General features: G+C 67.4%; 57 protein-coding genes (2 of these 57 running past the window's edge). 38 read left to right on the plus strand and 19 right to left on the minus strand.

Annotation, left to right across the window (positions count from 1 at the left end; translation table 11 throughout):
• From ACZZZF_RS00355 to ACZZZF_RS00370, 4 genes are all read left to right on the plus strand, one after another.
• Nucleotides 1-977: the final stretch of a phage tail tape measure protein gene (locus ACZZZF_RS00355; protein ID WP_463496614.1), read on the plus strand. It extends 1,003 nt beyond the left edge of the window; 977 of the gene's 1,980 nt are visible here — the last part of the coding sequence; its start codon lies off the left edge, out of view; its stop codon occupies nt 975-977.
• A gap of 17 nt (nt 978-994) precedes the next feature.
• The gene (locus ACZZZF_RS00360) at nt 995-1,786 is read left to right on the plus strand and encodes a hypothetical protein (RefSeq protein ID WP_463496616.1); all 792 of its coding nucleotides are present in this window, start codon (nt 995-997) and stop codon (nt 1,784-1,786) included.
• Between the two features lie 8 nt (nt 1,787-1,794).
• Entirely contained in the window at nt 1,795-2,865 is a 1,071-nt protein-coding gene (locus tag ACZZZF_RS00365; protein WP_463496617.1) for a hypothetical protein, read from the plus strand.
• A 100-nt stretch (nt 2,866-2,965) separates the two neighbouring features.
• Nucleotides 2,966-3,652 carry a hypothetical protein gene (locus ACZZZF_RS00370; protein ID WP_463496619.1) on the plus strand — a complete coding sequence of 229 codons (687 nt, stop codon included), beginning with the start codon at nt 2,966-2,968 and terminating at the stop codon, nt 3,650-3,652.
• On the opposite strand, the gene ACZZZF_RS00375 is transcribed toward ACZZZF_RS00370, so the two are convergent.
• Together ACZZZF_RS00375 and ACZZZF_RS00380 are read right to left on the minus strand one after the other, a co-directional pair.
• Nucleotides 3,649-4,056, minus strand: a complete 408-nt coding sequence (locus ACZZZF_RS00375; RefSeq protein WP_463496620.1) for a DUF732 domain-containing protein — start codon at nt 4,054-4,056, stop codon at nt 3,649-3,651. The genes ACZZZF_RS00370 and ACZZZF_RS00375 overlap by 4 nt on opposite strands.
• Nucleotides 4,053-4,196 (minus strand): hypothetical protein, encoded by a 144-nt coding sequence (locus ACZZZF_RS00380; RefSeq protein WP_463496622.1) that lies wholly within the window; start codon nt 4,194-4,196, stop codon nt 4,053-4,055. Before ACZZZF_RS00380 ends, ACZZZF_RS00375 begins: the two co-directional genes overlap by 4 nt.
• Before the next feature lie 53 nt (nt 4,197-4,249).
• On the opposite strand from ACZZZF_RS00380, the gene ACZZZF_RS00385 reads away from it, so the two are divergent.
• The 8 genes from ACZZZF_RS00385 to ACZZZF_RS00420 all read left to right on the plus strand — a co-directional run bounded on the left by ACZZZF_RS00385 (nt 4,250) and on the right by ACZZZF_RS00420 (nt 9,634).
• A complete protein-coding gene (locus ACZZZF_RS00385; RefSeq protein ID WP_463496624.1) occupies nt 4,250-4,723 on the plus strand; it encodes a hypothetical protein in 474 nt (157 codons plus the stop codon).
• Nucleotides 4,723-6,822 carry a hypothetical protein gene (locus tag ACZZZF_RS00390; protein WP_463496625.1) on the plus strand — a complete coding sequence of 700 codons (2,100 nt, stop codon included), beginning with the start codon at nt 4,723-4,725 and terminating at the stop codon, nt 6,820-6,822. The genes ACZZZF_RS00385 and ACZZZF_RS00390 overlap by 1 nt, the downstream gene beginning before the upstream one ends.
• An 11-nt stretch (nt 6,823-6,833) precedes the next feature.
• Nucleotides 6,834-7,523, plus strand: a complete 690-nt coding sequence (locus ACZZZF_RS00395; protein WP_463496627.1) for a hypothetical protein — start codon at nt 6,834-6,836, stop codon at nt 7,521-7,523.
• A 78-nt stretch (nt 7,524-7,601) separates the two neighbouring features.
• The gene (locus ACZZZF_RS00400; RefSeq protein WP_463496628.1) at nt 7,602-7,766 is read left to right on the plus strand and encodes a hypothetical protein; all 165 of its coding nucleotides are present in this window, start codon (nt 7,602-7,604) and stop codon (nt 7,764-7,766) included.
• A 2-nt stretch (nt 7,767-7,768) separates the two neighbouring features.
• Nucleotides 7,769-8,560, plus strand: a complete 792-nt coding sequence (locus ACZZZF_RS00405) for a M15 family metallopeptidase domain-containing protein (RefSeq protein ID WP_463496630.1) — start codon at nt 7,769-7,771, stop codon at nt 8,558-8,560.
• A 32-nt stretch (nt 8,561-8,592) separates the two neighbouring features.
• Nucleotides 8,593-8,979: a hypothetical protein gene (locus tag ACZZZF_RS00410; protein ID WP_463496632.1), complete on the plus strand. Its 387-nt coding sequence runs from the start codon at nt 8,593-8,595 to the stop codon at nt 8,977-8,979.
• Between the two features lie 5 nt (nt 8,980-8,984).
• Nucleotides 8,985-9,296: a hypothetical protein gene (locus ACZZZF_RS00415; protein WP_463496633.1), complete on the plus strand. Its 312-nt coding sequence runs from the start codon at nt 8,985-8,987 to the stop codon at nt 9,294-9,296.
• A 2-nt stretch (nt 9,297-9,298) separates the two neighbouring features.
• A complete protein-coding gene (locus tag ACZZZF_RS00420) occupies nt 9,299-9,634 on the plus strand; it encodes a hypothetical protein (RefSeq protein ID WP_463496635.1) in 336 nt (111 codons plus the stop codon).
• Between the two features lie 87 nt (nt 9,635-9,721).
• Here ACZZZF_RS00420 and ACZZZF_RS00425 read toward each other — a convergent pair whose 3' ends face one another.
• Together ACZZZF_RS00425 and ACZZZF_RS00430 are read right to left on the minus strand one after the other, a co-directional pair.
• A complete protein-coding gene (locus ACZZZF_RS00425; RefSeq protein WP_463496636.1) occupies nt 9,722-9,898 on the minus strand; it encodes a hypothetical protein in 177 nt (58 codons plus the stop codon).
• A gap of 28 nt (nt 9,899-9,926) precedes the next feature.
• Nucleotides 9,927-10,274, minus strand: a complete 348-nt coding sequence (locus ACZZZF_RS00430; RefSeq protein ID WP_463496638.1) for a hypothetical protein — start codon at nt 10,272-10,274, stop codon at nt 9,927-9,929.
• 81 nt (nt 10,275-10,355) lie between these two features.
• On the opposite strand from ACZZZF_RS00430, the gene ACZZZF_RS00435 reads away from it, so the two are divergent.
• A complete protein-coding gene (locus ACZZZF_RS00435) occupies nt 10,356-10,610 on the plus strand; it encodes a DUF3263 domain-containing protein (protein WP_463496639.1) in 255 nt (84 codons plus the stop codon).
• Nucleotides 10,611-11,381: 771 nt separating this feature from the next.
• On the plus strand, nt 11,382-11,549 hold the full coding sequence (locus ACZZZF_RS00440; RefSeq protein WP_171821924.1) for a hypothetical protein: 168 nt from the start codon (nt 11,382-11,384) through the stop codon (nt 11,547-11,549).
• 80 nt (nt 11,550-11,629) lie between these two features.
• Here ACZZZF_RS00440 and ACZZZF_RS00445 read toward each other — a convergent pair whose 3' ends face one another.
• From ACZZZF_RS00445 to ACZZZF_RS00460, 4 genes are all read right to left on the minus strand, one after another.
• Nucleotides 11,630-11,905: a hypothetical protein gene (locus ACZZZF_RS00445; protein ID WP_053096828.1), complete on the minus strand. Its 276-nt coding sequence runs from the start codon at nt 11,903-11,905 to the stop codon at nt 11,630-11,632.
• 55 nt (nt 11,906-11,960) lie between these two features.
• The gene (locus tag ACZZZF_RS00450; RefSeq protein WP_232224452.1) at nt 11,961-12,245 is read right to left on the minus strand and encodes a hypothetical protein; all 285 of its coding nucleotides are present in this window, start codon (nt 12,243-12,245) and stop codon (nt 11,961-11,963) included.
• Between the two features lie 190 nt (nt 12,246-12,435).
• On the minus strand, nt 12,436-14,025 hold the full coding sequence (locus ACZZZF_RS00455; protein ID WP_463496641.1) for an amidohydrolase: 1,590 nt from the start codon (nt 14,023-14,025) through the stop codon (nt 12,436-12,438).
• Nucleotides 14,022-15,260 (minus strand): MFS transporter, encoded by a 1,239-nt coding sequence (locus ACZZZF_RS00460; protein ID WP_463496642.1) that lies wholly within the window; start codon nt 15,258-15,260, stop codon nt 14,022-14,024. Before ACZZZF_RS00460 ends, ACZZZF_RS00455 begins: the two co-directional genes overlap by 4 nt.
• Before the next feature lie 178 nt (nt 15,261-15,438).
• Between ACZZZF_RS00460 and ACZZZF_RS00465 the strand changes: the two genes are divergently transcribed.
• Complete coding sequence (locus ACZZZF_RS00465; RefSeq protein ID WP_400341203.1) at nt 15,439-16,041, plus strand: TetR/AcrR family transcriptional regulator; 603 nt, start codon at nt 15,439-15,441, stop codon at nt 16,039-16,041.
• 30 nt (nt 16,042-16,071) lie between these two features.
• Here ACZZZF_RS00465 and ACZZZF_RS00470 read toward each other — a convergent pair whose 3' ends face one another.
• Nucleotides 16,072-16,935 carry a DUF72 domain-containing protein gene (locus ACZZZF_RS00470; RefSeq protein WP_400341201.1) on the minus strand — a complete coding sequence of 288 codons (864 nt, stop codon included), beginning with the start codon at nt 16,933-16,935 and terminating at the stop codon, nt 16,072-16,074.
• Between the two features lie 424 nt (nt 16,936-17,359).
• Here ACZZZF_RS00470 and ACZZZF_RS00475 point away from each other — a divergent pair, with 424 nt between their 5' ends.
• A complete protein-coding gene (locus ACZZZF_RS00475) occupies nt 17,360-17,749 on the plus strand; it encodes a hypothetical protein (RefSeq protein ID WP_400341200.1) in 390 nt (129 codons plus the stop codon).
• Between the two features lie 5 nt (nt 17,750-17,754).
• Here the strand turns inward: ACZZZF_RS00475 and ACZZZF_RS00480 are convergent, their stop codons facing one another.
• Genes ACZZZF_RS00480 through ACZZZF_RS00490 form a run of 3 tightly spaced genes read right to left on the minus strand, consistent with a single transcriptional unit; the run spans nt 17,755 to nt 23,551 of the window.
• On the minus strand, nt 17,755-21,216 hold the full coding sequence (locus ACZZZF_RS00480; protein ID WP_463496644.1) for an error-prone DNA polymerase: 3,462 nt from the start codon (nt 21,214-21,216) through the stop codon (nt 17,755-17,757).
• Complete coding sequence (locus ACZZZF_RS00485; protein ID WP_463496645.1) at nt 21,216-22,757, minus strand: DNA polymerase Y family protein; 1,542 nt, start codon at nt 22,755-22,757, stop codon at nt 21,216-21,218. Before ACZZZF_RS00485 ends, ACZZZF_RS00480 begins: the two co-directional genes overlap by 1 nt.
• Nucleotides 22,754-23,551 (minus strand): hypothetical protein, encoded by a 798-nt coding sequence (locus ACZZZF_RS00490; protein ID WP_056278977.1) that lies wholly within the window; start codon nt 23,549-23,551, stop codon nt 22,754-22,756. The genes ACZZZF_RS00485 and ACZZZF_RS00490 overlap by 4 nt, the downstream gene beginning before the upstream one ends.
• A gap of 132 nt (nt 23,552-23,683) precedes the next feature.
• On the opposite strand from ACZZZF_RS00490, the gene ACZZZF_RS00495 reads away from it, so the two are divergent.
• The 5 genes from ACZZZF_RS00495 to ACZZZF_RS00515 are packed head-to-tail and all read left to right on the plus strand — an operon-like array spanning nt 23,684 to nt 26,967.
• Nucleotides 23,684-24,154 carry a prepilin peptidase gene (locus ACZZZF_RS00495; protein ID WP_187249834.1) on the plus strand — a complete coding sequence of 157 codons (471 nt, stop codon included), beginning with the start codon at nt 23,684-23,686 and terminating at the stop codon, nt 24,152-24,154.
• A gap of 38 nt (nt 24,155-24,192) precedes the next feature.
• Nucleotides 24,193-24,405: a hypothetical protein gene (locus tag ACZZZF_RS00500; RefSeq protein WP_042538484.1), complete on the plus strand. Its 213-nt coding sequence runs from the start codon at nt 24,193-24,195 to the stop codon at nt 24,403-24,405.
• Nucleotides 24,398-25,042 carry a CYTH domain-containing protein gene (locus ACZZZF_RS00505; RefSeq protein WP_463496647.1) on the plus strand — a complete coding sequence of 215 codons (645 nt, stop codon included), beginning with the start codon at nt 24,398-24,400 and terminating at the stop codon, nt 25,040-25,042. Before ACZZZF_RS00500 ends, ACZZZF_RS00505 begins: the two co-directional genes overlap by 8 nt.
• 54 nt (nt 25,043-25,096) lie before the next feature.
• Entirely contained in the window at nt 25,097-26,251 is a 1,155-nt protein-coding gene (locus tag ACZZZF_RS00510) for a type III polyketide synthase (RefSeq protein ID WP_463496649.1), read from the plus strand.
• Nucleotides 26,248-26,967, plus strand: a complete 720-nt coding sequence (locus tag ACZZZF_RS00515; RefSeq protein ID WP_230100707.1) for a methyltransferase domain-containing protein — start codon at nt 26,248-26,250, stop codon at nt 26,965-26,967. Before ACZZZF_RS00510 ends, ACZZZF_RS00515 begins: the two co-directional genes overlap by 4 nt.
• 56 nt (nt 26,968-27,023) lie before the next feature.
• Here ACZZZF_RS00515 and lpdA read toward each other — a convergent pair whose 3' ends face one another.
• Both lpdA and ACZZZF_RS00525 read right to left on the minus strand, forming a co-directional pair.
• Nucleotides 27,024-28,421 (minus strand): dihydrolipoyl dehydrogenase, encoded by a 1,398-nt coding sequence (lpdA, locus tag ACZZZF_RS00520; protein ID WP_053096802.1) that lies wholly within the window; start codon nt 28,419-28,421, stop codon nt 27,024-27,026.
• Nucleotides 28,422-28,430: 9 nt separating this feature from the next.
• Complete coding sequence (locus tag ACZZZF_RS00525) at nt 28,431-29,090, minus strand: copper resistance CopC family protein (protein ID WP_463496651.1); 660 nt, start codon at nt 29,088-29,090, stop codon at nt 28,431-28,433.
• A gap of 99 nt (nt 29,091-29,189) precedes the next feature.
• Between ACZZZF_RS00525 and ACZZZF_RS00530 the strand changes: the two genes are divergently transcribed.
• The 3 genes from ACZZZF_RS00530 to ACZZZF_RS00540 all read left to right on the plus strand — a co-directional run bounded on the left by ACZZZF_RS00530 (nt 29,190) and on the right by ACZZZF_RS00540 (nt 31,006).
• A complete protein-coding gene (locus tag ACZZZF_RS00530) occupies nt 29,190-29,675 on the plus strand; it encodes an FHA domain-containing protein (protein WP_463496653.1) in 486 nt (161 codons plus the stop codon).
• On the plus strand, nt 29,675-30,361 hold the full coding sequence (gene ftsR / locus ACZZZF_RS00535) for a transcriptional regulator FtsR (RefSeq protein WP_187249830.1): 687 nt from the start codon (nt 29,675-29,677) through the stop codon (nt 30,359-30,361). Before ACZZZF_RS00530 ends, ftsR begins: the two co-directional genes overlap by 1 nt.
• 99 nt (nt 30,362-30,460) lie before the next feature.
• Entirely contained in the window at nt 30,461-31,006 is a 546-nt protein-coding gene (locus ACZZZF_RS00540) for a MerR family transcriptional regulator (protein ID WP_053096796.1), read from the plus strand.
• 93 nt (nt 31,007-31,099) lie between these two features.
• Here the strand turns inward: ACZZZF_RS00540 and ACZZZF_RS00545 are convergent, their stop codons facing one another.
• Nucleotides 31,100-31,912, minus strand: coding sequence for a ParA family protein (locus tag ACZZZF_RS00545; RefSeq protein ID WP_053099164.1), 813 nt, complete (start codon nt 31,910-31,912; stop codon nt 31,100-31,102).
• 94 nt (nt 31,913-32,006) lie between these two features.
• On the opposite strand from ACZZZF_RS00545, the gene ACZZZF_RS00550 reads away from it, so the two are divergent.
• The 3 genes from ACZZZF_RS00550 to def all read left to right on the plus strand — a co-directional run bounded on the left by ACZZZF_RS00550 (nt 32,007) and on the right by def (nt 37,894).
• Nucleotides 32,007-35,414: a pyruvate carboxylase gene (locus tag ACZZZF_RS00550; protein ID WP_463496655.1), complete on the plus strand. Its 3,408-nt coding sequence runs from the start codon at nt 32,007-32,009 to the stop codon at nt 35,412-35,414.
• A gap of 66 nt (nt 35,415-35,480) precedes the next feature.
• Nucleotides 35,481-37,403 (plus strand): MinD/ParA family ATP-binding protein, encoded by a 1,923-nt coding sequence (locus ACZZZF_RS00555; RefSeq protein WP_463496657.1) that lies wholly within the window; start codon nt 35,481-35,483, stop codon nt 37,401-37,403.
• Nucleotides 37,403-37,894, plus strand: a complete 492-nt coding sequence (def, locus tag ACZZZF_RS00560; protein WP_463496659.1) for a peptide deformylase — start codon at nt 37,403-37,405, stop codon at nt 37,892-37,894. Before ACZZZF_RS00555 ends, def begins: the two co-directional genes overlap by 1 nt.
• A gap of 58 nt (nt 37,895-37,952) precedes the next feature.
• Here def and ACZZZF_RS00565 read toward each other — a convergent pair whose 3' ends face one another.
• Entirely contained in the window at nt 37,953-39,785 is a 1,833-nt protein-coding gene (locus ACZZZF_RS00565; protein ID WP_463496661.1) for an AMP-dependent synthetase/ligase, read from the minus strand.
• Nucleotides 39,786-39,936: 151 nt separating this feature from the next.
• Here ACZZZF_RS00565 and ACZZZF_RS00570 point away from each other — a divergent pair, with 151 nt between their 5' ends.
• Both ACZZZF_RS00570 and ACZZZF_RS00575 read left to right on the plus strand, forming a co-directional pair.
• The gene (locus ACZZZF_RS00570; protein ID WP_053099163.1) at nt 39,937-40,635 is read left to right on the plus strand and encodes a lysophospholipid acyltransferase family protein; all 699 of its coding nucleotides are present in this window, start codon (nt 39,937-39,939) and stop codon (nt 40,633-40,635) included.
• Nucleotides 40,636-40,672: 37 nt separating this feature from the next.
• Nucleotides 40,673-42,013, plus strand: coding sequence for a class II 3-deoxy-7-phosphoheptulonate synthase (locus tag ACZZZF_RS00575; RefSeq protein WP_053096786.1), 1,341 nt, complete (start codon nt 40,673-40,675; stop codon nt 42,011-42,013).
• A 122-nt stretch (nt 42,014-42,135) separates the two neighbouring features.
• On the opposite strand, the gene pknB is transcribed toward ACZZZF_RS00575, so the two are convergent.
• Both pknB and ACZZZF_RS00585 read right to left on the minus strand, forming a co-directional pair.
• A complete protein-coding gene (gene pknB / locus ACZZZF_RS00580) occupies nt 42,136-44,082 on the minus strand; it encodes a Stk1 family PASTA domain-containing Ser/Thr kinase (protein ID WP_463496663.1) in 1,947 nt (648 codons plus the stop codon).
• Nucleotides 44,083-44,161: 79 nt separating this feature from the next.
• Complete coding sequence (locus ACZZZF_RS00585) at nt 44,162-45,364, minus strand: LysM peptidoglycan-binding domain-containing protein (RefSeq protein WP_463496665.1); 1,203 nt, start codon at nt 45,362-45,364, stop codon at nt 44,162-44,164.
• Between the two features lie 215 nt (nt 45,365-45,579).
• Here ACZZZF_RS00585 and ACZZZF_RS00590 point away from each other — a divergent pair, with 215 nt between their 5' ends.
• Nucleotides 45,580-45,924, plus strand: a complete 345-nt coding sequence (locus ACZZZF_RS00590) for an Rv2175c family DNA-binding protein (protein ID WP_332257703.1) — start codon at nt 45,580-45,582, stop codon at nt 45,922-45,924.
• A gap of 26 nt (nt 45,925-45,950) precedes the next feature.
• On the opposite strand, the gene ACZZZF_RS00595 is transcribed toward ACZZZF_RS00590, so the two are convergent.
• Entirely contained in the window at nt 45,951-47,051 is a 1,101-nt protein-coding gene (locus tag ACZZZF_RS00595; RefSeq protein WP_053096780.1) for a polyprenyl synthetase family protein, read from the minus strand.
• Nucleotides 47,052-47,137: 86 nt separating this feature from the next.
• Between ACZZZF_RS00595 and ACZZZF_RS00600 the strand changes: the two genes are divergently transcribed.
• The 8 genes from ACZZZF_RS00600 to murD all read left to right on the plus strand — a co-directional run.
• A complete protein-coding gene (locus ACZZZF_RS00600; protein ID WP_053096778.1) occupies nt 47,138-47,509 on the plus strand; it encodes a DUF3040 domain-containing protein in 372 nt (123 codons plus the stop codon).
• Between the two features lie 279 nt (nt 47,510-47,788).
• Complete coding sequence (gene mraZ / locus ACZZZF_RS00605; RefSeq protein ID WP_053096776.1) at nt 47,789-48,220, plus strand: division/cell wall cluster transcriptional repressor MraZ; 432 nt, start codon at nt 47,789-47,791, stop codon at nt 48,218-48,220.
• A gap of 117 nt (nt 48,221-48,337) precedes the next feature.
• Entirely contained in the window at nt 48,338-49,276 is a 939-nt protein-coding gene (gene rsmH / locus ACZZZF_RS00610; RefSeq protein ID WP_053096775.1) for a 16S rRNA (cytosine(1402)-N(4))-methyltransferase RsmH, read from the plus strand.
• Complete coding sequence (gene ftsL, locus ACZZZF_RS00615) at nt 49,273-49,848, plus strand: cell division protein FtsL (protein ID WP_072591461.1); 576 nt, start codon at nt 49,273-49,275, stop codon at nt 49,846-49,848. Before rsmH ends, ftsL begins: the two co-directional genes overlap by 4 nt.
• Before the next feature lie 39 nt (nt 49,849-49,887).
• Nucleotides 49,888-51,669, plus strand: coding sequence for a peptidoglycan D,D-transpeptidase FtsI family protein (locus ACZZZF_RS00620; RefSeq protein WP_056278962.1), 1,782 nt, complete (start codon nt 49,888-49,890; stop codon nt 51,667-51,669).
• Between the two features lie 28 nt (nt 51,670-51,697).
• Nucleotides 51,698-53,110, plus strand: a complete 1,413-nt coding sequence (locus ACZZZF_RS00625) for a UDP-N-acetylmuramoyl-tripeptide--D-alanyl-D-alanine ligase (RefSeq protein WP_463496667.1) — start codon at nt 51,698-51,700, stop codon at nt 53,108-53,110.
• Nucleotides 53,107-54,219, plus strand: a complete 1,113-nt coding sequence (gene mraY, locus ACZZZF_RS00630; RefSeq protein WP_053096767.1) for a phospho-N-acetylmuramoyl-pentapeptide-transferase — start codon at nt 53,107-53,109, stop codon at nt 54,217-54,219. Before ACZZZF_RS00625 ends, mraY begins: the two co-directional genes overlap by 4 nt.
• On the plus strand, nt 54,209-55,573 hold the 5' portion of the coding sequence (gene murD / locus ACZZZF_RS00635; protein WP_463496669.1) for a UDP-N-acetylmuramoyl-L-alanine--D-glutamate ligase. 174 nt of this gene lie beyond the right edge of the window; 1,365 of the gene's 1,539 nt are visible here — the first part of the coding sequence; its start codon is at nt 54,209-54,211; its stop codon lies beyond the right edge, outside the window. Before mraY ends, murD begins: the two co-directional genes overlap by 11 nt.

Consider the following 55,573-nt stretch of genomic DNA (forward strand, 5'->3'; position numbering starts at 1 on the left):
TCGAAGCGCTCGAGCCGATCGGCTCCGCGATCTTCGGCGCACTCGGCGACGGCCTGTCCTGGGTGAACCAGCTGCTCGAGGGCGCGGACTTCTCCGCGTTCGCCGAGCTGCTCGGCTACCTGTCGCCGCTGAGCCTCATGTTCCAGGCCATCCAGCCGATGCTGCCGCAGATCATGGACGTGCTCGGCCCGGCCCTGCAGTCCGTCATGACGGCGATGCTGCCCGTGCTGCAGACCGTCGTCGGTGTCTTCTCGGAGCTGCTCGCGACGATCCTGCCCCCGCTGCTGCCGATCGTCACCATGCTCGCCGACATCATCGGTCAGGTGCTGCTCGCGGTCACGCCGCTGCTGCCGCCGCTGATGACGCTCATCGAGGCGATCTTCCCGATTCTTGGCGCCGTGATCACGGCACTCATGCCGATCTTCGAGGCCGTCGTCAACATGCTCAGCAGCATCCTGATCCCCGTCGTGAACATGCTCGTCGATGTGCTCGGCGGCGTGATCGAGTTCCTCACAGGCGTCTTCACCGGCGACTGGGAGAAGGCGTGGAACGGCATCATGTCGATCTTCGAGGGCATCTGGAACGGCCTCGGCGACATCTTCCTCGGCGTACTGAACGGCGTGATCGACCTCATCAACGGCTTCCTCGGCAGCCTCAACGAGGTCGGCAACTTCGTCTCAGACGTCACCGGCGGAACGATCTCGTTCGAGGTCGGGCAGATCCCGCACCTCGCCGACGGTGCGACCATCCTTCCCCGGCGCGGCGGCACGCTCGCCGTGCTCGCCGAAGCAGGTCGACCCGAGTCGGTCGTCGACACGGGCCTGTTGAATCGGGCGCTTGAGGACGGGCTCGCCGGTGACGCCTCAGAGAGCGGCGGGATCACGCAGATCAACCACCTGCAGCACGTGCCGTTCGACGAGGGCGTGGAAATGACCGGCCAGCGTCTGGCATCGGCTGCTCGCCGTGTCCGCATCTGAAGGGACGGGTCGCACCGATGAAAGCACTTGAGATCCGCACCGAAGGGCGCGAAATCCTGAGCAGCCCCCGAGATCTCGCGCGGCCGTCCGGGCTGATCGTGAAGCCTCAGGGGCTGCAAGGGTGGCAGGGCCTGCCGGCCGGTCGACGCGAAGCGCTCGCACGCGCGGTGCAACACGGCGAGCATGACACCCCGGTGTATCTGCCCTCTCGTGTGGTCACCATCGACGGCTGGATCATGGCGCCCTCGGAGTGGGAGCTCGGCGGCCTCATCGACTCGGCAGTCGGGATCGGGGCGCCAGGACATCTGCTCGAGGTCGACGTGCGCATGTACGGCGAGGCGCGGTGGGCGAGTGGTCGGCGTGTGCTCGCGGAAGCTGACGACAGCGGCCGGCGCGACGGCGAGACCTACCTCGGCGAGTTTCAGCTGCAGTTCGTCTTCGCAGACCCGCGCAAGTACGGCGGCGCGGCGGTGCTGCCGGGGTCGAGGATGAGCCCGCCGAACGTGAACGCAACCGCCACATCGATCCCCGTGTTCCACGGCGGCAACTTTCCAGCCTTCCCACTCATCGAGATTCCCGCAGCACCCGCGGCTTACACGATCAGCGCAGGCGGAAAGACGTTCGCAGTCTCCGGCGCCACGGCGGGCGGAACTCACAAGGTCGATCTTCGGAACGGTCGTGTCTATCGCGACGGCGTCGAGATGCCAGGCGTCGGCAAGGGTGACCTGTGGGTCGTCCCCGCCGGGACCGTTCTGACGCACACGCTGTCGGTCGCAGGCCGGGTGAAGATCGCCGACACGTTCATCTAGGAGGTCGCATGTTCGAGCTCTGGACGCACGAGGCGATCACCGGCAACGAGCGGTCGCGGGTGCACCCCGTCGAGACGGGCGCGAGCTGGTCGATGAACCTCGCAGGCACGGGAACCTGCAGCTTCACCTTCGTCGTGAGCGATGACGGATCGGTGCGCACCGACGACGAGATCGATGCGATGTTCGCGCCGAATTCGACGATGTTCTCCCTCCGATGGGGGACGACGGTCATGGGCGCGTGGAAGATCGAGGACTGGGACTACGACGACGACAAGGGCACCGTGACGGTGACCGGCGTCGAGCTGCGCAACGAAACCTCGTGGCGCATGACGTACGGTGTTAGCGGCTACACGCTTGGCACGCTGACAGTGACGAACCGCAACCGGCGCGGTGCCGTGCGCGCGATCCTCGCGCGGCTCATGCAGTGGTCGGCCGAATGGGCGTACCCGATCGATCTGCCACTCGACGGCGCCGGCACCTTCTCCGCGACGTGGGAGTTCTGGAAGAAGTTCACCATCGGCGACCTGCTCGCACAGGTCGAAGAAGACGGCGTCGAAATCTGCTTCCGCCCCTACCTCACGGCCGGCAGGCAGCTGCGGTTCGAAGTGATCGTCGCCGTGAAGGTCAGCGTCGGTACTTCCTACTTTCACCTGCAGGCGGGGGACTCCCCGCTCTCGGGCATCCGCTACAAGAAGTCCGGAGCTGCACAGCTCACGGGTCTGCAGGGTGTCGGTAACGGCACCGGGCAGGACCAAGAGGTGGCGTGGGCCGGTGGCGGCCCGTATCTGATCCCGATCCGGGATGCGAAGCGCGCGTTCCCTGATCTGACGGGAGCGCGGTTGCAGGCAGCGACGGATGCGACGTTCGCGTCTATGAAGAATGCGGTGGTGCAGTGGACGGTGTCGAAGTTCACCGCATCGGACGAGTACCCGCCGACGCATGCGGTAGTCGGTCGCGGGTGGCAGCTCGAGTCCAAGGGGCACCCCGTCTTCCCTGACGGCACGCACGTGCTGCGAGTGATCGCAGCTTCGGGCTCGTTCAGCAACGTCATCGCCACGGAGGTGCAGAGTGCTGCTTGACCTCAACGACGCGTGGGGCTGGATCCAGAAGCTGATCCGACGCATGGATCGTGTCGAGTCGGGTGCGATGCTCGAGAACTCGTCGATCACGAACGGGCGCATGCGGTTCATCGGCGGACTGCTACGGCTCGACTCCGGAGCTCGCCTCGAGGGAGTGGGAACGTTCCAGTGGAGCGGCGCGGGATCAATCGCCGGAAACTGGGAAGTGCTTGAGGGCGGCGTCATCAAGGTCGGTGGCGTGTTGATCAGCCCCGTCGGAGGCGGACGCATCATGGTCGGCGCGGGGCCCGTCGGCATCATCCTCGACGGCGGCACCGGCACCCTGACCATGGGGAACATCCGCCTGGAAGGCGGAAAGATCCACGTGGGTGTAGGCGCTTCCGAGATCGTCATCGACGGCGCGACCGGCAAGATCACGGCAGGAAACGTAACCATCGAGACGAACAAGATCACGGTGGCAGGCGGCTCATCTCCGGCGACTCTTCAGGAAGGCAAGATGGCGTTCGGCACCGGGGGATCGGTGGAGGCCGACACTGCGATTGGCGGCGTCCGTATGGTGGCCGGCGACGCAGTGGTGAATGCAGGCTCGACGGCGTCAGTGCGCAAGGGGAACGCCTCGGTGATTGCTGGCCCCCTCGGAATCGACATCAACGCTGCGGCGCTGCGTCTTCTCCTCAACGCTCCGATCAACCTGACGCCCGGGCTCATCCCGACCCAGACGGGCACTGGCCTGCCAGTGGGAACGCTGCTGATCACATCGACAGGTGCACTGCGTCGCGCTGCTTAGTCGAGCGGGCAATAGACCTCTGCGGCGATCGCACCGATCTTCGCGCTCGACTCGAAGTAGCCGAGGCCGTTCGCCTGCTCGCCCTCGATCACCTGCACAGCTAGCACGTCCGTGCCGTTGGCGATCTGAGCACACGCATCCTGCGCCGCGGTGAGCAGCTGCTCATCGGTTGCGTCCGGAATGACCGTGTCCTTGGGGAGCTCAGCGCGGATCCGCACGAGGTAGTCCTCATCGGGCGACGAGGGCTGTGCGGACTCCTCGGGAGTCTCAGCGACGAGGGGCGCGGCGCTTTCGCTCACGGCAGGTGCTGTGGGCTCGTCTCCGGCGTCATCAGCTCCCCCAGCGCACCCGGTGAGGGCGATGAGCAGAACGGCTGCGAGGGCAGCGTATGTCGTGCGCTTCATGACTGGTGCTCCTTGATGTAGGCGATGAGTGCTCGGCGGATGACGACGGAGACGTTCTCGCCGTTTGCTTTCGCGGCTTCGGCGGCCGGATCCCAGATGTCGTCTTCGATGCGAACTGTTCGGTTCGGTGTGTTCCCCATGACCGTAAGTGTATGTGCACTGCATTTGCAGTGTCAAGAGTTTGGAGGGGCCAATGGCCGTCGTAACCGGAGATGTCAGCAGATGGGGTCTCGGATCGTTCCCCGCAGAGGAACGGCTCCTCGTGCGCTTCGTTCCCTCGTCGAGCGCAGTCGGCGCCGGGCTAGTCTTCCCTCTGCGAGAGGAGACCGTCGAGCCGCAGGCGGACGGAACATTCTCGAAGAGCCTCGTCTCGACCACCGAACTGCTGCCGGAGTGCTGGTACTCGGTGCGGTTCGAGTGGTTCCAGAAACACCCGATCAAGGATGACTGGAACCTCAAAGGTTGGTCGGAGCTCCCTGGAAAGCTGCGAGTGCCGCCGGAGGGCGGCGACATCACGCTGCTGTTCGAGACCGATGAGCGCGGTCGCACCGTGCCTCTGTACTTCGGGTACGGCGAACCGCCTGAGTGGCTGCCATCGGGCGGCGTCTACTACGACCTCGACGACCCTGAGGGTGCGGGCGTGTATTCGGAAGGGAAGGTCGTCTGATGGCCTACACGAAGCGCGGCGTTATCCGTGTCGCCACTGACCTGTCGATGGCGGTCGTCCTGAGCAACCCGGCATCTCAGTTCCGTGGGGCTCTGGTCGATCTGCTCGAGGTCGTCGCGGCCGGTGTGATCGCTGGCAACCCGACGATCATCGCGGCTGCGGAAGCGGCCGTAGGCCCGGCGTTGGCGGAGGCTATCCTCGCAGAGGATCTCGTCCGGTTCACGGACCCCGCGATCCCTCGGGACGTCGCTACCGCGCAGTCGTCGCTGGTCTACCGCTTCCGCACCACCGCGAAGCAGCTGCTCGGTGGCATCACGAAGAACGGGCGTCTGCGCTTCCAGGGCTTCGAGTACGCTGACGGTTCTGTCATGCGTAGTGCCGTCTCGTCGCAGTACGCGCGCAAGTCTGTCGGCCGAAACCGCCGCATCGGTGAGGACGTGCTCCTCGCGAACGGAACCGTGCCCGCATGGGTCATCAACCGGTGGCTCGCACGGGTCGGGTTCGGCGGCAACCTCCCGAGCGTGACGCTCGTGGTGCGCCCCAACCCTGGGCCGGGGGAGTACGCATCGCCGAAGCTCGCGCATGACGCGATCACTGATTCGTCGGCGTCGAAGCGGTACGAGGTCATCGTGCACCCGGGCGTTTACACCGAGACGGAGTGGACGTTCAAGCCGTACACCACGACCCGCGCGGCCGGTGTGCTCGGGTCGGTGATCCTTCGTGGTGAACTGCCCGACTCGGCCACGGACGCGCAGATCACGGGAACATCCACAGTGTGGTTCAAGGAGACCGCTCGGATCGAGAACCTCGTGATCACGGCGCGGAACATGCGCTACCCGGTCCACTCGGAATCGTCCGGAGTGAACCGCGACTACCTGCACGAGATCGTCAACTGCCACATCGAGCACTTCGGCAACGACGGCGCCCGCGCATGGCGGACGGCGAACCCGGGCTCGGGGATGCTCCCGGCCACGGTGTGGGCGTCGGATCGCGCCTGGGGGTATGGTGCCTCCTCTGGTGGGGTGGAACGGTTCGAGCACACGACGTTCGCATCTCGCCTGGACGCCTGGTATGTCCACGACAACGCGGACTGGTCCAAGCCCTCGAACCACGAGCTCATCAACTGCCGGATCATCGCCACCGACCCGGCAGGGCGCCTGCGCGTGGAGTCCCTCGGTTCCGGTCAGACCAGCCGTGTGACGGTGCGAGGCTGCGTGAACGACTTCCTGTTCGTGAACGAGGCCGATGCTCCGTGGATCTCCACCGCGGCGGCGCAGCAGGTCGCGAACCACTCGCTGGTACTGGTGACCGTGGAGGGCCTCGCCCCGATCGGGTTCCAGACCAGTGCCCGCGGCAAGGCGCTCATGATCGAGTCGAACACCTCTGGTGCGTCGTCGTCGGTCAAGGTGGCCGGCACGGCGGCGTCGGCAATCTTCGGGCGCGTCTTCACCCGTGAGGGTGGCGGCGGGCTGAAGGGTCAGGCGTGGGGCGAGTGGGATATCTCCGGCATCCTGGTCGGCCCCGCCGGAACCACTCAGGTGTCGAACACTCTCGGACGACGTCTGGGCGACTGCACCACGGTGAACAAGACTCTCACGGTGACCGTCGATGGCGGAGCTCCTGTGAACATCGTGTTCACGGGCAACCACACCGCGGACTCGAATGCGACGATCCTCGGCCTGATCAATGCGGCGCTGGGGAGCGCGGCCACGGCATCGGAGTACTCGGTGTCTCAGGGTGAGACGTACCCGACGTTCCCTGACCGTGAGGTCACGGTCCGCAACGACGGCACGGTCGGCATCCCGCGGTTCGCCGCGGTGCGGACCTCGCCGGCGACGGCCCGTGCGATCCGCATCCACGGCACGGCGGACCCGGTGTCGGTCTTCGCCGGCATCGCGCTCGAGCCGATCCCGCCAGGGAAGACCGGTCGCGTGCTGAAGTCGGGGCTGCTGAACACACCCACGCAGCTGTACGGCTTCAGCGCCGGGCTCGCTGTCGGCGCAGCGCTCTACCTGTCCGACTCCACTGCTGGTGCCTTCTCGGCGACCGGCTCCCGTCAAGTCCTCGTCGGTCATCACACCGACTGGGCGCGTTTCTGAAAGGAACGACCATGGCTATCGTCTCCGACGTACCCAGCGACTACGACCTGACCCTGCCGTATGACATCCCAGATCCCGTGCTCGGACTGAACGATCTGATCCTCCGGTTCGTGTCAGAGTCGCTTCCGGCAAGCTCGCTCGGCCCGATCAGTGAGTGGCTGTCGGGTCCGGGCGGTCCGAATCGGCGGCTGTTCATGACGACGTCGGCGAACTACCCGACGTTGATGCAGGAAGGTGAGCGGCGCATCGTCCGGTTCGATGGTGTCGATGACCTGATGACAGTCGAATCGCCGCCGACGATGACGACGTGCACGGTCTACCTCGTCGCGAAGTTCTCGACCGTGGACGCTGCCCGTCACATCCTCCTGAATATGGGCGGCGCGAACATCGGCATCGACGGCACCAAGATCAGGGTCGCCGGTTCCGCGAGCAACCTGTACAGCACGCTCAATGTGAACGCGAGCGAGTGGATCGTCATCGCCGTCACCTTCAACGGAAACGATGTCAGCCTCACCTACAAGACCGAAACGGTCAGCGCCACCATCACGGTCGGGGCGCTGAGCCTGTTCACCCTGGGCGGGACCGGCGGCCTGTTCTTCAGCGGCGCTGTCTTCGACGCAGTGGCGTTCGACAGCGTCCACAACGCGAGCACACGGGCTGCGTACATGAGCCAGCTTCGCGAGTGGTACAACGCCGCCTGACCGCCCGCCGCCGAGCGCGGCATATCAGACGAGACCCCTTCCGCATGGCGGGAGGGGTCTCGTCGTGAAGGAGATCTCATGGACATTCCCGACCACGACCAGATCCGCGGCATCCTGACTGCTGAGGGTGCCCCGCCGCGCATCACGCTCGACATCGGTGGCAGTGATGACCTCAACGGTGACGGGCTGGTGAACGTCTCGCTCGGCGACGACGGCCACGAGCTCGTGTTCGAGGATGCCTGATCATGGCGTTCACCTACACGGGAGAGATGGTCGATCTCGGCTTCGGGCGCGGGTGGCTCAACCGACCCGCCGCCGCATCGATCCGCCGCATCGATCGTCAGATCGGGCACCCGCTGCAGATCACCGAGGCCGGCCGCACTCGCAAGCGGCAGATGGAGCACTGGCTGACCTACCAGCGCGTCGGCTGGCCGATCGCACTGCACCCCGACACACCCTCTGAGCATCAGAAGGGTCTCTCGATCGACTCCGACGAGGCGCAGCGCATCATCGCGATCCTCGAGGACCACGGCTGGCGCCGCACCGTCTACCGGTGGGTCAACGGCAGGTGGACGCTCGTCGAGCCGTGGCACTTCGAGTACTTCCTGCACCTCGACAACCACCGCAACGACCCCGTCCCGAGCGGGGAATCCACCGCACCACCCGTCTCCGAGGAGGATGACATGACCGTCATGATCAAGGCGAATAGCAACATCTACGTGTTCTCCCACGGCCAGATCAAGCTCGCCGCCACCACGGACGAAATCCGCGATGGTCTCGCGGCCGGCATCCGTCAGATCGATCTCGCTGGCACCGGACCTCAGGTGAACGCTCAGCTGGTTCGCCGGATGAACTTCTTCGGGATCCCGCAGTCGATCGTGTGCACTGACGGCGTGACGCGTTCCATGCTCAATGAGCACGGCCACGTTCTCAATCCGGAGACGAACTCCTACGAGAAGAACGGCATGTGGTCGTGGGAGCGCCTGAACACGGCGTTCGCGCGAGCGGCGGCTACGAAGATCACCGGGTCGCGCTGATGTTCCGCGCCTTGCTCGAGGCGTGGCGGAACGTGACTGAACCGCGGCACCTGAAAATCGCCTACGCGTTCTTCTACACGGTCGTAATCGGCCTGGGGCTGATCGCGTTGTGCGCTCCGCCTCAGTCGATCGTCGGCGAGCTCGGGCCGATCCTCACCAACCTGTGGGGAGTCTTCGCCCTCATTGGAGGTGCCACGGGACTCGCCACCGTCTTCACCGGATGGTGGTTCATCGAGAGGCTCGGGATCGTGATGATCTGGGCCGCGCTCGGTATCTATCTCCTCGTCGTCGTGGTGCTGCAGTTCACGTCCGAGTCAGGGAACCGCTGGGCGCAGATGACTCTGTTCCTTCTCGCAGCTGGCCTGTTCTATGTCCGCTGGTGGTTGATCCGCGATTACAGCTTCGAGCCACGGAGGTAACGCCGATGGAACCGGCGCAGATACTCGCCGCGCTCCTCGGTTCGAGCGTCCTCGGCGGCGTCATTACGAAGACGATCGACTGGATCAAAGACGCCCGCGCGGGGCACCTCTCTGAACGGCGCGCAGAGGTCGACCGGGCGACGCAGCGGGCGACGGAGGCCGAGAGGCGGGCCAACGATTCCGAGGCCGCGGAGGATGCCGCCGCTCGCCGTAACCGCGTCGTGGAGGAGTCCCTCGCGGTGCACCGCCGCATCATCATCGACGCGCCCTGCCTGGGGCCGTCAGCACTTCCCGCATACCCGTCCCGAAAGGACTGATCATGGATATCGCAATCCCCGTCGCGCCCCTTGGCGTGCTCACCCTCCTTGGCTTCTTCGCCCCCTATGCGGTCGCCGCTCTGAACGGTGCTCTGCCGTTCGTGCAGAAGCCGTGGCAGAAGAAGGTGGTCTCGGTCGCCGTGTCGCTGGTGCTCGCCGCAATCGTCATGGTGTTCTACTACGCGATCACCAAGGAGCCGATCACCGACTGGTGGGTGTTCGCGCTCCTCGCGATCGTCATCGTGAACGCGTCCTACGCCCTGGTCACCCGCGACTCGGCTTCCGCTGTCGAGCGTGCCGCTGACCCGAACATCTTCACCGTTCACGAGAACCGCTAAGCAGCCGCCCCCGCACGAGAAGACCCCCACCTAGCCTTCGGGCCGGGTGGGGGTCTTCTGTCGTTTTTGGATGCGCGACGGTCAGGATCACGCATCCATGGTGCTGTCTGACCGGGACTCGGTCTCTGGCCTCTTGCTGAGTACAGCCAGATCCGGGATGCCGGCGTCGGCCGCGTTCTCCAAGTCGATCGTGTCGGGCGGATACCCGTAAACCTCCTCGAACCTCGCGGCTATCGTGTCCTTCTTGCCTTGGTCACTGGTCATGCTGCTTCCTTCGCGTGGTCAACGAGACCTAAAGTACACCGGGTCGGGTGGATGTCGTCCGCCGCTCGGGCCACGACGCACCTGCGTGCGCTCTAGGCGTGCGATGGTCGGGCTGTGCACGCCGGTCCGCGCCGATCGCGATCCACGGCTCGAGCCCGGGCAGCTCGCGCAGCGCCGTGCACAGGGTGATGATGTGCGCCTCTTCGAAGAATCCGACCCAGATGCCGACGGATTCGGTGAGGATGTCGAGCCTGTCGCCGGCTGTCGCGTAGAGCTCGGCGATCACCGGCGCCGGGTCGGTGGTGTACCTGTTGCGTGAGCAGATGGCGTCGAGGGTGATGCTGAGCATCACGTCGGGGGAGAGCCTTCGAGGCATGGCCGGGTGTCCTTCCTCCGGCCGAGATGACGAGTCTACGTCGCCGTTCCGACGTCGGTGGTTGGGTGCAGGATCGGAACCGTGACGCCAGCTGACATCCTCGCTTTCGAAGCCGCCAACCCGCACCACACCCCGACTCGCGCTGAGCGTATTCGCCGCGAGCTCGGCATCACTCCGATCAGATACTTCGTGCTGCTCAAGCGCGCCGCGGAATCGGCCGAAGGAGTCGCGGCGCACCCGCTAGCCGCCCGGCTCGTCCGCGAGCGCCTTGAGGCTCTCGCGCGGCGCCGCGTCTCACATTCGTCTCACATGGCAAAGTACGCGAGTGTCTCCTAGTGTCTGTCGCTGTCGTGTGCAGCACTACAAAAACCCCTGTTGATGAGCGATTAGTACGGGTCAGTGTCCGTCGATGTCTTTCACTGTCTAACCCGCTTTGCTCAACAAGGGGTCGCAGGTTCAAATCCTGTCAGCCCGACCACAAAGCCCCGGAGAACCGCAGAAACACGCGGAACTCCGGGGCTTTTTTCATGTCCGGAATCCGCGGCGTCAAGACTCCACGCACGGGGAGGCGGCCACAGGCATCGGGGCGGGCAGTACGGTGCCCCGACCGGTTCTGGGGTACCTATCGGGGCACCTAGCCGGCTTCGCTGGGGAACTCCACCGGCTCGGGGCCGCGTCTGTGTGGCCACGGCCAACGTAACCCCAATGCAGCGCTGTATCTAGTGGTTGCGGACGCGCCTCAGTCCGATCCTGTGAACGGCGGTCGGCGGATCTCCGTTCATGTGCGGCGACATCGAGATGCCGAGGCCCAGTCGCGTTTCGTGCAGAAGAGCGTACGCCCGCACGCCGTCGTCCACCACGCCATATGACGTGGCTCCTATCGGGCGTATCCTTCGCTCGAGAGCCTGCCCCGACCACGGTCTGGGGACCCCGGCGGGGCCGCTCCGGTCGAGGGACTCTTCCTTCACATGATCACTCGTGATCCGGAGAGAGAGTCCCTCCGCTGTGCGATCCGTCGTCCTTCCGTCCGATTCCTCCTCACGTCAACCCCCTCCTCGTGTGCGTGGTCGACCGCATACCGTCGCCTCAACCGACAGAGGAGATGCAATGAGCGATCTGCAGAACACGCACGGAACTCCCGGTGGCGACGAAGAGGCGGACACCGCCTCGGGCGGTGCGCCCGACGAGTCGTCGTCGAAGAGCACCGACGAGATCATCGAGGACGAGACCACCGACGAAGACGGTGCGCCCCTCGAGAACCCGTCCGGCGGCTGACCCCGACGACGTCCACACAGAGAAGACCCCCACCGGCACTGAGTCCTGTGGGGGTCTTCGTCGTCGGCGGGTCGCTGCACCTAGGCCGTGCGCACCGTCAGCATGCGCCACCCCTCGGGCACCTTCGCCTCGAGCGACGCCATGTCGTCGGCCTCGATCTCGCGTACGCCGTCGACACGGGTGAACGTGCCCGTCGCCTCCATCTTCGCTTCGCCCTTCAGCATCCGCACGGGCGCCGACGTCAGATAGAAGCCCGGCTTGCGGTGCTGTTCGAGCTCGACGAGCACCTCGGCCAGCGTCGTGCCGATGACGTCTGCAGTGCTGGTCTCGATGGGACGAATCAGAGCGATGAGCATCAGGCCAGCCTATGGCGCGGCCCTTGGGATTCGACGTACCGCTCCGCGCAGCGCATCAACTGACCGTCGTCGCGAGCGGAGGAAGGTGCGGGATCGTGACCGGAGACGTCGATCGGCTCGGCGGGTTGTGGAACCGCTGCAGGTCGCTGAGCACCTCTTCCGCCGACATGTACGAGCTCGCCAGGGGAAGGTTGCGCAGCCAGAGCACATCGACCTCGACGGCGTCGACCTGATAGATGCAGGCGACAGTCTGGCGCGCATCGTGCGGCTCGTACCTGTGGTCGACGATCAGCCACTCGGTCTCCGTGACCCTTCGGAGCTCGAACCTCGGATCGGGCATCGCGGACATCTCAACACTCCAATCAGTCGTTGTCACCATCGGCTGACAGAGGGAGCGCTCCGCGCCCGGGCGGGAAGACACCACCGCCTGGTCGACGGGCGCCCTCTGCCCGCCAGAGTTCACCAGAATTGTAAGAACTCACCGGTATATCGCTCAAGTGAGCCGTGAGGGATGCGGCGGACAGCGCGCCTCAGGCTTCGTGTGCGGTCTTCCCGGCGATCACGGTGCGCAGGACTCGCGCTGTGAGCAGAGACGCGCTGCCCTCCGAGAACGGATCGACGTCGAGCACGGCGAAGTCTGCGACCTGGCCCACCGCGATCCGGCCCCGCCAGTCGCCATCGCCGATCGAGAGCGCCGCGTCACGAGTCGCATGCACGACCGCGCGTTCGAGGGGAAGAGCGAACTGCGGATGCACCGCCGGCACATCCGGGTCGAGAGCGGACGCCCGCGTTGTGGCGACGTACATGTTCGCGAGCGCCGCGTGCGGTGCGGTGGGGGCGTCGGTCGAGAAGGCGAGCAGTGCACCGGCATCCTCATACTCGGGCCACGCGAAGGCCCGATCCGCACGATCGTCGCCCAGCTGTGCTGCCCAGTTGGCGAAGATGGCGGGGTCGGCGTGAACCGGCTGCATGGAGGCCGTCACGCCGAGCCGTGCCATGCGCTCGGCCGTGCCGGGTGCCGCGTACTCGAGATGCTCGATCCGGTGGCGACGGGGGCGATCGCCATTGACGGTGATGGCGTGCTCGATGGCATCCAGCGCGAGGGTGCTCGCCTCGTCGCCGATGGCATGCAGCGCGACCTGCAGTCCGGCGGCATCCGCGGCCGCCACCACAGGGAGCAGCCGATCAGCGGGCCAGATCGGCGCGGCGTGGGAGCCATCCGCATACGGTGCGCGCATCGCCGCCGTGCACGCGTCGATCGTGCCGTCGAGCACGAGCTTGATCCCGATCACGCGAACGGTGCCGGAGTCGGCGACGGCACGCTCGGCCGCCTCGGCCACCTGAGCCAGGTTCTGGGCATCGTCACCCGTGTTGGCGACGAACCAGTGGGCGGCGATCCGCAACGGCAGCGCGCCACGTCGCTCCGCGCGCTCGAGCGCTTCGAGCGCGAGCGCGTCGAACGCCATGTCGACGGCGCCGGTCACACCGGCCGCGAGGTACGCCTCGACGACGCGCTGCACCGCCGCATCCCGCTGCTCGTCGGTGGTGGTGGCATCGCGGTGCGCCCACGCGAACTGCTGCGCGGCCGTCTCGTAGAGCATCCCGGTCGGCTCGCCGTCGGCATCTCTCTCGATCCGACCGCCGATCGGGTCAGGGGTGTCGCGGGTGATGCCGAGCTCGCCGAGAGCCGCGGAGTTCACCCAGCATGAGTGGTAGTCGTTCGCATCGAGGTAGACGGGGACGTCAGCGACGACGACGTCGATCATCGCCGCCGTCGGCGCGCCGCCGGGGATCGCATCGAAGAGCCATCCGCGTCCGCGGACGACGCCGGCAGAGGTCTCGCGTGCCGCTGTCACTCTGCGCTGGATCTCGTCGAGCGACCCGGCATCGGTGAGACCGATCTGACCCAGCGCCGCGCCCATCATGAGCAGGTGCGTGTGCGCGTCGATGAAGCCGGGAAGGACGATTCGTCCCTCGAGATCGACCACCGAGTCCGAGGGCGGGGCGTCGGACTCGGTCCCCACGAAGACGAACTCCGCGCCGTCGACGACGACCGCGTCGGCCCAGGCGGTGTCGTCGGCCGTGAAGAACCGGGCGTTGCGATACAGGGTGCGGGTCATCGGAGCGTCTCCTCATGGGGGGCGGCACGCTCGAGGCGTGTCGAGAGCAGGGCGATCGCGCTTGCGGGCACGGCGAGAACGAAGCTGGCGATGCCCAGTGCGACGGCGAATCCCTCGAAGCCGAGCACGCCGACCAATGCCGCACCGATCACCGGTGTGAGTGCCGAACCGACGAGGTAGACGGCCAGGAGGGGGCCCGACCAGCGGCCGTCGGCATCGAGGGCGGCCGAGGTCGAGACGAAGTACATGAAGGCGATCGCGTAGACGGTGTTCCACGCGATGAACACGATGATGAACGCGGTCGGATCTGAGGTGAACCCCTCGACGATCTTCAGGACGCCTCCGGCCACCAGCAGCACGGCGAGCGGCAGTGCTCTTCCGAGCCGAGATCCGACGACCATGAGCAGCACCGATCCGATCAAGCCGCCCGCCGTCGCGCCGCTGAGCGCGAGACCCAGGCCTTCGGGGGTCAGCCCGGTCTGCTCGGCACCCATGATGCCTGCCATGGCCCAGAGCGAGTCCTCGCTCGCCGCCCACAGCGCGAACACGACGAGAAGGCCGAATCCGGCGATTGTGACGGTCCGCGAGCGCGCGGGGGACAGCCGCACCGTGCCGGTCGGCGGCACGTCGATCGGCATCGCCTCGGCGACGGCGGCGCCGGCCTGCGGGTCGAGCACGGGCGCCGCGGGCAACCAGGCCGAGACGAGCAGGCCCACGATGCTGAAGAGTGCCAGCGCCCCGAAGACATCGATCGGGGCGAGCCCGATGAGGGGGATCACGGCCAGCACGATCGTGATCACACCGCGATTCGCGAGACCGTTGAATCCGGCGACCCTGTCGGGGTTGCGGAACGCGGCGAGAGCGGCGCCCGAGGCGGCGACGGCCCCACCGGCTCCCGCGCCGCCGACGAGCAGCCCCGGAAGGATGAGAGCGGGGACCGCAGCGGCGGTGGCGAAGCCGACCGCGGCGATGGCGAGTCCGGTTCTGGCTACGACCCGCCGGTGACTCCCGGCGCAGAGCGGGGCAATGGCCAGCCCGGTGACAGCCGTGAGCAGAAGAGTCGCGGTGACGAGCCAGCTGGCCGCGAGCACGTCCATGCCGAGACCCGTCTGAGCGGCGGTGATCATGTAGGGCGACAGGTTCACGCCCAGGTAGCCGGCGATTCCGATCGCGAACGTGGCGGTGGCGGTGGGCAACCGGAGCGGAACCCGGGTGCTGAGGTCGATGGCGGTCATGGTTCTCCCACTGAGAGGGCACGGCGGTGTGCGCGAAATGATGACGACGCGCATCGGGTGGGGCGCGGATCTCATAAACGAATGGTGTTCGTCAACGAATGGTGTTCACTATTATGCACAGGAGGGATGTCGGAGGGAAGAGATTTCTTCGTCGCCCGTCACAGAGAGCGAGAATGCGATGCCCAGGCCGTCGAGCCCCCTGCTGTCGCCCGACATCATCGGCGCGGCAGGCCTCGAGCTGTCGAGGGCCGGAGAGCCGTTCGGGGTGAACGCGATCGCGCGCAGGCTCGGTGTCCGGCCCTCTTCGCTGTACAACCATGTCGACGGCATGGACGGCATCATCGAGCTGATGCGCGGCCGTCTGGTCGAGGACTACCGGGTGAGGCCCGAGGAGAAGCAGTGGGACGACTTCCTGGTCGATCTGCTCAGACAGCAGCGCCAGATGTATGCCGATCACCCGCAGCTCGTACCGCTGCTGATCGGCAAGACGATCACTCATCCGGCGGTCATCGCCGCCTACGACGACCTGGCGACCGCTCTCGTCGACGGCGGTTTCCCCGAGGACGAGGTGCTCACGGTGATCGCGATCATCGACGCATTCGCGATCGGCTTCGGCCTCGATCTGGCATCGCCGGACGAGGTCTGGGAGCCCGGGGAGGGGACGCGGACGCTCGGGCGCGTGATGGAGGGCGCGGAGCGCGGGACAGCCCGCGCGGATCGGACCTTCGAACTCGGCGTCGGGTTGCTGGTCGATTCGCTCCGTGCTCGGCTCAGCCGATGACCCGGGAACCGGTGGAGCGGCGGTGACTGGTCAGGATCCGGTGCGTGCGGTGACGAGCGCCTGGAGCGCTGCCGCATCGTGCGGTGCGTGCCCGCGCGCGTCGTTGTCGAAGTAGACGTACACGTCGCGCGGTCGGCCGTCGCCGGCGCCCGTGCCGTCCGACCAGGCGCAGAGCAGGTCGGCCCATTCATCGAGCTCGGCGGCGGTGTAGGCGCTGTGATAGAGCATCTGTGCGCCATGAAGCCGGACATAGACGACCTCGCTCGTCAGGGCGTCGAAACGTGGCCATCTGCCGGCGGTGTCGGCGATGACGAGCGAAGCGCCGTGGAGACTGAGGATGCGCAGTGCCTCAGGATCGTCGAATGTCTGCGACCTCGGCTCGATCGCGTAACGGATCGGCTGGTCGCTCTCGAGCTCCGTCCAGGCTCGTCCGTCGAGACGCGAGTCGTGCGTCATCGCCAGCTTCTGAGCATCGCCCGTCGTGCGGGGGAGTGAATCGAGGAATCGTTCCAGGACCTCGGCATCGAACTTCTCACGCTCCGGCAGCTGCCAGAGGATCGGTCCGAGTTGGGTTCCGAGCGCGAGGATGCCGGAAGCGAAGAAGTTGGCGAGTGCCTGTTCCGTGTCGCGGAGCCGCAGCATGTGCGTCACATAGCGGGATCCCTTGATGGCGAAGCTGAAGTCGTCAGGCACCTCGCTGCGCCAGCGACGGTAGCTATCCGGGCGTTGCAGCGAGTAGAACGATCCGTTGAGCTCGACGGTGGGGAAGTGCTGTCCGATGTGCTCGAGCTCCCGGCGTTGAGGCAGACCCCGGGGATAGAAGTCACCGCGCCAGCTGGCGTACCGCCAGCCCGACACGCCTATCCTCACCTGCGCAGCGCGTGCGGCGGTCATCGACTGATCCTCCTCCGCTGCCGCCGTGATTCGGGCGGCGTGAGGCGACGATAGGTGCGATGCCGCAGATGGGGAGCGGGGTTGACGCCCGTGGGCCACGTTGGTAGCGGCGTGCTCTCTCGCTCGGCTGTACGTGAAGACGAGGATCGCGCGTGGTGCGAGGACTGGTTGCCCTCTCGAGTCGTCCAACCCCATTTGGATCACTCGAGAGGGCTCACCGTCCTTCCCGGACGGTAGGGGAGGCGGCGAAGATTTTCGCTGCTCTCTCGACTGATATCCCCAGATGTTCAGCCGGTAGCCCCCGCTACTCCTTGCAGAATATCGCTTAATAGCTCTGTCCGCCATTTGGGGGACAAAGAAATCTACGAATGTTTCTTCCAAGACTGGGGCTTGCCGCGAGAACGTGCACTCATAGAGTGGGTTCATGGACAGAAAGCTCGTGCTGAACGCGCACCTCGCCATCGCCCACGGGCACCGCGTCGAGGTGACGGAGCGCATCGACGAGCTGACCGGAGAGTCGCTGATCCTGTCGGTCAGAGACCTCGACACGGGCATCCGGTATCGCCGCGTCGAAGAGCCGCGGGGTGAGTTGCTCCGGTGGCTCGGCCGTGTCGTCGACTGCACCGTGACCATCGGCGGCCACTCCTCGCAGACGACTCTCACCGTCGACGCCGACAGAGACGGATCAGGGGCGACGAGCGCCAGGGCTGCTCTGAACGGGGCGGATGCGGCGGTCGACGCCGCGAAGGCTGAAGCCGATCGCTGGGGCGGCGGAGACCGCGTCCCCGAGCCCGAGCCCGAACGCTTCTGGTGAGCCGCTCACCGGAAGTCCCTCGAACGATGCGTCACCCCCGTTCGGAGATCTTCGAACGCGTCGGCGAGGACGTTCACGACGCCCTCCGCTGAACGCTCGAGGATGCCGCGGATGATCAGCGCAGGAGAATCGCGCGCCACCCGGTGGTAACGACCCCACACCCCAGTGGAGCAGATGACGTTGACGAGACCGGTCTCATCCTCGAGGTTGAGGAAGGTGACACCGGCTGCGGTCGCCGGACGTTGACGGTGGGTCACAAGACCGGCGACCTCGATGCGTCGCCCCGTCTCGTGGCTCTGCAGATCTGCTGAGGTGAGCACGCCCCGTTCGCGCAGGAGCCCGCGGAAATGCGCCATCGGATGGTCGTCGGTCGAGACGCCGGTCGCCCAGAGATCTGCGGAGAGCCGCTCATAGCTGGACTGATCGCTGAACAGCGGCGGTTGCACGGCGATCGTCGTGCCGGGAAGGAACCGGGATCGGTCTTCAGCGGCTGCCCCGGACAGCCAGATCGCCTCTCTGCGCTGGAGGCCGAGGCACTCGAACGCGCCGGCGGTCGCCAGGGACTCCAGCTGCGCAGCGGTGGCATCCGTGCGCCTCACCAGATCGTTCAGATCGCGGAAAGGTCCGGCTGCCTCGCGCTCGGCGACGATCTTCTCCGCCAGTTGAGTGCCGATGCCGCGCACACCGCTGAGACCCATGCGCACCGCATAGGCGCCATCTCGACGGTGTGCCGCCGACTCGTCCGGTGAGGAGCGATCGAAGCGCGGCACCCGGGGCTGCAGAGGGTCGCTGCAGGTGTCCCGCCCCGTCGGCATCCGCAGCGGTGAGCCCTCGAGGGGTTCGAGAGTCTCGGTGGCCCCCGAGGCGTGCAGATCGGGTCGACGCACCTCGACCCCGTGTCGTCGTGCATCCGCGGTGAGTGTCGACGCGGAGTAGAAGCCCATCGGCTGCGACCGGAGGAGCCCCGCGAGGAACGCCGCGGGATAGTGCAGCTTGAGCCAGGAGCTCGCATAGACCAGGAGCGCGAAGGACAACGAGTGGGACTCTGCGAATCCGAAGTTCGCGAAGGCCTGGATCTGCGCGTAGATGCGATCCGACTGCTCGGCGGAGAGTCCGCGCCTGGTCATCCCCGCGTAGAGCTTGTCTCGCACCTTGTCGATCTTCTCGAGCCCGCGCTTGGACCCCATCGCGCGTCTGAGCAGATCGGCCTCGTCGGCGGTGCAGTCGCCGATGGCCGTCGCCATCTGGATCAGCTGCTCCTGGAAGATCGGGATGCCCAGTGTCCGCTCGAGGATCGGCTTGAGGTCATCGTGCGGATACGGGATCTCGAGCACCACGGGCTCTTCGCCACGGGCGGCTCTGGCGAGATTCTCCTCGTCGAGCGCATCCTTCGCCATCTTGCGGCGGACGAAGGGATGTACGGCCCCGCCCTGGATGGGCCCGGGGCGGATCAGCGCGATCTGGATGGCGAGGTCGTAGAAGGCCCGAGGCTGCAGGCGGGGGAGAAGGCCGATCTGCGCACGGGATTCGACCTGGAACACCCCGATCGAGTCGGCGCGGCAGAGCATGTCGTAGACGGCCGGCTCTTCTTTCGGAAGGGTCTCGAGCGTCCACCGCTCACCCGTGGCGTCGTGGATCAGGTCGAAGCAGTGCTGGAGCGCAGCCAGCATCCCGAGCCCGAGGAGATCGAACTTCACCAGCCCCATCCAGGCCGCGTCGTCTTTGTCCCACTGGATCACCGTGCGGTTCTCCATGCGTGCATGCTCGACGGGAACGACCTCGCCGACAGGGCGCGCGGTGAGCACCATGCCGCCGGAGTGGATGCCGAGATGCCGGGGAGCCTTCAGCAGTTCGCCCGCGTAGTCGAGCACGTTCGCCGGGATGTCGTGCTCGTCGGCCACCTCGAGTCCGGCGCTCCACCCATCGACCTGCCGGGACCAGGCATCCTGCTGTCCCGGAGAGTAGCCGAGAGCTCTCGCCATGTCGCGCACCGCGTTCTTCGGACGGTACTGGATGACGTTCGCCACCTGTGCCGCACGTTCGCGTCCGTACTCCCGGTACACCCACTGGATGATCTCCTCGCGGCGATCGGAGTCGAAATCGACATCGATGTCCGGTTCTTCCTGTCGGGTCGTCGCGAGGAAGCGCTCGAAGGGCAGACGGTAGAGGATCGGGTCGACGGCGGTGATGCCGAGCAGATAGCAGACGGCGCTCGCCGCGGCCGAGCCGCGCCCCTGGCACAGGATGCCGCGACGGCGCGCCTCGGCGACGATGCCGTGCACGATGAGGAAGTAGCCGGGGAAATCCTTCTCCTCGATCACATCGAGCTCGCGTCCGATCCTGCGACGGCCGTCGGCATCCAGGCGCGGATACTTCGTCGGCACGGCCTCCCACACCAGGTGGCGCAGCCAGCTCATCGGCGTGTGTCCGTCAGGGACCTCCTGCTTCGGGAGGGCAGGTCGTGCACGGCGGAGGGAGAAGGCCGACGCTGCGGCGAGTTCGAGGCCGTAGGAGATCGCGCCGGGGTGGCGCCGGAAGCGCGCTGCCATCTCCGCGCCGCTGCGCAGATGCGCTCCTCCGTGAGTCGGAAGCCACCCGTCGAGCTCGTCCATGCTGCGCACGGCGCGCACGGCGGCGACCGCTTCGGCCAGTGATGCACGCCCGGGCGCTGCATAGTGCACATTGTTCGTCGCCACCACCGGCAGTCGCATCCGTCTGGCGAGATCGGCGAGAGCGTCGTTGCGTCGTGTGTCCAGCGGGTCGCCGTGGTCAAAGAGCTCGACGGCGACGTGATCCTGGCCGAACAGATCCACCAGTCGGCGCAGCGGCGTCTGAGCATCTCCCGCCTCTAGGCCACGGCGGACCCCGCCCTTCCGGCATCCGGTGAGGATCGTCCAGTGCCCGTCTGAGGCGGCTGCCAGCTCCTCGAGGTCGTAGACGGGGCGGCCCTTCTCGCCACCGCGCAGGTGGGCGGCCGTCATCGCGCCGGAGAGACGGTGGTAGCCCTCCAGCCCGTCGGCGAGCACCAGCAGATGGTCGCCGACGGGATCGGGGGCGCCCCGCTGCGGTGCGTCGAGGCCGAGCGAGAGCTCTGCGCCGAACACGGTCTGGACGCTCACATCCATCAGCTCTGCGACCTCGGCGAAGCGGGCAGCACCGTAGAAGCCGTCGTGGTCGGTGAGCGCCAGTGCAGTGAGTCCGAGACGCTCGGCCTCGGCGAGCAGGTCCTCCGGTGAGGAGGCGCCGTCGAGGAAGGAATAGGACGAATGCGCATGCAGCTCGGCGTACGGGACGGCGTCCTCTGGCCTGCTGACGGACGTCGGTGGGTTCCGTGTGCGCTTGGTGCTGACGGGGCCGGGGTCGGGTCGGCTGCCGGGCGGGATGCCTACCGTCGGGTAGGGCGATTCCTCGCCGCTGAGAGTGCGCTCCAGCTCGTTCCAGGACAGGGGAGGGTTGTGCCAGCCCATCAGCGGTACCTCCCCTCAGCCCACCACCGGCCTCCGGTGCAGAAGACGAGCCAGGCCCGATCATGATCGTCGACGATCTGCAGGCGGTGCCCTCTCTTGCCGCCGGAGTCCTCCCATCGGCGTTCATGGATCGGCCACGGACCGGCCCACGCCTGAACGTCGTCGCCGTCGATGCGAGCGGGCGCCGCCGAGAGCGCACCCCGTTCGTCGACGAGGACTGTCTCGCCGTCAGGGGAGAGCACTCCGATGGGGCGAGGAGGGCGGAACACCTCGGCGGGGAGAGGGTCGGGAAGGCTCCCCGGCCAGGGCTGCGCTGGGTCTCTGGGGGCGATGGCGCGTTCGCCCCACGGAGTGAGCACCTGACGATCGGCGAGCCAGCGCCCGCCGGAGAGGGCAGCGGTGACGACGCCCTCGTGGCCGAGCATCGTCTGCACGCGCGAGATGGCGTGATGCAGGCGTTCATCAGTGCCGGACCCGAAGAGGCCGGGCTGGTGATGGGCGGCATCGTCGACCGCCACGGGGACGATCCGCACCAGAGAGATTCCGCCGAAGGCACGAGCCTCATCGACCGGCTCCTTCGCGGATTCGGCTCCCAGTGCTTCGAGCTGCCAGCGCACCCGGTCGACGAGATCAGCGGCATCGAAGCAGGTGGGATGCAGCCAGGGGCGCGAGAACACCTTGCCGTCGTCGTCGGTGAGGTCGATGCGGACCTCGGTGCACACCACCGAGGCCTCACCGAGGGCGAGCATGACCGCATCGGCCGTCTGCCGCACGGCGAAGGCCACCTGATCGGCTCCGGCGAGTGGCGAGTCGAACTCGATGGAGCGAACGAGCTCGGGGTCAGGAGGTCGTGCCACCACCGCGCGGGAATCGGCGCCGGCGGCGAGGGCGTGCAGACGCGCGCCGCGCTCGCCGAAGCGATCGCGCACCTCGATCTCGTCGAGGGCCGCGAAGTCGCCGAGCGTGCGCACACCGAGCCGGACGAGCAGACCGGTGAGCTGCTCGTCTCTCAGAACGTTCACCGGGAGTGGGGCGAGGAAGTCCTTCGCGAGGCCTGCAGGTACGACGGTGCACGGTGCGCTCCCTCGCGCGGCGAGCTCGGCGGTGAAGGGGCCGTCGGCGATGCCCACGCGCACCTCGGGGAACCCGGCGTCGGTGAGGATGTCGATCAGGGCACGCCCCGCCTCGGCCTCGCCGTCGTGATAGCGCGCGATGCCCCGTGCCCGCACCGCCGCCAGCCCTGGACGCAGCAGTGCCGCACCGGGCGCGTGCTTCTCGATGAGTTGCAGCACGGGGAGGAACGCTCTCTCGTCGCGGGCGGGGTCGTGGGGCATCACGCGCAGTGAAGAGATATGGCCCTGAGCGACGCGGCGACGTTGGCCGGCGCGCACGCCGTGCTCCCTCGCCGATGCGGTGCACGCCACGACGGTGTTCGCATGCACCAGAGCGGTCGGCGGATGAGGCGGTGGCCCGCCGAGAGCTGCTCTCAGCGGCCAATCGGGAAGCCACAGGACGAGGACGCGAAGTGGAGCGGCGGTCATCCGGCCACCGCCAGACGCGGGTACTCGAGCGGAGCGGCCTCGCCGCCGCGCAGGCCGGTCAGCCCTGTGATCTCGGCCATGGTCTCGGTGGCGACGTGCTCCGCCGGCAGCTCTTCCACTGCGCCGTGGGAGCCGGGAAGACGCACGCGCACGCTCGACGTCAGCGGACTGTGCCTCGTCCGCGCCGACACCGTCGCCGTGGAGCCTTCGATGAGCCCCCACCCCTCGCCGATGCCGAGCCAGTGCTGGTCGTGCAGCCGGATGGACCCCTCGCTCTGCGGCCAGGCGCCGGACTCCGCGGACTCGGTGACGAGCAGGGTGCTCCCGCGGTCTCGCAGTCGTGCGCTCAGTCGGGACACATCCGCATCGCGGGCCCTCCCTCCGGGCTGTACGGCGATCAGCGGAACCACCTCGGCGAGCGCAGAGGCCACGGCGAGCCAGCGGTCTCCTGGTTCGGGGACGAGGATCAGGCGAGGAAGCGCGATTCCGAACGCCGCTGCGGCTTCGACACCCAGTGTGGGCATGCCCACGACCGCGCACCAGTGGCCCTTGCCCGAGGCCGCGGCGAGCAGTGCGAGGACGAGACTGGGGGAGGGAGAGACGGTGTACGTCGCCCCCGTCTGCAGCCCCTCTTCGGGGAGCAGCGAGGAGAAGGCCGGATCGAGAGGGAGAAGCGGGTGCTCGCTGCGTCTGCGCTGCATGCGGCTGATCTCCCGGCGCAGCCGAAGAACCTCTCCGGCGCGGGAGTCGCCAGCCGGAGAGAGCGCGGTCACCGCATCGAGCCCGATCCCCATGAATCCATCCTCGAAGATATGTACTAATAAAGCAACTGGAGTAGATGACGATAGTTCGAACCTCCGACATCGCGGCGTGACGTTATCCACACGCGGTCATCGCCGCCGTCCGAGTTCTCCTAACCTGCGGGCATGGATCTCCGTACTGTGGCCGTCGTGACCGTTCATCTGGCCCTGTTCGCGATCGCCTGCCGACTCGTCGCCGTCGACATCCGCACGCATCGGCTGCCGAACCGGATCGTGCTCCCCACCCTCGCGGCGCTCATCGTCCTCGGAGTCGTCGACGCCATCACGGTCGGCCAGAGCGCCCCGTTGATCAGGGCCGTATCCGGGTTGCTGATCCTCGGCGGCTTCTACGCGACGCTCCGTCTGCTCAGCCGGGACGGCATGGGCGGAGGCGATGTCAAGCTCGCCGCCGTCATCGGTCTGGTCCTCGGATGGCACAGCTGGCAGGCGCTCGCCGTGGGAGCAGCATCCGCCTTCGTGCTCGGCGCCGTGTTCTCCCTCTCGCTGATGATGCTCCGCAGGGCGGACGGCTCCACGCGGATCGCCTTCGGACCGTGGATGATCATCGGCGCGCTCCTCGGCATCCTGATGGAGTGAGGCGCCGTGCAGGGTGCCGTCGGCGATAGGGTGAGGACATGGCACTCGCACGACTTCACGGCGGCCCGCTCGACGGGCAGATCATTCCTCTCGGCGACGCGGACGACAAGCTGATCGTCCCCTACAGCGAGACCCAGGTGGTGTACAACCGGCGCGGTGACGCGCAGAACACCGGCGACACCGACGGTCCCACCGAGATCGACTACTGGTACGACGAATCCCTCGAGGACATCAGCCCGTCGGATGACTGAGCACCCCAGCGAGTCGCCGTCTGGCTCCGAGCCCTCCAGGGTCGTCGAGGTCGAGCGCAAGTACGACGTCGATGACTCCACGCCCCTTCCGGTGTGGGTGGGGATCCCCGGAGTGGATGCCGTGTCGTCCGGAGAGGTGCGCGAGCTCGACGCTCGCTACTTCGACACCGTCGATGCTCGGCTCTCCCGTGCAGGGGTAGCCCTTCGTCGCCGCACCGGCGGCCCCGATGCCGGATGGCACATCAAGGGACCGCGAGAAGGTGACGGTCGCCTCGAGATCGGCTGGCCCCTGGGCGAAGACGACAGCATCCCGGATGCCGTGACCGAGACCATCTCGCGATGGGCGACGGCGCCGCTCGCACCCCTCGCGCGGATCGAGAACACCCGCACGGCGTACCTGCTCACCGGGACGGCCGGAGTCGTCGCCGAGTTCGTCGATGACCGCGTTCGCGCGACCGATCTCCGACACGACGTGCAGCGGGAATGGCGGGAGTGGGAGTTCGAGCTCGGGCCGGCCGCGCCTGTCGATGCGGCGGGGCGAGCAGCCCTCTTCGACGCCGTGGAGCGGGTCGTCTCCGATGTCGGGGGTCGCGACGCGTCATCCGGCTCGAAGCTCGCGCGTGCTCTGGGTTTCTGACGCCCGATGCAAGCCCCTTCCGTGCTGGCGCGCGATCATGCTTGAGTGACAGACATGACCCGCGCTGCCGTGCTCCGCTCATTGCGGACGATCGTTCCCGACACCGTCATCGAGCAGCACGAGGTGCGCGACATCTTCGCCTCGCAGCCCGATGTCGGACGCCTCGCCCAGCGGATCATCGGGGCGTCGTTCAACGGCTCGGGCATCGACACCCGCCACACCGTCATCCGAGAGCTCTCGCCCGCGGCCGGCACGGACGACAAGATGTTCTTCGACCGTGAGACGGGCCGCCTGCAGTCGCCGGGCACCGCAGCCCGCAACGACCTCTATACGTGCGAGGCGTCGCGTCTCTTCGTGGAGGTGGCGCGCAGCGCCTTGGACGCAGACCCCGACATCGTCGCCGCAGACGTCACGCACGTCATCACCGCATCCTGCACGGGCTTCCACGCGCCGGGCCCCGAGTACGAGATCGTGCGCGGGCTGGGGCTGTCCGACAGCGTGCAGCGCTATCACCTCGGATTCATGGGCTGCTACGCCTCGCTGCCGGCGCTCCGTGCGGCGAGCCAGTTCTGCGCAGCCGACCCCACGGCCGTGGTGCTCGTGGTCAGCGTCGAGCTGTGCACCGTGCACCTTCGCTCGTCGGAGGACCCGGATCTCATCGTCGCCAACTCGCTCTTCGCCGACGGGGCGGCTGCCGGCATCGTCACCGCACGCGACCTCGCCACTCCTGTTCCTGCGGTGCGTCTCGACGGCTTCCACACGGCGATAGCCGCGGAGGGCGAGAAGGACATGGCCTGGACCATCGGCGACCACGGCTTCGAGATGATCCTGTCGACGAAGGTGCCGCAGATCATCGGGGAGACCATCATCGGCGCGATCCGTCCGCTGTACGCGCGTGAGGGCGAGCTCGCAGCCGCGTTCGACGAGGGGCGCGTGGGGGAGCGGGTGGAGCACTGGGCCATCCACCCCGGTGGACGCAGCATCCTCGACCGCGTGCAGGAGCGACTGAATCTCAGCGACGATCAGCTCTTCCCGGCCCGGGAGACGCTGCGCGAGAACGGCAACATGTCGAGCGCCACTGTGCTCTTCGTCATCAAGCGGATCCTCGACGACGGCGCGAGGGACGGGTCGCGCGTCGCCGCGATGGCCTTCGGCCCTGGGCTGACCGCCGAGAGCGCACTGATGACGGTCACCACCGGCATGTCGTGAGACACGACCTCTCGACACGCGCCACCGAGGCGCGCGAGCTCATGGACGACCCGCATGCGGACATCGGGATGCTGGAGCGCACCTACCGGCGCTTCCGTCTCGTGAACGCGCTCGTCTCCCGACCCCGACTGCTCTATCGCCAGGACATCCTGCCGCGCGCCCGCCGCGGCCCGATCCGCATCCTCGACATCGGCGCGGGTGGCGGAGACGTATGCCGGATGATCGCGGCGCGAGCGCGGCGAGCGGGTCTCGAGGTGGAGATCACGGCGCTGGACGCCGACGAGCGGGCGATCCGCTGGGCGGCGGAGCACGATGGAGGAGCCGGCATCGCATATCGCTGCGCCTTCTCGTCAGACCTCGTGGCGGAGGGCGAGCAGTTCGACGTGGTCTTCTCGAATCACGTGCTGCACCACCTCACCGGGGCGGAGCTCGACGGCCTGCTGCGGGACTCCGAGGCGCTCGTCGGCAGCGGCGGTGTCGTGGTGCACCGCGACATCGCCCGCACTCGACTCGCCTACGTGCTGTACGACGTCGCGACGTGGATCCTCGCGGGCACGCTGTTCCGGGGCTCGTTCATCCGAGAGGACGGCCTCATCAGCATCCGTCGCTCGTACACGAGGGGAGAACTCGCCGCGCTCGTGCCGTCCGGGTGGACCGTGCACTTCGGACTCCCCTCGCGGCTGGAGCTGCGCAGGCGCGCCGACGCGGTCTCATGACGCACGAAGGCCCGGCCACGCGTGAGCGTGCCGGGCCTTCGAGTCGATCGCGGTGATCAGAAGTTGATCATGTGACCTGCGAGGCCGTGGAAGCCCTCCTGCAGCGCCTCCGACAGCGTCGGGTGCGTGTGCACGTTGCGAGCCAGCTCGAGGGCCGTGAGGTCCCACTTCTGGGCCAGCGTCAGCTCGGGCAGGAGCTCCGACACGTCGGGGCCGATCATGTGAGCGCCGATGAGCTCGAGGTGCTCGGCGTCGGCGATCAGCTTGACGAATCCGACGGGCTCGCCGAGTCCGTGCGCCTTGCCGTTGGCCATGAACGGGAACGTCGCGACCTTGATCTCGCGTCCCTCGTCCTTCGCCTGCTGCTCGGTGAGACCGAACGAGGCGACCTGCGGCGAGCAGAACGTCGCGCGCGGCATCATGCGGTAGTCGCCCAGCGTCTGGGTCTCCGCGCCGCCGATGGTCTCTGCGGCCACGACGCCCTGCGCCTCGGCCACATGGGCGAGCTGCAGCTTGGCGGTGACATCGCCGATCGCGTAGATGCCCTCGACGTTCGTGCGCATGTGGTCGTCGATGTCGATCGCGCCGCGCTCGGTGAGCTTCACGCCGGTGGCCTCGAGACCGAAGCCCTCGATGTTGGGGGCGAAGCCGACCGACATGAGCACCTTGTCGGCCTCGATCGAGCTCTGCTGACCGTCCTTGCCGGTGTAGGAGACGGTGACGGACGAGCCGTTGTCCACGACGGACTCGACCTTGGTGGAGGTCAGGATGTCGACGCCGTAGTTCTTGTACTGCTTGGCGATCTCCTTCGACACGTCGGCATCCTCGTTCGGGAGGGCACGGTCGAGGAACTCGATGATGGTGACCTTGACGCCGTAGTTCGTCATCACATACGCGAACTCCATGCCGATGGCGCCGGCGCCCACGATGACGATGGACTTCGGCAGCTCGCGCGAGAGGATCTGCTCTTCGTACGTCACGACGTTGTCGCTGAGCTGGACGCCCGGAAGAAGTCGGACCTTCGAGCCCGTCGCGATGATCGCGTTGTCGAAGGTGACCTCTTCGGTCGAGCCGTCGGACTTCGCGACCGAGATCGCCTTCGGGCCCGTGAAGGTGCCGCGACCGTCGTACTCGGTCACCTTGTTCTTCTTCATCAGGAAGTGGATGCCCTTGACGCGACCGTCGGCGACGACGCGGCTGCGGTCGAACGCCTTGCCGTAGTCGATCGTGAACTCACCCGAGATGCCGAAGAAGTCGGCCTTGTGGTTGAGCGTGTGCGCGAGCTCCGCGTTCTTCAGAAGAGCCTTGGAGGGGATGCAGCCCACGTTGAGGCACACACCGCCCCAGTACTTCTCTTCGATGATGGCGGTGGACAGACCGAGCTGCGCGCTGCGAACCGCAGCGACGTATCCGCCAGGACCTGCACCGAGGATGACGACATCGTAATGTGGCATGCCTTAAGCCTATCGCCCCGAGGGGAGGTCGGAATCGGCGGATGCCGGGTCGCGGCGACCGCGGACGACGAGCCAGACGACGATGCCGACGATCACGAGGACGCCGACGATCGAGAGCACCCAGATCGTCGTCATCGGCGCCGCTGAGTCGTCGCTCTCGGGGGCCGGGGTGGCGTCCCTCCCGGGGCCCGCGGTCGCAGCCGGCTCGGGTGCTGCGGTGGCACTGGCAGTGGGCTCGGAGCTGGGCTCCGAGGTGGGCGCGGCCTCCGTGCTGTTCGTGACCGTGAAGTCGAACTCTCCCGAGGTCGGATGGCCGTCGCTCGACACGACCTTCCAGATCACGTGATAGCCGCCGGCTGGGGCCTCGGCGGCGAGCGGCTGAGTGACGATCGCCCCCTCGACCGTGGCGGCTCCGTCGGTGACCGAGTTGCCGGACGGATCCGTCACGACGACCTCGGTCGCGCCGGTCTCATCGATGAGCTTCGCGCTGAAGGTGAGCGTCAATTCGGTGGGAAGCGTGTCGACCGTGCTGTCGGCCTCAGGGGAGGAGGCGAGCAGGCTGTCGTGGGCTGCGGCGGAGAGAGGTGCGAACAGCACGAGGAATGCGGTCAGGAGGGCGGCCGCAAGGGCGATCGGAGCTGCGGGGAGGCGACGGGCTGTGGTTTTCACGTGCTCAGCCTATGAAGTGTCGGTATGCGGTGCCTGATAGTGACGCGAGCTCCCGCGACCGCCGTCCGATCAGTTAGTCTGGAGGACTAGGAGGGCATAGTGACAGACAGCCAGAATCGATCGGGCGGAGACGCCGCGATCCACCGTCCCGGCGAGCAGAGGCACGACGTGACGCAGACGTTCGGGCATGACTCGGACCTCTCCTTCGTGCCTTTCGGCGTGGAGCTCACCGACGTGGAGCAGGGCGCCATCGCGGCCCTTCCCTCCGGTTCCGCACTGCTTCTCGTGCGCTCCGGAGCTCTCGCGGGGGCCCGCTACCTTCTCGACACCGATGTGACGACCGTGGGTCGCCACCCCGAAGCCGACATCTTCTTCGACGACGTGACCGTCTCGCGCCGCCATGCGGAAGTGACTCGCAACGGATGGACGTTCGAGATCATCGACCAGCGTTCGCTCAACGGCACGTATGTGAACGGTGAGCGCGTCGACCGCAGTCCGCTGGTCGACGGCACCGAGCTTCGCGTCGGCAAGTTCCGGTTGAACTTCTTCGCCTCTCCCGTCGATCGCGTCGCGGCGATCGACTGATGGCGGCTTCCCCCGCCCGCGAACGCTCAGCGTCCGCGGGCCTTCTGAGCATCGGGCAGGTGCTGGCCCGGCTCACGCCCGAGTTTCCCGAGCTCACCTCCAGCAAGCTCCGTTTCCTCGAGGTGCAGGGGATCGTCAGCCCGTCGCGCACGGAGTCCGGCTACCGCAAGTTCTCGCAGGCCGACATCGAGCGACTGCGTCTCGGTCTCACGCTGCAGCGCGACCACTACCTGCCGCTCAGCATCATCCGCGAGCAGCTCGACGAGGCAGAGGCGAACGGTGAATCCGCGACCCTGGCTCCGCCGCCCTCGATCACGCCCACTCCCCGGCGCTACCGCCGAGGAGAGCTGCTGTCGGCAGCAGGCGCGGGCCCCCAGCTTCTCAACGACGCGATCAGCACCGGCGTGATCGTCGCGCAGGAGAGCTACCCCGAGTCGACCGTCACGCTGCTTCGCGGCCTGGTCGCCCTCGATCGCCACGGTATCGAGCCCCGCCACCTGCGCTCGCTGAGGCAGGGTGCCGAGCGAGAGGTCGCACTGATCGAGTCTGCGATGTCCTCTCTGCTGCGTCGTACGGACGCCGCGTCGAGGGCGAAGGCGAGCGAGATGGCACCGAGCCTCGCCTCGAAGATCGACGAGGTGCGCTCGCTCTTCGTCAAGGACGCGCTCACCAGGTTGCTTTCGTAACGAACTGATTGCGACACACCTTCGGTGTCCCACGGATGTCATTGCCGGTGCCGGAGGCCTGCTCTAGCGTGGAGGTAACAGCTCCAGGGAGGATTTCAAATGAATGCGGATGAGCGTGCAGGCGACCCGCGGTTCGTGCCGGAACTCCTCTTCACCGACGGTCTGCCGGCGATGGACGACGAGGTCGGCTACCGCGGTGCGGTAGCGGCGCGGGCGGCCGGCATCACCTACCGGCAGCTGGACTACTGGGCTCGCACCGAGCTGGTGGAGCCCACGGTGCGCGGCGCCAGCGGTTCCGGGTCGCAGCGTCTCTACGGCTTCCGCGACATCCTCGTGCTCAAGCTCGTGAAGAGCCTTCTCGACACCGGCATCTCGCTGCAGCAGATCCGCACGGCGGTCGATGAACTCCGCCGCGCCGGCATCCGCGATCTCGCAGGAACGACGCTGATGAGCGACGGAGCCTCCGTCTACCTGTGCACCTCGAACGACGAGGTCATCGACCTGGTCAGTCGCGGTCAGGGAGTGTTCGGCATCGCTGTGGGCAAGGTCCTCCGCGAGGTCGAGTCGACGCTCGTCGAGTTCGATGCGACAGTGCCCGACCCGGTCGACGAGCTGTCGGCACGGCGCTCGAAGCGTTCCGCCTGAGCATTCGCCACCGAAGTCCCGCGAGCAGAGTCGCGCGACACGAAAAAACGGCCACCCTCGCGAGAGGATGGCCGTTCTGCTGTCCGGGGTGAGTCAGGCCTGCACGCCCGAGTCGGCGACCTGGATCCGGCCGGTGCGGATGATCCGGTCGAGCAGCTGATCGAAGTCGGAAGCGAGCTCCTGGGCCGAGTCGCCCGGCCAGATGTGGAGCGGCTTGGCTGCTCCCTGAGCCTGCTGCAGCGAGGTGCGCTCGGGAAGCTGGGGGGAGAGCACGAGCGGACCGAACATGTCGCGCAGCTCCTTGATGCGGAACTGGTGCTCGATCGACTGGGGGCGCACCCGGTTCACGACGATGCCGAGAGGCTGCAGTCGGGGGGAGAGGCCGCGACGGATCTCTTCGATCGCGCGCAGCGCGCGGTCGGCCGCAGCCACGGAGAAGAGCCCGGGCTCTGTGACGACCATCACCCGATCGCTTGCTGCCCACGCGGTGCGGGTGAGGGCGTTCAGCGACGGGGCGCAGTCGATGAGGACGAGGTCGTAATCGGCCTCGACGGCAGCGAGCGCCTCTTCGAGCTTCCAGACGTCGCGCACGCTCGGGTGCGGGCCGTCGAAGTTGATCGCGGACGGACTGCCGATCAGCACGTCGATGGTCCCGGGGTGCACCTTCGCCCAGCCGCTCGAGGTGATCGCCTGACGGACGACCTTCTCCTTCGGGTTCGCCAGGACATCGGCGATGTTGAGCCGACCTGCCACCTGGATGTCCATCCCGGTGGACACATCGGACTGTGGGTCGAGGTCGACGACGAGCGTTCGGACACCACGGGCGAAGGCTGCTGAGGCCAGGCCGAGTGTCACGGTCGTCTTGCCGACGCCTCCCTTGAGAGAGCTGACGCTGAGTACGTGCACGAACACCACGTTACCTTCCCCTAGGCTGGGTGCACACTCAGCCCCGCCCCATGCGCGCCGTATCCCGATGCGTATCGAGCTTCCAGAGGTGTGCATGTTCCAGAAGATCCTTGTGGCGAACCGCGGCGAGATCGCGATCCGTGCCTTCCGTGCGGCTTTCGAAGTCGGGGCCAGGACTGTGGCGGTGTTCCCGCACGAGGACCGCGGTTCGGTCCATCGGCTCAAAGCCGACGAGGCCTACGAGATCGGCGAACGCGGTCATCCGGTGCGCGCCTACCTCGACGTCGATGAGATCATCCGCGTCGCGAAGGATGCCGGGGCAGATGCGATCTACCCCGGATACGGCTTCCTCTCGGAGAACCCTGAGCTGGCCGAGAAGGCCGCCGCCAACGGCATCGTCTTCATCGGGCCCCCTGCGAAGGTCCTCGAGATGGCGGGCAACAAGGTGGAGGCCAAGCGTCATGCCATCGACGCCGGCGTTCCGGTGCTCCGTTCGACGGAGGCGTCCGATGACATCGATGCACTCGTCGCCCAGGCCGCCGAGATCGGCTTCCCGCTGTTCGCGAAGGCCGTCGCCGGCGGTGGCGGACGCGGCATGCGACGCGTCGAGTCCGCAGGTGAGCTCGCTCCGGCACTCGCAGAGGCCATGCGCGAGGCCGCCAGCGCGTTCGGCGATCCGAGGATGTTCCTCGAGCAGGCTGTCCTTCGTCCTCGGCACATCGAAGTGCAGATCCTCGCCGACAAGACGGGCGAGACCGTGCACCTCTTCGAGCGGGACTGCTCCGTGCAGCGCCGTCACCAGAAGGTGGTGGAGATCGCCCCGGCACCGAACCTCGACGACGGCATCCGCACCGCGCTGCACGGCTACGCCGTCGCGTTCGCCCGTTCCATCGGATACGAGAACGCGGGAACGGTCGAGTTCCTGCTCGAGACCGCGGGGGAGCGCACCGGCGAGGTCGTCTTCATCGAGATGAATCCGCGCATCCAGGTCGAGCACACGGTCACCGAGGAGGTGACCGACGTCGATCTCGTGCAGAGTCAGATGCGCATCGCGGCCGGACAGACGCTCGCGGAGCTCGGTCTCGAGCAGAAGGATCTCCATGTGCGGGGAGCTGCGCTGCAGTGCCGCATCACGACGGAGGATCCCACTCAGGGGTTCCGTCCAGACACCGGCAAGATCACCACATACCGCTCACCGGGTGGCGCAGGGATCCGGCTCGACGGCGGCACCGTCCATCAGGGCGCGCAGATCAGCCCGCACTTCGACTCGATGCTCGCGAAGCTGACCTGCCGTGGTCGCGACTACCCTGCTGCGGTGGCGCGCGCGCGGCGCGCGCTGGCGGAGTTCCGCATTCGCGGCGTCTCGACGAACATCCCGTTCCTGCAGGCGCTGCTCGAGGATGACGCGTTCATCGCCGGCGACGTGAGCACGTCCTTCATCGACGAGCGTCCCGACCTGCTGCGCGGACGCGAGTCGAAGGATCGCGGTACCCGGATCCTGAACTGGCTGGTGGACGTGACGGTCAACAAGCCCCACGGCATCCACCCCGGCTCGTTGGATCCGCGGGCCAAGCTTCCGGCCGTGGATCTGTCCGCCACCCCGGCATCCGGTTCGCGGCAGCGCCTGCTCGAGTTGGGACCGGAGGGCTTCGCGAAGAGCCTCCGCGCGCAGAGTGCCCTCGCCATCACGGACACGACCTTCCGGGATGCGCACCAGTCGCTCCTGGCCACCCGGGTGCGCACGAGGGATCTCGTCGCGGTCGCACCGCACATCGCCAGGCTGACGCCGGAGCTGTTGTCGGTCGAGGCCTGGGGAGGTGCCACCTACGACGTCGCTCTGCGCTTCCTGGGCGAAGACCCCTGGGAGCGTCTCGACAAGCTGCGGGCCGCCCTTCCGAACGTCGCGATCCAGATGCTTCTCCGGGGACGCAACACCGTGGGCTATACGCCCTATCCGACGGCGGTCACCGAAGCGTTCGTGAAGGAGGCGGCGGCGAGCGGCGTCGACATCTTCCGGATCTTCGATGCCCTCAACGACATCGAGCAGATGCGCCCAGCGATCGAGGCGGTGCGGAACACGGGTACGGCCATAGCCGAGGTGGCGCTCTGCTACACCGGCGACCTGCTGAACCCGGCCGAGGATCTGTACACCCTCGACTACTACCTGAACCTCGCCGAGCAGATCGTCGGGGCCGGCGCGCACATCCTGGCGATCAAGGACATGGCGGGCCTTCTGCGTCCTGCGGCGGCGGCGAAACTCGTCACCGCGCTGCGCGAGCGCTTCGATCTGCCCGTGCATCTGCACACGCACGACACCCCCGGCGGACAGCTCGCCACCCTGCTCGCCGCCAGCGCGGCGGGAGTGGATGCGGTCGACGCGGCATCCGCTCCGCTGTCCGGCACGACCAGCCAGCCCTCCCTCTCATCTCTCGTCGCCGCGCTCGCGCACACGGATCGGGACAGCGGCATCTCGCTCGACAGCGTCTCGAACCTCGAGCCGTACTGGGAGGCGGTCCGTCGGATGTACGCGCCGTTCGAATCCGGACTTCCGGGCCCCACAGGCCGGGTCTACCACCACGAGATCCCGGGCGGTCAGCTGTCGAACCTGCGTCAGCAGGCGAAGGCGCTCGGCCTCGCAGAGGACTTCGAGCTGATCGAGGACATGTACGCCGCCGCCGATCGGATCCTCGGCCGGGTTCCCAAGGTGACCCCCTCGTCGAAGGTGGTCGGCGATCTCGCGCTGCACCTGGCAGCGGTGAAGGCGGACCCCGCCGATTTCGAGGCGAACCCCGAGAAGTACGACGTGCCCGACTCCGTCGTCGGGTTCATGGCGGGTGAACTCGGCGACCTCCCGGGCGGATGGCCCGAGCCCTTCCGCACGAAGGTTCTGGCGGGACGGTCGGTGCGCACAGGCATGACGGAGATCTCGGCCGACGATGAGGCGGCCCTCGCAGGTGACGGTGCGACCCGTCGGGCGCGACTGAACACGCTGCTGTTCCCCGCGCCGATGCGCGAGTTCACCGAGCGACGTGACGTGTTCGGCGATCTCTCGGTGCTCGACACGGCCGACTACCTCTACGGTCTCGTCCAAGGACAGGAGCACGTCGTCGAGATCGATCGCGGCGTCCAGCTGTACGTGGGGCTCGAAGCCATCGGCGATGCGGACGACAAGGGCATGCGCACCGTCATGACGACGCTCAACGGTCAGCTGCGACCGGTGTTCGTGCGCGACAGATCGGTGGCAGTGGACGTGCACGAGATCGAGAAGGCCGACACCTCGGTGCCCGGTCAGGTGGCCGCACCGTTCTCGGGCGTCGTGACGCTCAAATCGGAAGTCGGTGACTCGGTGCGCGCCGGCGAACCCGTCGCATCCATCGAGGCGATGAAGATGGAGGCCGCCATCACGGCCCCCGTCGACGGTGTGGTCGAGCGGCTCGCGATCGGTGCGACGCAACAGGTCGAGGCCGGCGATCTTTTGGTCGTGATCCGCCCGGCGCACTAATCTTGTGCGGGCGAGGCCGCGTTCGACGCAACGCACCCGAGGCCCGCACAAGCTTGGAGTGACACAGTGACCCCGAAGAACGTGGCAGACAACCCGGACGATGAGTCCAGAGGGGTCCTCGACGACGCGACGTCGTTGGACACCTCGGCGATCGGGATCCTCGGCACCGCGCAGGTGAGCGTGGTGTTGCCGACGGACGATGACGACGACCTGGAAGACGACGGCGTCATCGAGGGCGAGGTCGTCGCGGATCTGATCGTCGACGAGCCCGTCGCCGCGGCGAAGGCTGCGGCGGAGATCGCACCGGCACCGCTCGGTGCGGCGCCGATGATCATCGAGCTGCCGCCGGAGCCCGCGAAGGAAGAGATCCAGCGCCCCGAAGTCGAGGCGGAAGCAGAGCCCCAGGCGGAGCCTGAGCCTGCGGTAGAGCCTGAGTCTGAGGTCGAGCCTGAGTCCGCAGTCGAGCTTGAGCCTGAGCCTGAGCTCGAAGTTGAGCCTGAGGTCGAGCCCGAGCCTGAGGTCGAGTCTGAGTCTGAGGTCGAGTCTGAGTCTGAGGTCGAGTCTGAGGTCGAGTCTGAGGTCGAGCCTGAGCCTGAGCCTGAGCCTGAGCCTGAGGTCGAGTCTGAGTCTGAGATCGAGCTTGAAATCGAGCCCGAGCCCGCGGTCGCTCCCGCGACCGAATCGCAGTCGGAGACCGAACAGGACGCTCAGCCCGAGCCCCGGCGCACGCGTGAAAGCACTCCGGTGACTGCATCAGCCACGGATGCCGGCGCCGTTCCGTCCGCCAAGCCGGCTGCAGCGCCTGCTGACGCCGTCGCCGCGGAGGAGGCCGCTGCCGCCGCGGCGTTCATCGCGAAGGCGAAGGCGGACTTCGACGCCGCGCCGACCTCGAGGAGAGCGTCGGCGGCATCATCTCTCGCCAAGAAGGAGACTTCGGCAATGGACGCACAGAAGCCCAGGAACGCCGTGGCACCCGCGACTCGATCGACCCGGGCCGACGTGCAGCTCGCGTCGAAGCGTCTGGACGACCTCGGCGACTCCTCTCGCGAGAGCGCCGACCTCCTCACCGCCGACCGACTGCTCGATCCGCACCGTCTCACCAAGCCCGAACCCGAAGGGGCGTGGAGTCACTTCCTCTACGCCATCTCGGGGCGTCGGATCAACATCGGTGACGGACGCCGCGCCCGCGAGCGGAAGGCTCTGAGCGCGCGGATCGCCGCTCCGATCGTCGGGGGAGCCCGGTTCGTCCCCGTGCTGTCGCGGAAGGGCGGAGTCGGCAAGACGACGATCACCGCTCTGCTGGGCATGGCCCTCGCCGACGCCAGGGACGATCGCGTCATCGCGGTCGACGCCAACCCCGACCGCGGCACCCTCGCCGAGCGCGTGGTGCGGCCGCACCACAACAAGTCGGTGCGCGACCTCGTCCGCATCCATGACGAGGTCAGGGGGTATCACGACATCTCTGCGATCGTCGCGCGAGATGCCACCCGCCTCGACGTGCTCGCGTCCGACTCGGATCCTCGGATCGCCGAGGCGTTCAGCGACAGCGACTATCGCGACGTGGCAGGCGTCGCCGCGCACTACTACTCGCTCGTGCTCACGGACACCGGAACCGGCATCGTGCACTCGGTCATGTCGGCCACGCTCGATCTGGCCGATCAGATCGTGATCGTGTCGGGGCTGAGCGTCGACGAGGCGCGGCTGGCGTCGGAGACCCTGACGTGGCTCGAGAGCAACGGGTACGCCGAGCAGGCCCGCGAGGCGGTCGTGGTGCTGAACCAGTCGACGCCCGGCGCCCCGCTGGTGCGCCTCAACGAGCTCGAAGCGCATTTCGGCACGAGGGCGAAGCATGTGGTGCGGATGCCGTACGACTCGCAGATCGCCGGGGGCGGGACCATCGTCTTCTCCAATCTCCAGCCTGAGACACGGGTGGCGGCACGGGAGCTGGCTGCGCTGCTCGTCGAAGGTCTGCGGGCGAAGGGCGCCTGATGGCGGTCCGTGAGATCCGGGTCTTCGGAGACCCCGTGCTTCGCACCGTCTGCGCACCGATCGACCGTATCGACGAGGGGGTGCGCGCGCTCGTCGCCGATCTGATCGACACCGTCGAGCTGCCTGGCCGTGCCGGTGTCGCGGCTCCGCAGATCGGCGTCGCGCTCCGCGCCTTCAGTTACAACATCGACGGTGACATCGGTTACGTGCTCAATCCCGTCCTGACCGAGGTCCGGGGTGAGCCGGTGCCCACGGGGGAGGGCTGCCTGTCGGTTCCCGGCCTGTGGCACGACGCCCTGCGACACCCGTGGGCCCGCGTCGAGGGCATCGACCTCGACGGCGAGCCGGTGGTGCTCGAAGGAAGCGGTCTGATGGCGCAGGCGCTCCAGCACGAGACCGATCACCTCGATGGGAAGCTCTACCTCACGAGGCTGGATGCCGAGACCCGCAAGCGTGCGATGCGCGAGGTCAGAGAGAGCGCCTGGTTCTGATCCCCGGACACTGAGAAAGGCCCCGCCGGAGCGGGGCCTTTCTGCTGTCTCGCGAGCCTCAGCCGCCGATCGCGACGTTGGTCGTCGAGACGGGTTCGTCGTAGATGGCAGCGATCTCGTCGGCGAAGTCGCTCATGATCACGTTGCGCTTGATCGACAGCTTCGGAGTGAGGTGACCGGAGGCCTCGGTCCATTCGCTGTCGAGAACGGTGAACTTGCGGATGGACTCCGCGCGCGACACGCGCGCGTTGGCGGCATCGACCGCCTTCTGGATCTCGGCACGGACGGCATCGTTCGTGGCGGCCTCGGCGAGCGACATCTCCTTCGGGAGGCCGGCGTTGCCGAGCCAAGTCGGGAGCATCTCAGGATCCAGCGTGATGAGCGCGGAGATGAACGGACGCTGGTCGCCGACGACGACGACCTGTCCGATGATCGGATTCGCGCGGATCGGGTCTTCCAGCGCGGCCGGCGCGACGTTCTTTCCGCCGGCCGTGACGATGATCTCCTTCTTGCGACCGGTGATGGTCAGGAAGCCCTCGGAGTCGAAGCTGCCGATGTCGCCCGTGTGGAACCAGCCGCCGTCGCTGAACGCCTCTGCGGTCGCCTCGGGGTTGTTCCAGTACTCCTTGAAGACGTTGATGCCGCGGACCTGGATCTCACCGTCGTCCGCGAGTCGCACACCCACACCGGGGAGCGCGGGGCCGACGGTGCCGATCTTCGACTTGTCGGCCAGGTTCACGGTCGCCGGAGCAGTCGTCTCGGTGAGACCGTATCCCTCGAGGATCACGACGCCGAGGCTGTGGAAGAAGTGGCCCAGACGCCAACCGAGGGGAGCGGAGCCCGACACCGCGTAGACGACTCTGCCGCCCATGGCTTCACGCAGCTTGCTGTAGACGAGCTTGTTGAAGAGCGCGAACTTGAGCTTCGTCCCGATCGGGATGCTCTTGCCCTCCTCGACGAGCTTCGAGTGCTGGATGGCGACGTCGGCGGCGGCGCGGAAGATCTTCCCCTTCCCACCGGCCTCGGCCTTCTGCTCAGCAGAGTTGTAGACCTTCTCGAAGACGCGCGGCACGGCGAGGAGGTAGGTCGGCTTGAACGACCCGAGCGCCGGCAGCAGCTGTCGAGTGTCGGGCTGGTGTCCGGTGCGCACGCCGGCGTGGATGTTGAGGATCGAGATGAAGCGCGCGAACACGTGCGCTGTCGTGATGAAGAGCAGCGTGGAGGAACCCGGTGTCTGAACCACTGCGTCGAGTGCCGTCGCGGAATTGCGGCACAGCTCGACGAAGTTGCTGTGTGTGAGGACGCAGCCCTTGGGGCGGCCGGTCGACCCCGAGGTGTAGATGAGGGTGGCGATGTCAGAACCGACGGCGATGTTGCGGAGACGCTCGATCTCGGCATCGGTGACGGATGCCCCCTGGGCGGTCAGCGAATCGATCGCTCCGAGGTGCAGCTGCCATACCTCGCGGAGCAGCGGGAGGTCGCCGCGCACCTCGTCGAGCCGAGCGAAGTGCTCCGGCGACTCGACCACGAGGGCGATGGCACCGGAATCCTCGAGGATCCACTGGATCTGCGAAGGAGAGCTGGTCTCGTAGATCGGGACCATCACGGCGCCGGCGTAGAACAGCGCGAAGTCGACGAGAGTCCACTCGTAGGTCGTGCGTGCGAGGAAGCCCACCTTCTCACCCGGCTGGATGCCCGCGGCGACGAAGCCCTTGGCCAGCGCGATGACCGCGGTCTCGAAGTCGGCTGCGGTGATGTCGCGCCATCCGTCGCCATCGGGCACTGCGAAGAGGGGGCGATCGGGAGTCGCCTGGACGCGCTTCGCCAGCAGGTCGGCGATGTTCGCGTCTGGGTCGGCGGGGACGACGGCGGGGACTTCAAACTGGACCACGGCAGCTCCTTCGGTACCGGTCGGGCACTGGGTTGCACACGAGTCTAGAGCATGACACTCGGTCGCATATCAGGTGACACTCAGTCGCCGATCGGGTCTCGCGAGACCGCGGCTGTGGCGGATGCCGAGCACGACGCTAGACTTCACCTCGATGTTCTACTGGCTGATGAAGTACGTGGCGATCGGTCCCGTGGTCAAAGCGATATTCCGACCATGGGTGGTCGGGCGCGCGAACATCCCGGCGAACGGCGCGGCGATCCTCGCCAGCAACCACCTCTCCTTCGCCGATTCCATCTTCCTGCCGCTGATGATCGACCGACCGATGTCGTTCCTCGCCAAGAGCGACTACTTCACCGGACGCGGGATCAAGGGCTGGGCCACCAAGTTCTTCATGAAGGCGACGGGGCAGATCCCGATCGACCGCTCCGGCGGCAAGGCGTCCGAAGCCTCTCTCAACACCGGCCTGCAGGTCCTCGGACGCGGCGACCTGCTCGGCATCTATCCGGAGGGCACGCGGAGCCCCGACGGCCGGCTCTACCGTGGCCGCACGGGCATCGCCCGGATGGCGATGGAGGCGAAGGTCCCGGTGATCCCGGTGATCATGGTCGACACCGACACCGCGATGCCCATCGGGCAGCGCCTGCCGCGCGTGGTGCGGGTCGGGATCGTCATCGGAGAGCCCCTGGACTTCTCCCGCTACGCGGGCATGGAGAACGATCGCTACATCCTCCGCTCGGTCACGGACGAGATCATGGTCGCCCTCCAGCGACTGGGTGAACAGCAGTACGACGACGTGTACGCATCGACCGTGAAGGACCGGCTCCCGGCCCGCGTCACACAGCGCTCCTGAGGCATCCCGGCTTCGTCGCGAGCACTAGGCTGGACACATGCTCCAGCACCACATCGACGCGCTTGATGCGTGGCGCTCGCTCCCGATCAAACAGCAGCCTCAGTGGCTCGACGCAGAGCGTGTCTCCGAGGTCTCCACGCAGATCTCGACGCTCCCGCCCCTGGTGTTCGCCGGCGAGGTCGACAACCTCCGCGATCGTCTTGCGCGAGCAGCGTCCGGCAAGGCGTTCCTGCTGCAGGGCGGCGACTGCGCAGAGACCTTCGCGGGTGCCACCGCCGACCAGATCCGCAACAGGATCAAGACGGTCCTGCAGATGGCCGTGGTGCTGACGTACGGCGCATCGATGCCCGTGGTGAAGATGGGTCGTATGGCCGGCCAGTTCGCGAAGCCGCGGTCGAGCGACACCGAGACCCGTGGCGATGTCACGCTTCCCGCCTACCGCGGCGACATCGTGAACGGCTACGACTTCACCGAGGCGTCCCGCCGCGCCGATCCCGGCCGCCTGCTGCAGGGATACCACACGGCCGCGTCGACGCTGAACCTCATCCGCGCGTTCACGCAGGGTGGCTTCGCCGATCTGCGCGAGGTGCACTCGTGGAACAAGGGCTTCGCGCAGAACCCGGCGAACCAGCGCTACGAGCGCATGGCGGCCGAGATCGACCGGGCCATCAAGTTCATGGAGGCGGCCGGCGCCGACTTCGACGAGCTCACCCGCGTCGAGTTCTTCACCGGGCACGAGGGCCTGCTGATGGACTACGAGCGCCCGATGACCCGCATCGACTCCCGTACGGACACGCCGTTCAACACCTCGGCGCACTTCCTGTGGATCGGGGAGCGCACGCGCGAGCTCGACGGTGCGCACGTCGACTACTTCTCGAAGATCCGCAACCCCATCGGCGTGAAGCTCGGTCCGACCACGTCGCCCGATACGGCGCTCGCGCTGATCGACAAGCTCGACCCCGACCGCGAGCCGGGCCGTCTGACGTTCATCACGCGCATGGGCGCTGGCAAGATCCGCGACGCGCTGCCGCCGCTGCTCGAGGCCGTCCGCGACTCGGGCGCGCAGCCGCTGTGGGTCACCGACCCCATGCACGGCAACGGCATCACGACGCCCACGGGGTACAAGACGCGTCGCTTCGATGATGTCGTCGATGAGGTCCGCGGCTTCTTCGAGGCGCACCGGGCCGTGGGCACGTTCCCCGGCGGCATCCACGTCGAGCTCACCGGTGACGACGTCACCGAGTGCCTGGGCGGATCCGAGCACATCGACGAGGCCGCCCTCGCGACCCGCTACGAGAGCCTGTGCGACCCGCGTCTCAACCACATGCAGTCGCTCGAGCTCGCCTTCCTCGTGGCCGAAGAGCTCGAGAAGCGCTGACCACGATCCATCAGACAGAAGGGTCCTCTCCGTAGTCGGAGAGGACCCTTTCTGTCTGGCGGCTGCGACAGGCGGCCGACGGCGTGCGGCCGCGGACGATAGGGGCGGGAACCGCCCGCCTCCTAGAACGCGCTGCTGCGGATCTGGAGGGTGATCTCGGTGCCCTTCGGGCGCTGCGCGCCGGCACCCGGATCGGACCCGCTGACCTCGGTGAAGTCGTTGGGGAAAGCGTTCCAGATGCCGTTCCAGGTCGGTTCGAAACCGGCATTCCGGATCACCTGGGCGGCCTCGTCGCGGCTCATCCCCTCGACCTCGGGCACGGGGAACAGTTCGGGTCCCTTCGAGACGATCAGCTGAACGGTATCGCCGGGGCGCCGATTGCCCTCTTCGGTGCGGTCGGTGACGCCGATGACGACATCCTTCGCGACCGAGTCGCTGAAGACGAACTGCGACTCCGGGTTGACCTCGACGCCCTTGTCGCGCAGCGTGTTCGTCGCCTGATCGACGCTCATTCCTGCGACATCGGGGAACGCGCCGGCGGAGACGTACAGCTCGACCGTGTCGTCCTCGCGCAGCTCGCAGCCCTCGGCGCACGCATAGACCTCGCCGCCGTCGCGAGGCGTCACGAAGGCGTTGATCACGCGCCCGGCCTCGGCGTCGGAGAAGAGCTGCAGGGAGGTCTCTGTGACGTTGATCCTGATGTCCGCGAGGTAGTCGCGAGCTTCCTGCTCGGTCTTGCCGTTGAGGGTCTCTACTGTGTGCGACGCCGGACCCGAGGACACGAAGACGGTGATCTCGGTGCCCTTGTCGAGGCGTTCGCCCTCGCCGGGGTCCGTACGGATCGTCTCACCGGCGGCGATGTCGATGGAGCTCTCCTCGCCGCGCACCGGCACGAAGCCCTCTGCAGTCAACGCCGATGCGGCGTCGTCGTACGACAGACCGGCCACCCCGGGGACGGCGACGAGTGAACCAGGACCGGACCCGAACCACCAGCCGACACCACCGGCGACGGTCGCGAGAAGCAGCACCAGCGTCAGAAGGAACGCTCCGCGCGCGCGACGTCGTGATGAGCGGCGACGCAGGAGCGTCGCGTTGTCGACGGCAGCCGTGACCGGGGCGGTCGGGTCGGCGATGACCATCGTGCTCGGCATGACCTTGGTGAGGTCCGCGGAGTCGGCCTGCGAGCGCTGCGACGTCGTCGCAGCGGCGACGGCGGGTGCGATCCCGAGCCCGCGCTCGATCTCGCGCAGTCGCTCCAGCATCTGCTGCGCATCGTCGGGACGCTCATCCGGCGATTTCTCCGTGGCCCAGAGCACAAGTTCGTCGAGCTCCTCCGGCACGCCGGGATTGCGCACGCTCGGGCGCGGCACGGACTCGGTGGCGTGCTGGAAGGCGATCTGCATGGGCTGCTCGCCCTTGTACGGCTGTTCGCCGACGAGCATCTCGTACAGCATGATGCCCAGCGCGTAGATGTCGCTCCTGGCGTCGGCAGTGCCGCGAGTGACGAGCTCGGGTGCGAGATAGGCGATGGTTCCGAGCAGCTGCTGTCCGGTGGCCGTGTTCGCGGTGGTCGCACGGGCGAGACCGAAGTCGCCGATCTTGATGCGTCCGTCTTCGGCCAGCAGCACGTTCTCGGGCTTCACGTCACGGTGCACGATCCCGGCTCGGTGCGCTGCGGAGAGGCCGGCGAGGACGGCATCCATGATGGTGATCGTCTGCGGGATCGTGAGCCGCTTCTGCTCGCGCAGCAGTTCGCGCAGCGTGATGCCGGGAAGGTACTCCATCACCAGGTATGCGAGTTCGCCGTCCTGGCCCTGGTCGAACACGTTGACGACGTGGGGATCGGCCAGCCGCGCGGCAGCTCGTGCCTCTTGGATGAACCGGCTCTGGAAGGCGGAGTCGTCGCTCAGGTGCGCGTGCATGACCTTCAGAGCGATGCGCCGCTCGAGGCGAAGATCGGTGGCGACATAGACGGTCGCCATGCCTCCCCGGGCGATTCGGGCGCGAACGCGGTACCGACCGTCGACAAGCCGCCCGATGAGGGGGTCGGCCTGCTGATTGGTCGTCACGTCAAGATTCTATGGAGAACTGCCTGAAAGCCCCGGGAGCGGCTCGCCCCTTGCACCTGCGGGTTTGCCCGGAAGCGCGTCACCCGTGGACACCGAGCCACTGGTGGGCCTGGGTCTCCCACTGGCCGTAACGATCGGGATACGCGGAGATCTGTACGGCCTGCGCGGCATCCGTGAATGACATGCTCTCCCAGCCCGAGATGTCGAAGAGCCCCTGGGAGGCCTGCCCGTTCGGGTCCGACGAGCCGCCGAAGAAGACACGGGTGCTCCGGTCGGCGTCGACAGCCTGCTCGGGCGAACCCCAGCCCATGCTGGGGCGCTGCTGGAAGAGGCCGAGGGAGTCGCGGTCACCCCATGACAGATTGCGCATGCTGGATTCGACCATGGCGGTGGCGAGAGCGATCGCGATGGCGCGGTCGGGCGCGCCGAGCTCGCGTCCGACGCGGATGATGAGCGAGGCGTTCGCGGCCTGTTCGGCGTCGAGGTTCGCGAACAGCTGGGGAGGGGGCGTGGCCGCCGCCGGGGCGGGCATCGGAGCCGGAGCCGGCGCTGGCGCCGCCGCGACGGTCAGCGACTGGCCGGGGTAGATGATGGCTCCGGAACCCAGGCCGTTCAGCGCGAGGAGCTGCGCGACGGTCGTGCCGTACTTCTTCGCGATGGCGAACAGGGTGTCTCCTGCGGCGACAGCGTGCGCCTGGCCACCGGTCGCGGTCGGAGCGGGGGCGGCTGTCTGCGCGGGGGTTGCCGCCGGTGCGGCCGACGGAGCTGACTCGCCGCTGAGCGCGAGCTGCTGGCCGGGGTAGATCACGGACGACCGGTCAAGGCCGTTCGCGGCGAGAACAGCGTCGACGCTCGTCCCGTGCTTCTGCGCGATGCCGAACACGGTCTCGCCGGCGACGACGGTGTGCGTCGCCGTCGGAGCCGCCTGAACCGGGGCCGGGGCCGGCGAGGGGGCGCTCGCTCCTGCCAACGACAGCGTCTGCCCCGGGTAGATCACCGAACGCCAACTGAGTCCGTTCCAAGCCAGGACATCGACGGTGCGCAGACCGAACCGGTTCGCGATCGACGAGATCGTGTCGCCTGGCCGCACCGTGTACACGGCAGGAGGCGCCTCCGTCGGCGCGATCCGCGTCGGCGTCGCCTGCAGCCGTTCGATCGGAGACGAGACCGCGTCGGCGGATGCGGGGGTGGCAGCGATCCCCGCAGACAGCGTGCCCAAGAGGGCGGCGGGCACCCCGAGCTGAAGAGTGCGCGTTCGTCGCGCGACGGCAGGCGTTCTCACGGGGATCCCCCTTGTTCGGCGTCCGCCCACGCTGACACGGATGTAAACGGATGTCAACAGGAGTGACGGATGGTGCGGATGGTGCCGATGTGAACCGAAGCCTCGATGCGGAAAGTGCGATCAGCGCTCAGAGGTGAGATAGTTGCAACGTGTCTGTGCCGTCTGAAAGCAACCCGTCTGAAACCTCGCAGCCCGAGGCTGCGTCCGCGAACGCCGTGAGCGCCGCCGGCGTCACCGCCACCGAGTGGCTCACGATGCCCGACCTCGTGGAAGTCCTCGACGAGGCCCTCGGTCGTGTGCGCAGGCTCATCGACGAGCACTACCTCGTCGGCTCGCGCCGCTCGGGCGTGTTCGCGGTTCCGTCGGTGTTCATCGTCGACAACCACCCGCTGCCCTCGCTGCGCGGCACGATCATCGTGCTGCAGGATGCGGGCTTCTCCGACGACGAGGTCATCGACTGGCTCCTCGCTCCCGAGGAGGAACTGGGTCGCTCGCCGATCGATGCGCTCCTGGCCGGACACAAGAGTGCTGTCCGCAGGGTCGCCCGCACCCTCGCCTGAACCGAGCTCTCTGAAGCGGTTCGCGCTCAGGCCGAGCGCACCGTCGCAGCGCGTGCGAGATCGCGCAGGTCTCCGACAGCGGTGTTGTCGAGCCGCGCTCCGGAGAGAGCGCGATCTGCTTCCCGCGCATAGTCGTCGATCATCCGCTCCACGCGCTCCAGGGCGCCGGAGGCCGTGATCGTCGCCTGAAGGAATGCGACCTGCTCGCTGGTGAGGTCGGGATCGCCGAGCATCTCATCGAACAGAGTGCGAGCGGACGCGTCGAGAGTCTGCCTCGTCAGAGCGACCAGCACGGTGCGCTTGCCCTCGCGCAGGTCGTCACCGGCAGGTTTGCCGGTCACGGCGGCGTCGCCGTAGACGCCGAGCAGGTCGTCGCGCAGCTGGAAGGCCATCCCGACCGGATGGCCGAACTCGCGAAGCGCCAGAAGCTGGTCCTCGTCGGCATCCGCGATCGCTGCACCGAGCACGAGGGGCTGCTCGATGCTGTACCTCGCGGATTTGAGGGAGACGACGCGAAGCGCACGCTCGACGTGCGAGTCCGTGGCGTGGACGCTCCAGGCGGACTCCTCCGCGATGTCGAGGAATTGGCCCACGGTGACGTCCCGTCGCATCCGTCCGTATTCGCGGCGGACCGCCGAGGCGTGGGGGAGCGGCTCGATCGCCTCCTCGAGGAGGTCGTCGCTCCAGGCCACCAGCAGGTCACCGAGCAGGATCGCCGACGAGCGGCCGAAGGCGGCGGGGTCGCCTCGCCATCCGGCTGCGACGTGCGCGCCTTCGAGTGCGCGGTGGGCCGCCGGACGTCCCCGCCTCGTGTCGGAGTTGTCGATCAGGTCGTCGTGCACCAGTGCGGCCGACTGGAAGATCTCCAGAGCCGCACAGACGTCCCAGAGGCCCGTCGATTCCTCGGCGTCGCGGTCGCGGAAACGTGCGACCGACTGCCATCCCGCGTGGCAGAAACGGGCCCGCAGGCGCTTGCCACCCACCAGGGTGTCGGCTGCCGAGTCGATCAGGCCTTCGGCATCCGGGCCGTATTCGGCCGACTCGCCTCGCATCCGGTCGAGGAAGAGGCGCAGGCGTGCGGCGACGGCGTCGGAGACAAATGAGGGGGACGGCACGACTCCCAGCATACGTAAAGCCAACGGAGGCCCTTGAAGCTAGCCCGCAGCGGCATACCGCGCGTAGAATGGACGGACGAATACCCGAGGGGGACGAAATGCCACTCTCCGAACAGGAGCAGCGTCTGCTCGACGAGATGGAACGCCATCTCCTCCACAACGACGCCGATGTCGTCACTGCGCCGTCTGGTGACCGCGCTCTCAGCTACCGCAACCTCGTGTACGGAGCCCTTCTGCTCCTCGCCGGTGTGGGCGGGCTGATCGTCGGAGTCGTCCTCGGGGACGTCTGGGGAGTCGTGGTCGGAGTAATCGGATTCGCCGCCATGCTCGGCGGCGTCATGATCGCTGTGACCCCCGTCCGCAAGCCCCTCTCCGCTGCACCCCGCGAACGCGCGGCGAAGCAGCAGAGCTCAGCGTCCTTCATGGATCGCATGAACGATCGATGGGACCGCCGCCAAGACGGCAACTGACCCACACACCTTCACGAAGGCCCGGATGCTCTGAGCATCCGGGCCTTCGTGCGTTCGGACCCGTATGCCGGCCCGGGGCTGCGTCGTGATGCCGGGCTCCGTCCTCCACTCGCGCTCCACCATCCTCCACCGCCCTTGAGCCGCGGAAATCCGCGGCTCTTTGTTGTACGCGCACTCACAGGAGCGGTCTGGACAGGGATTGATCGTAGGTTTGTGGAGGAAAGTGGAGTAAAGTGGGGCGCACCTCGAGTTGGCCGGACGGAGAGGGGGTGATGGCTGATGTTGCTGGGAACGCATTCTCCGAAGTTGGACGACAAAGGACGGGTCATCCTTCCTGCGAAGTTCCGCGAAGACCTCGGTGGCGGCATCGTCGTCACCCGAGGGCAGGAACGCTGCCTCTACGTCTTCAGCACGGCCGAGTTCGAGACGATGCACGAGCGGATCCGCCAGGCGCCGCTCGCGAACAAGCAGGCGCGTGACTTCATGCGCCTGTTCCTCTCCGGTGCGAGTGCGGAGATGCCCGACAGTCAGAACCGCATCACCATCCCCGTGCACCTCCGTCAATACGCGGGGCTGCAGAAGGAGCTCATCGTCACCGGAGTCGGCGCCCACGCCGAGATCTGGGATGCGGAGAGCTGGAACACCTACCTCGCAGCAGGCGAGGAAACCTACGCAGATCTCGAGCAGGAGGTGATTCCGGGCCTCTTCTGACCACGGCTGTGATGCCCCGCCGCTCCTGCCCCGACACACTTCCCCGGTGCCGGGTCGTGAAGCGGAGGGGGATCAGGGCCCTGGTCACCGAGATACAGAGATCACCCGAGAAAGATCATGAACCTCCGCGACATCCACACCCCCGTACTCCTCGAACGCTGCGTCGAGCTTCTCGCCCCTGCGCTGCAGGCGGACGGAGCGGTGCTCGTCGATGCCACCCTCGGCATGGGCGGTCACTCCGAAGCGCTGCTCGAGCGGTTCCCGAACATCCGCCTCGTCGGCCTCGATCGGGACACCGACGCTCTACGCATCGCGGGGGAGCGTCTCGCTCGTTTCCGTGACCGGGTGACGCTGGTGCACACGGTCTATGACGAGATCGGACTGCACGCTCAGGGCGCCTCGGGCATCCTCTTCGACCTGGGCGTCTCGTCGCTGCAGCTCGATGAAGCCGAACGCGGCTTCGCCTACTCGAAGGATGCGCCGCTGGACATGCGGATGGATCAGACGAAGGGCGTGACGGCCGCCGAGGTGATCGCGACCTACACCGAAGGCAACCTGCGTCGCATCTTCGAGCGCTATGGCGAGGAGAAGCTCGCGGGACGCTATGCGCGCTTCATCATCGCCGCACGCGAGAAGAAGCCGATCACGCGCTCCGGCGAACTCGTCGAGATCCTCCAGGCGGCGACGCCCGCAGCTGCTCAGCGGGCCGGGCACCCGGCCAAGCGCGTCTTCCAGGCTCTGCGGATCGAAGTGAACACCGAGCTCAACGTACTCGCGGATGCGATTCCCGCAGCCATGGATGCGCTCGCGGTCGGCGGACGCATCGTGGTGATGTCGTACCAGTCTCTCGAGGACCGACTCGTGAAGCAGGCCTTCGCCGCCGGTGCGGCCTCCACCGCACCGCGGGGACTCCCCGTCGAGCTACCGGAGCACGCGCCGCGTTTCCGCATCATCACCAAGGGTGCGGAGCTCGCCGACGACGCCGAACGGGCTCGCAACCCCCGCGCCATCCCCGTCCGACTGCGTGCCGCAGAGAAAGTGCGTGAGAGCTCATGAGTCTGAACGTCGCAGCGCCGAGGCCGAGGGCGCTCCCCGAGGCACCCGAACGCGCACCTCGTCGGCGTCTCGAGCCGGTGACGGGAACCCCCGTCCGCCGCAAGCCGAAGCTCGCCTACGCGCTGGTGGCGCTCGCAGGAGCCATGGCCATCGGAGGCGTGCAGATCGGCCTCTCGCTGGCGATCACCCAGGACTCCTTCGTGCTGGCAGGGCTCACGTCGCAGCAGCACGAACTGGATCTGCGGACGAACGCCCTGCAGGAGGATCTCACCGGGATGAGCTCACCCCAGTCGCTCGCCGCCAGTGCCGCATCCCTGGGCATGGTCGTGGCAGGGGCCCCGTCCTACCTCCGCCTGAGCGATGGAGCCGTCTTCGGCCAGGGAACCGGCGCGACCGGCTCGTCGACCATCGATCCGAACGGCGCCGGCGCGGTGAGCAACTCCCTGCTGAACGACGTACCGGTGAACGCCTCCACGGCAGACGACCCCGCGCCCGACGGAGCGGCCGGGCAGTCTGCGCAGGAGCTTCCGCCGGCGATCACCGACGGACTCCCGAGCCCCAGCACTCGCTAGACGACCACACCCACCATCGAGACCTGACGGAGAGAGTCCATGACGACACGAGCCACCCGGACACCCCGGCGACGCACGGTCGTCGCTCTCGCGGTGATCCTGGCGATCCTGGCCGCCTTCGTCGTGCGGCTCGTCGACATCCAGGTGGTGAAGGCCGACGAGCACGTCGCACAGTCGCTCGAGTTCATCGCGCACCGCACCGCGATTCCCGGTGAACGCGGCTCGGTGGTCGACAGCGACGGATCCGTGCTGGCCGAGAGCGTCATGGTCTACGACGCGCAGCTCAGCCCCCAGGTCATCCGCCTCCTGGAGGAGGACGAGAAGAACCCGCCGCCACTGCCCTGGGCTGAGGCGTCGACGCGCATCGCCGAGATCATGGGGCTGGATGCGGACGAGCTGCGTGCCGATGTCGCCGCTGCCCTCGCCGAGAACCCCGATTCGCAGTACCTGCCGCTGGTCAAGGGCCTCAGCACCGAGAAGTACATCGAGCTGCGCGACCTCAAGGTCGGCTCGTATCTCGTGATGAAGCCGCGCGAGGTCAGGGTCTACCCGAACGGCGCCGTGGCGGGAAACCTGCTCGGATACCTCGACGGGACCGGCACTGCGCAGGCCGGCATCGAGAAGATGGACGAGAAGTGCCTCGCCCCCACGGACGGCGAGGAGTCGTACCGCACCGGCAAGAACTCCGTCGTCATCCCCGGCAGTGAGAGCAGGGTGGACGCGGTCGACGGCGGCACCGTGCAGCTCACGATCAACAGCGACCTGCAGTGGTACATGCAGCAGATGATCGCCGAAGAGGCGCAGGCCCAGGGCGCCAAGGGCGGCACCGTCACCGTCGTCGAGGTGGGCACCGGAAAGATCCGCGCCGCGGCCGAATGGCCCACCATGGACCCGAACGATCTCGACGCCTCAGCGCCCGAGACGTGGGTGAGCAAGCTCTTCACCTACCCGTTCGAGCCGGGATCGACGTTCAAGGCCGTGACGGCCGCTGCGGTGATGGAGAACGGCGGTGTGACGATGACGAGTCCCACGGTGTCGGCCTCCTCGCACGAGAAGTTCGACAACGGCGCCGTGATCAACGACGCGTTCGTGCACCCGACCTTCCAGTACACCCTCGCCGGCGCGCTCATCGATTCATCGAACGTCGCGCTGTCGAAGTTCGGCACGATGGTGAGCCCGGATGTCCGTCACGACTACCTCGAGCGCTTCGGCGTCGGCGAGACGACGATCGGCTTCCCCAGTGAGACCTCGGGGGAGATCCACCCCACGAGCGAGTGGGACAACCAGTCGCTCTACACCACCACGTTCGGTCAGTACTTCACGGTCACGGCGCCGCAGCTCGCCGGTGCCTACCAGGCGATCGCCAACGGCGGCGAGAAGATCGGTCTCTCGCTGATCGAGTCCTGCACGGCCGCTGACGGCACGGTGGTCACGCCGGGTGCTCCCGAGTCCGAGCAGATCATCAAGCCCCAGACCGCGGCCGACCTCACGCGGATGCTCGAGAACGTGGCCGTCCAGGGCGGCAACGCCGACCGCATCCAGGTTCCCGGCTACCGGGTGACCAGCAAGACGGGTACCGCGCAGATCCCGGACGGCAAGGGCGGCTACAAGTCGGGCGTCTACTACACGAGCATGGTGGGCTTCGCGCCGGTCGACGATCCGCAGTACGTCGTGGTGGTGACTCTCGACGAGCCGACTAGAGTTACATCGTCTGCTGCTACCGCTTCTGCCTTCCAGAAGGCGATGACCCAGACCATGAAGACCTACCGCGTGATGCCGTCCTCCAGCCCGATGGACGCACTGCTTCCGAAGTTCGAATAGACGGCGCCCCGCCGCGCCTGGAGACGTCATGATCGCCCTGTCGCTTGCTGAGATCGCCGCCGTCCTCGGGGGTGATCTCCGCCTCGCCGGTTCTGCCACCGCCGACACCGTCATCGACGGTGTCGTGGACACGGACTCGCGCACCATGGCCCCCGGCTCCGTGTTCGTCGCGAAGCCGGGCGCGGAGACGGACGGACACCGGTTCGTCGGCGCTGCGCTCGCTGCGGGGGCAGCGCTCGCGATCGTCGAGCACCCGGTCGACGAGGAGATCACCCAGATCGTCGTCCCTGACGTCATCGTCGCCCTCGCCGATCTCGCCCGCGAGGTCGTCGCCCGCGTTCGCGCAGCCGGAGACCTCAAGATCGTCGGGATCACGGGGTCGAACGGCAAGACGACGACGAAGAACTTCCTCGCCCGCATCCTCTCCGACGAAGGCGAGACGATCGCCCCCATCAACTCGTACAACAACGAGGTGGGCGCGCCCGTCACCATGCTGCGCATCACGTACGGCACGCGGTTCCTCGTCAGCGAGTTCGGAGCCGACGGGCCCGGCAGCATCGCCCGCCTCGCCGGACTCGTCGAGCCGGACGTCGCTGTGGTGCTGATGGTCGGCATGGCGCACGCGGGCGGCTTCGGCGGCATCGAGGCGACGGCCAAGGCCAAGTCCGAGCTCGTCGCCGCCGCGAGGCCCACGGGTACGGCGGTGCTCAACGTCGACGACTCACGCGTCGCGGCGATGGGCGCGCTCGCGACGTCCCGCGGGATGCGGGTCGTCGGCTTCGGTCAGAGCGACGCGGCAGATGTCCAGGCGCACGACCTCGAGGTCACGGCATCCGGCACCTCGTGTGTCATCCAAGCGGCGGGGGAGCGTCTTCCGCTCCGCCTGCAGGTGCTCGGCGCCCACCACGTCGGCAACGCCCTGGCGGCCATCGCCGCCGCGGGCGTTCTCGGGGTGTCGACGGCCGACGCGATCGACCGTCTCGAGACGGTCGAGATCGCGGAGCGCTGGCGTATGCAGCCCATGGGCAGCGACCGCGTGCGCATCATCAACGACGCCTACAACGCCAGCCCGGACTCGATGGCCGCAGCCCTGCGGACTCTCGCGCAGATCACCGGTCCCGGCGAGCGGACGGTCGCCGTGCTCGGCGCTATGAGCGAGCTCGGCGAGACCGCGGGCGAGGAGCACGACCGGATCGGTCTGCTCGCCGTGCGTCTGAACATCCAGCGCATCGTCGTCGTCGGCCCCGAGGCCCGCCGCCTCTTCATCTCCGCGATCGGCGAAGGATCCTGGGACAGCGAGGCCGTGTTCTTCGCGGACCAGGATGCCGCGTTCGAGTACCTGCGCTCCGAACTCCGCGACGGCGACCGGGTGCTCGTGAAGTCCTCCAATTCCGTAGGGCTCCGGCACCTCGGCGATCGTCTGGGAGAATTGTTCTCGTGAGATCTCTCATCATGGCGGCGGCCATATCGCTCGCCTTCACTCTTTTTCTTACTCCCGTCTTCCTCCGGCTCTTCCGGAAGTGGGGCTGGGGCCAGGTCATCCGCACCCCGGAGGCCATCGAGAACCCGAACCACGAAGCCAAACGTGGCACGCCGACCATGGGCGGCGTCATCTTCATCGTCGGCACGATGGTCGGCTACTTCACGGCCACGTACGTCGGAGGCGGAACTCCCGCGCTGTCCGCGCTTCTCGTGATCTGGCTCATGGTCGGCTTCGGGGCAGTGGGCTTCATCGACGACTACATGAAGGTGCGCAGTCAGCGCAGCCTCGGGCTCTCGGGGTGGCGCAAGATCATCGGGCAGCTCGTCGTGATGATCCCGTTCGGCATCGTCGCGCTGAACTTCCCGAACGCCTTCGATCAGACTCCGGCATCCGGCTCGATCTCGCTCTTCCGCGACATCCCATGGTTGAACCTGTTCGCGTTCACCGCGATCCTCGGCTGGGCGCTCTATCTGCTGTGGATCTCGATCATCGGCGTCGCGACCTCGAACAGCGTCAACCTCACCGACGGGCTCGACGGTCTCGCAGCCGGCGCCGGGGTCATCGTCGTGGGGGCTTACAGCCTGATCGCGTTCTGGCAGTTCAAGCAGTCGTGCGTGGGCGAGGGGGTCGAGACCGCCGCGCTCGGCGGATGCTACGAGGTCCGCGACCCGTTCAGCCTGGCGATCATCGCGGCCTCCTTCGCCTCGAGCCTGATCGGCTTCCTGTGGTGGAATGCTCCCAAGGCGAAGGTCTTCATGGGCGATGTCGGCTCGATGGCGATCGGAGGCGTCATCACCGCGATGGCGATCCTCACCCGCACCGAGCTGCTGCTGTTCGTGATCGCCGGCGTCTTCGTCCTCGCCTCCGGATCGGTGATCCTGCAGCGCGCCTACTTCAAGATCACGCGCGGAAAGCGACTCTTCCTGATGAGTCCGTTCCACCATCATCTCGAGATGCGCGGATGGTCCGAGGTCACGATCGTGGTCCGCATGTGGATCATCGCGGGCCTGCTCGCGATCTCGGCGGTCGGACTCTTCTACGTGGAGTGGCTGACTCGTGTCGACTGACGAGAGGCTCGCGACGCTGACCAGCTGGAACGCCGACTGGTCGGGCCTGCGCGTCGCCGTTCTCGGACTGTCCATGACCGGGTTCTCGGTGGCGGACACGCTCACCGAACTCGGTGCGGACGTCCTGGTGCTGACCGAGTCGGCGGAGGAGGAGTATGCCAAGCTCCTGCCCGTGATCGGTGCTCGTCTGGAGCTGGGAACGCTGGACCGGGTCCCTGAAGCTCTGACCGAGTTCGCGCCGGAGGTCATCATCGCCTCGCCGGGATTCCCTCCCTCGCACACCGTGATCCGCTGGGCGCGAGATGCCGGCATCGCGCTCTGGGGCGATGTCGAACTCGCCTGGCGCCTGCGCGACAAGGTGGCCCGCGCCGACGGCTCCCCGGCCGACTGGGTGCTCATCACGGGCACCAACGGCAAGACGACGACGACGCAGCTGACCGCGTCGCTCCTCGTCGAGGGAGGTCTGCGTGCGGCGCCGTGCGGCAACATCGGCGTGCCCGTTCTCGATGCGGTCCGCGACCCCGCCGGTTTCGACGTGCTCGTCGTCGAGCTCTCCAGCCACCAGCTCTGGTACCTCGGACTCTCCGAGACCGAAGGCGAGCTGTATCCGCACGCCTCGGTGTGCCTGAACCTCGCGGACGACCACCTGGTGTGGCACGGCAGTGCGCAGGCGTACCGCGATGCGAAGGCCCTGGTGTACCGCAACACGAGAGTCGCCTGCGTCTATAACAAGGCCGACGAGGCGACCAGGCTCATGGTCGAGGACGCCGAGGTGGTCGAGGGTGCCCGCGCGATCGGATTCGATCTCGGCATCCCCGGCCCCAGCGATGTCGGCGTGGTGGAGGGGCTGCTCGTCGATCGTGCGTTCTTGGACGACCGGGCCAGCAGCGCACTCGAGCTCACGACCGTCGCCGACCTGCGAGAAGCCGGCCTGGCCGCCCCGCACATCGTGCAGAACATCCTGGCGGCGAGTGCGCTCGCTCGCTCTCTGGGCGTCGAGCCGCGCGCCATCCACTCGGCTCTGCAGTCGTTCCGTCTCGACGAGCATCGGATCCAGGTCATCGCCCGCCATCGCGGCATCACCTGGGTCGACGACTCCAAGGCCACCAACCCGCACGCTGCCGCGTCATCGCTCCGCGCATACCCTGGTGCGGTCTGGGTGGTCGGCGGCGACCTGAAGGGCGTCGACATCGGCGAGCTGGTCGCCACGGCCGGGATTACCGCCCGGGCGGCAGTCGTCATCGGAGTCCAGCGCTCAGCCGTCGTCGCCGCATTCGAGCGACACGCGCCGGGGGTTCCGGTGTTCGAGGTGGATGCTGGCGAGACTGGTCAGGTCATGAATCGCGTCGTGGAG

The sequence above is a fragment of the Microbacterium sp. AC215 genome, from assembly GCF_979258645.1.

Bases quoted from the DNA above. Each gene is read 5' to 3' on its own strand.
- ACZZZF_RS00360 (WP_463496616.1), top strand. From the start codon at position 995: ATGAAAGCACTTGAGATCCGCACCGAAGGGCGCGAAATCCTGAGCAGC.
- ACZZZF_RS00365 (WP_463496617.1), top strand. From the start codon at position 1,795: ATGTTCGAGCTCTGGACGCACGAGGCGATCACCGGCAACGAGCGGTCG.
- ACZZZF_RS00370 (WP_463496619.1), top strand. From the start codon at position 2,966: ATGCGGTTCATCGGCGGACTGCTACGGCTCGACTCCGGAGCTCGCCTC.
- ACZZZF_RS00375 (WP_463496620.1), bottom strand. From the start codon at position 4,056: ATGAAGCGCACGACATACGCTGCCCTCGCAGCCGTTCTGCTCATCGCC.
- ACZZZF_RS00380 (WP_463496622.1), bottom strand. From the start codon at position 4,196: ATGGGGAACACACCGAACCGAACAGTTCGCATCGAAGACGACATCTGG.
- ACZZZF_RS00385 (WP_463496624.1), top strand. From the start codon at position 4,250: ATGGCCGTCGTAACCGGAGATGTCAGCAGATGGGGTCTCGGATCGTTC.
- ACZZZF_RS00390 (WP_463496625.1), top strand. From the start codon at position 4,723: ATGGCCTACACGAAGCGCGGCGTTATCCGTGTCGCCACTGACCTGTCG.
- ACZZZF_RS00395 (WP_463496627.1), top strand. From the start codon at position 6,834: ATGGCTATCGTCTCCGACGTACCCAGCGACTACGACCTGACCCTGCCG.
- ACZZZF_RS00400 (WP_463496628.1), top strand. From the start codon at position 7,602: ATGGACATTCCCGACCACGACCAGATCCGCGGCATCCTGACTGCTGAG.
- ACZZZF_RS00405 (WP_463496630.1), top strand. From the start codon at position 7,769: ATGGCGTTCACCTACACGGGAGAGATGGTCGATCTCGGCTTCGGGCGC.
- ACZZZF_RS00415 (WP_463496633.1), top strand. From the start codon at position 8,985: ATGGAACCGGCGCAGATACTCGCCGCGCTCCTCGGTTCGAGCGTCCTC.
- ACZZZF_RS00420 (WP_463496635.1), top strand. From the start codon at position 9,299: ATGGATATCGCAATCCCCGTCGCGCCCCTTGGCGTGCTCACCCTCCTT.
- ACZZZF_RS00425 (WP_463496636.1), bottom strand. From the start codon at position 9,898: ATGACCAGTGACCAAGGCAAGAAGGACACGATAGCCGCGAGGTTCGAG.
- ACZZZF_RS00430 (WP_463496638.1), bottom strand. From the start codon at position 10,274: ATGCCTCGAAGGCTCTCCCCCGACGTGATGCTCAGCATCACCCTCGAC.
- ACZZZF_RS00440 (WP_171821924.1), top strand. From the start codon at position 11,382: ATGAGCGATCTGCAGAACACGCACGGAACTCCCGGTGGCGACGAAGAG.
- ACZZZF_RS00445 (WP_053096828.1), bottom strand. From the start codon at position 11,905: ATGCTCATCGCTCTGATTCGTCCCATCGAGACCAGCACTGCAGACGTC.
- ACZZZF_RS00450 (WP_232224452.1), bottom strand. From the start codon at position 12,245: ATGCCCGATCCGAGGTTCGAGCTCCGAAGGGTCACGGAGACCGAGTGG.
- ACZZZF_RS00455 (WP_463496641.1), bottom strand. From the start codon at position 14,025: ATGACCCGCACCCTGTATCGCAACGCCCGGTTCTTCACGGCCGACGAC.
- ACZZZF_RS00460 (WP_463496642.1), bottom strand. From the start codon at position 15,260: ATGACCGCCATCGACCTCAGCACCCGGGTTCCGCTCCGGTTGCCCACC.
- ACZZZF_RS00465 (WP_400341203.1), top strand. From the start codon at position 15,439: ATGCCCAGGCCGTCGAGCCCCCTGCTGTCGCCCGACATCATCGGCGCG.
- ACZZZF_RS00470 (WP_400341201.1), bottom strand. From the start codon at position 16,935: ATGACCGCCGCACGCGCTGCGCAGGTGAGGATAGGCGTGTCGGGCTGG.
- ACZZZF_RS00475 (WP_400341200.1), top strand. From the start codon at position 17,360: ATGGACAGAAAGCTCGTGCTGAACGCGCACCTCGCCATCGCCCACGGG.
- ACZZZF_RS00480 (WP_463496644.1), bottom strand. From the start codon at position 21,216: ATGGGCTGGCACAACCCTCCCCTGTCCTGGAACGAGCTGGAGCGCACT.
- ACZZZF_RS00485 (WP_463496645.1), bottom strand. From the start codon at position 22,757: ATGACCGCCGCTCCACTTCGCGTCCTCGTCCTGTGGCTTCCCGATTGG.
- ACZZZF_RS00490 (WP_056278977.1), bottom strand. From the start codon at position 23,551: ATGGGGATCGGGCTCGATGCGGTGACCGCGCTCTCTCCGGCTGGCGAC.
- ACZZZF_RS00495 (WP_187249834.1), top strand. From the start codon at position 23,684: ATGGATCTCCGTACTGTGGCCGTCGTGACCGTTCATCTGGCCCTGTTC.
- ACZZZF_RS00500 (WP_042538484.1), top strand. From the start codon at position 24,193: ATGGCACTCGCACGACTTCACGGCGGCCCGCTCGACGGGCAGATCATT.
- ACZZZF_RS00505 (WP_463496647.1), top strand. From the start codon at position 24,398: ATGACTGAGCACCCCAGCGAGTCGCCGTCTGGCTCCGAGCCCTCCAGG.
- ACZZZF_RS00510 (WP_463496649.1), top strand. From the start codon at position 25,097: ATGACCCGCGCTGCCGTGCTCCGCTCATTGCGGACGATCGTTCCCGAC.
- lpdA (WP_053096802.1), bottom strand. From the start codon at position 28,421: ATGCCACATTACGATGTCGTCATCCTCGGTGCAGGTCCTGGCGGATAC.
- ftsR (WP_187249830.1), top strand. From the start codon at position 29,675: ATGGCGGCTTCCCCCGCCCGCGAACGCTCAGCGTCCGCGGGCCTTCTG.
- ACZZZF_RS00540 (WP_053096796.1), top strand. From the start codon at position 30,461: ATGAATGCGGATGAGCGTGCAGGCGACCCGCGGTTCGTGCCGGAACTC.
- ACZZZF_RS00550 (WP_463496655.1), top strand. From the start codon at position 32,007: ATGTTCCAGAAGATCCTTGTGGCGAACCGCGGCGAGATCGCGATCCGT.
- def (WP_463496659.1), top strand. From the start codon at position 37,403: ATGGCGGTCCGTGAGATCCGGGTCTTCGGAGACCCCGTGCTTCGCACC.
- ACZZZF_RS00570 (WP_053099163.1), top strand. From the start codon at position 39,937: ATGTTCTACTGGCTGATGAAGTACGTGGCGATCGGTCCCGTGGTCAAA.
- ACZZZF_RS00575 (WP_053096786.1), top strand. From the start codon at position 40,673: ATGCTCCAGCACCACATCGACGCGCTTGATGCGTGGCGCTCGCTCCCG.
- ACZZZF_RS00595 (WP_053096780.1), bottom strand. From the start codon at position 47,051: ATGCTGGGAGTCGTGCCGTCCCCCTCATTTGTCTCCGACGCCGTCGCC.
- ACZZZF_RS00600 (WP_053096778.1), top strand. From the start codon at position 47,138: ATGCCACTCTCCGAACAGGAGCAGCGTCTGCTCGACGAGATGGAACGC.
- mraZ (WP_053096776.1), top strand. From the start codon at position 47,789: ATGTTGCTGGGAACGCATTCTCCGAAGTTGGACGACAAAGGACGGGTC.
- rsmH (WP_053096775.1), top strand. From the start codon at position 48,338: ATGAACCTCCGCGACATCCACACCCCCGTACTCCTCGAACGCTGCGTC.
- ftsL (WP_072591461.1), top strand. From the start codon at position 49,273: ATGAGTCTGAACGTCGCAGCGCCGAGGCCGAGGGCGCTCCCCGAGGCA.
- ACZZZF_RS00620 (WP_056278962.1), top strand. From the start codon at position 49,888: ATGACGACACGAGCCACCCGGACACCCCGGCGACGCACGGTCGTCGCT.
- ACZZZF_RS00625 (WP_463496667.1), top strand. From the start codon at position 51,698: ATGATCGCCCTGTCGCTTGCTGAGATCGCCGCCGTCCTCGGGGGTGAT.